Below are 57,671 nucleotides of genomic sequence, written 5' to 3' on the forward strand. Positions count from 1 at the left end.
CCCCGCGATGGCCGAGTACATGTCCGAGCCCGTGCCGGCAATCACCCGGCAGGTAAAGGTCGAGGCGTTGAATTCGTGCTCGGCATACAGGTTCAGCGACGTGTGCATGGCGCGCACCCAGTCCTCGCTGGGCGCCGCCCCGTGCAGCAGGTGCAGGAAATGCCCGCCGATGCTGTCGTCATCGGTCTGCACATCGATCACCCGCCCGTTATGGCTGAAGTGATACCAGTACAGCAGCGCCGAGCCCAGGCTGGCCATGAGCCGGTCGGCGATGTCGCGCGCGTCCGGCGCGTTGTGGTCGTCCTTCTCGGGCAGCATGCAGCCGAGCACCGACACGCTCGTGCGCATCACGTCCATCGGGTGGCTGGCCGCCGGCAGCGCCTCGAGCGCCGTTTGCAGCGCCGCGGGCAGCCCGCGCAGACTGCGCAGCTTGGCCTTGTAGGCGGCCAGTTCCGCCTTGGTCGGCAGCTTGCCGTGCACCAGCAGGTGGGCCACCTCTTCGAATTCGCAGGTCTCGGCAATGTCCAGAATGTCATAGCCGCGGTAGTGCAGGTCGTTGCCGCTGCGCCCCACGGTGCACAGGGCCGTATTGCCCGCCACCACCCCCGACAGGGCCACCGATTTCTTGGGCTTGGGGCCCGCCTTGGTCTCTTTGCTGTCGCTAATCGCCATGTCTCATGCTCCTGAAAGGGTTCCGGGATTTCCCGGGCCCGGGAAATATAAAAAAAAGCGAGGCCCGCATTACCGGGCCTCGCTTGGACTGATTACTTCAACAATTCCTGCACCCCGTCGCGCTCTTCGAGCAGCTCTTTCAGGGTGAAGTCCATGCGCTCGCGGGAGAAGGCGTCGATGTCCAGGCCTTCGACGCGCGTGTATTCGCCATTGGCGGTGATGACCGGCACGCCGTAGATGATGCCTTCGGGAATGCCGTAGGAGCCATCGGAAGGAACGCCCATGGTGACCCACTTGCCGTTGGAGCCCAGCACCCAGTCGTGGACATGATCGATGGCGGCATTGGCCGCCGAGGCGGCCGAGGACAGGCCGCGCGCTTCGATGATGGCGCCGCCGCGCTTGCCCACGGTGGGAATGAAGGTGTCGCGGTTCCAGGCGTCATCGTTGATCAGGCCGGGCAGGCTCGCGCCGCCCACGGTGGCGTAGCGGATGTCCGGATACATGGTGGGCGAGTGATTGCCCCAGACGATCAGCTTTTCGATATCGGCGACAGGCTTGCCGGACTTGGCGGCCAGTTGCGACAGCGCGCGGTTGTGGTCCAGGCGCAGCATGGCCGTGAAGTTCCTGGCGGGGAGATCGGGCGCCGATTTCATGGCGATGTAGGCGTTGGTGTTGGCCGGGTTGCCCACCACCAGGACCTTCACATTGCGGCTGGCCACGTCATTGAGCGCCTTGCCCTGCGCCGTGAAGATTTGCGCGTTGACGTGCAGCAAGTCCTTGCGTTCCATGCCGGGGCCGCGGGGGCGGGCGCCCACGAGCAAGGCCACGTCGACATCCTTGAAGGCTTCGCGGGCGTCACTGTGCGCGCTCATGCCCGCCAGCAAGGGGAAGGCGCAATCGTCAAGTTCCATCATGACGCCTTTGAGCGCCTTCTGGGCCTTCTCGTCGGGGATTTCCAGCAACTGCAGGATGACGGGCTGGTCTTTGCCGAGCATTTCGCCCGAAGCGATGCGGAATAGCAGCGCGTAGCCGATCTGGCCGGCAGCGCCGGTGACGGCGACACGCATGGCGGGTTTGGACATGAACAATCTCCCGTAGATTAGATATTAAGAATGAGTGGGTGCAGACAAGTGACAGTGTAATTCTTTTGGATGCCGATACGCGCTATGCACAGGCGCCGGCGCGCTGGCGCCGCAATGGCGAAAGCGCACCCGGTCTTAACATAGTAGAGTAGCCAAAATCGGCTATGCCGTCAAACATCTTATATCTTATATAAGACAGAAGAGTGTTAGACAGAATGCCCCAGGCATGCGAAAATGGCGGGCGTTCCACGAAAGTTTTTTCAATGCGTTTTGCCGATACCGTACTAACATTGCCTCATGTCCAATAATCCCCCGACTGATCGAGCCCCAGACTCCGATCGCTCTGCCAGCAGCGCGGCATTCAGCCCGTTGTATCAGCAGATCAAGGGCTTGTTGCTGCAAAGCCTGGACCGCGGCGAATGGAAACCCGGCGAGGCCATTCCCAGCGAGCTTGAACTGGCCGCCCGCTTCCAGGTCAGCCAGGGCACGGTGCGCAAGGCCATCGACGAACTCGCGGCGGAAAACTTGTTGCTTCGGCGGCAGGGCAAGGGTACATTCGTTGCAACTCACCACGAAGCCAAGGTCCGTTTCAGGTTTTTGCGCCTGACGCCCGATGACGGCAAGCCGCCCATTTCGGGCAGCCGCATACTGGAGTGCCGGCGCGTGAAGGCGCCCGCCGATATCGCGGCCCTGCTTGATTTGCGTACTGCCGACATGGTGGTCAATTTGCGCCGGATACTGTCGTTCGACCAGACGCCCACCATCCTGGATGACATCTGGTTGCCGGGCGCGGTGTTTCGCGGCCTTACCGCCGATTCGCTGGCACGCTACCGCGGCCCCCTGTATGCCCTGTTCGAATCCGAATTCGGTGTCAGCATGGTCCGCGCCGAAGAAAAAATACGGGCCGTCTCGGCCACCCAGGATCAGGCCGACGCGCTCGAGATTGCGCTTGCCAGCCCTTTGCTGCAGGTCGAGCGTGTTTCTTATACCTATGGGGACAGGCCCATGGAAGTGCGCAGGGGGCTGTATGTGACCGACCGCTTCCACTACAAAAACAGCTTGAATTGATTAAGGTTTTTCGCCCATTTGATACACCTCGCCTAAATAGGCGAAAATACTAGTAGCGCTTTGCAATAAATTATTTGTTATAACTCGAGGCCATCATGTCCGATTCAGCTTCAAAGCCACGTCCGCAGTTTCGCAATCTAAGCATTCCGCAGATAATGAGCTATCGCCTGCCCCTGGCGGGAAAAACGTCAATTTTGCATCGCATCAGCGGCGCCCTGTTGTTCGTCTGTTTACCGTTGGTCATTCTGCCGCTGTTCGCGCTCAGCGTGACCTCGCCGGAAAGCTATGCAAGCATCCAGTCCGTGGTCTCCAATCCCCTGTGCAAGCTGGTGCTGCTGGTCCTTATCTGGGGCTACCTGCATCACTTCTGTGCCGGCATCCGCTACCTCATTCTCGACCTGCATATCGGCAACGACAAGCATTCCGCGCAAAAAACCGCCGGGGTGGTGCTGGGAGTCAGCCTGGCGCTGACGCTGGTTTTCGGTCTTAAATTGTTTGGGGTGTGGTAATGGCGACTCAAGAACGTCTTGGCACGAAACGCCTGGTTGTCGGTGCCCATTACGGCACCATGGATTTCATCGTTCAGCGCGTCACGGCCGTCATCATGGCCGTCTACACGCTGGTGCTTTTCTTCGGAATCATTTTCACCTCCGAATTGAATTTCGAAAGCTGGCGCCGCCTGTTCACCTTCACTTGCCTGGGCTTGCCCGTCGGGTCGCTGCTGGCGACGCTGGCCTTCCTGTCGCTGGCCTGGCATGCCTGGATCGGGGTGCGCGACATCTGGATGGACTACGTCCGTTCCGCTGGCCTGCGGCTGTTCCTGCAGGCGCTGACCGTCTTGTGGCTGGTGGGCGCTGTCGTCTTTTTTGCAAAAATACTCTGGAGTTTATAAGCCGTGGCTGCTGTCAAAGATTCCCTACCGCGCCGCCAGTTTGATGTGGTGGTCGTAGGCGCCGGCGGGGCCGGCATGCGTTGCTCCTTGCAACTGGCCCAGGCCGGCCTGTCCGTCGCCGTCCTGTCCAAGGTATTCCCGACGCGTTCGCACACGGTGGCCGCCCAGGGCGGCGTCAGCGCTTCGCTGGGCAACATGAGCGAAGACAACTGGTATTGGCATATGTACGATACCGTCAAGGGCTCCGACTGGCTCGGCGACCAGGACGCCATCGAGTTCATGTGCCGCGAAGCCCCCAATGCCGTTTACGAGCTCGAACACTTCGGCATGCCTTTCGACCGCAACCCCGATGGCACGATTTACCAGCGCCCCTTCGGCGGCCATACGGCCAATTTCGGCGAAAAGCCGGTGCAGCGCGCCTGTGCCGCGGCCGACCGCACCGGCCACGCCATGCTGCATACGCTGTACCAGCGCAATGTGGCCGCGCGCACCCAGTTCTTCGTCGAATGGATGGCGCTCGATCTTCTGCGCAATGACGCCGGCGACGTCCTGGGCGTGACCGCCCTCGAAATGGAAACCGGCGAAATATACGTGCTCGAAGCCAAGCAAACCGTGCTCGCGACGGGCGGGGCGGGGCGCATCTGGGCGGCATCGACCAATGCCTTCATCAATACCGGCGATGGCCTCGGCATGGCCGCGCGCGCGGGCTTTCCCCTGCAGGACATGGAGTTCTGGCAATTCCACCCCACCGGCGTGGCCGGCGCGGGCGTGCTGATCACCGAAGGCGTGCGCGGCGAAGGCGGCATCCTGCTGAACAAGGACGGCGAGCGCTTCATGGAACGCTACGCTCCCACGCTCAAGGACCTGGCTCCGCGCGATTTCGTTTCGCGCTCGATGGACCAGGAAATCAAGGAAGGCCGGGGCTGCGGCGACGGCAGCTATGTGGTGCTCAAGCTCGATCACCTGGGCGCCGAAACCATACAGAAGCGCTTGCCCTCGATCCGCGAGATCGCCATCAAGTTCGCCAACGTGGATCCCATCAAGGATCCTATCCCCGTGGTGCCGACGATACACTACCAGATGGGCGGCATCCCGACCAACATCTATGGCCAGGTCGTCAGTGTCGCCAACGGCCACACCAAGGCCGTCAATGGGCTGTATGCCATCGGCGAATGCGCCGCCACTTCGGTGCACGGCGCCAATCGCCTGGGCACCAATTCCCTGCTCGACCTGATCGTTTTCGGCCGCTCGGCCGGCAACCACATCGTCCAGACGCACCCCGAGCGCCAGCACGCGCACGAGCCCATTCCCCAATCGGCCATCGATTTCTCCATAGACCGCGTCAACAGGCTGGAAACCCGTACTTCCGGCGAGAAGACGCAGGACGTCGGCAACGCCATCCGCGTCGCCATGCAGCATCACTGCGGCGTGTTCCGCACGCTGGACCTCCTGAACAAGGGCGTCGATGCCATCGAAAGCCTGGCCCCCCAAGTGGAAAGCATCTACTTCAAGGACAAGTCCAAAGTCTTCAATACGGCGCGCATCGAAGCGCTTGAAGTCACCAACATGATCGAAGTCGCGCGCGCCACGACCAAATCGGCCGCCAATCGCCTGGAAAGCCGCGGGGCGCATGCCTTGGACGACCATCCCGATCGCGACGACGTGAACTGGCTGCGTCACACATTGTGGTTCTCGGAAGGCAGCCGTCTCGAATACAAGCCGGTGCAAATGACGCCGCTTACCGTAGACAGCTTCCCGCCGAAAGCGCGGACCTTCTAAGCAGGATATCGAAATGAGTCAAAAACGTATCGTCAAGTTTGAAATCTATCGCTACGATCCCGACAAGGACGAGCGGCCTTACATGCAGAAGCTCGAGGTCGAGCTGCAGCCCACCGACAAGATGCTGCTCGATGCCATCATCCGCATCAAGAACGATGTCGACGACAGCCTGGCCATCCGCCGCTCCTGCCGTGAAGGCGTGTGCGGTTCCGACGCCATGAACATCAATGGCAAGAACGGCCTGGCCTGCACCACCAACCTGCTGGAGCTCAAGGAACCCATTGTGCTCAAGCCATTGCCCGGCCTGCCGGTGGTGCGCGACCTCATCGTCGACATGACGCACTTCTTCAACCAGTATCATTCGATCAAGCCTTTCCTGATCAATGATCAGCCGCCGCCCGAAAAAGAGCGCCTGCAGACGCCCGAGGCGCGCGACGAGCTCAACGGCTTGTACGAATGCATTCTGTGCGCTTGCTGTTCCACGGCGTGCCCTTCGTTCTGGTGGAATCCGGACAAGTTCGTCGGCCCGGCCGGCTTGCTGCAGGCTTACCGCTTCATTGTGGACAGCCGCGACGAAGCCACTGGCGAGCGTCTGGACAACCTCGAAGATCCGTATCGCCTGTTCCGCTGCCACACCATCATGAACTGTGCCGACGTCTGTCCGAAGGGCCTCAATCCTTCGCATGCCATAGGCAAGATCAAGGAACTTCTGGTTCGTCGCACTATATAGTTAATGGATAAAAGGTTTGGATCACCGATGAGAAAGTTGTCAGAACTGGAGCGCGCCCGTCTTCGATGGCGCGCGCGTCGGGGCCTGCTGGAAAATGACCTGATCATCACCCGATTTTTGGATCAATACGAAGCCGATTTAACCGATATCGATGTGTCCGCCTTGACTCAGCTGTTCGAGATGGGCGACAACGAATTGCTTGATGTATTGCTGGCTCGCGGGGAAGTTGAGGGCGTATACGATACGGCCGATATTCGTCGATTGGTTGCGCAAATGCAGAAGCTCTAATTTTTAAGGAAGAATGTGATGCAATTGTCAGATAAAAAAGCCACACTATCGTTCTCCGACGGTAGCGCCCCCATCGAGTTCCCCGTGTACGAGGGTACTGTCGGGCCTGAGGTGATCGATATCCGCAAGCTGTACGGCCAGACCGGCATGTTCACGTACGACCCGGGTTTTCTCTCGACGGCATCGTGCGAATCGGGCATTACCTATATAGACGGCGACAAAGGCGAATTGCTTTATCGCGGTTACCCCATCGACCAGCTCGCGCAAAAATGCGACTTCATGGATATCTGCTACCTGATCCTGAATGGCGATCTTCCCAGCGGCACTGAAAAAGCCGACTTCGATTCGCTGGTTACGCATCACACCATGGTCAATGAGCAGTTGCATTTCTTCCTGCGCGGCTTCCGCCGCGATGCGCACCCCATGGCGGTGCTGACCGGCCTGGTGGGCGCCCTGTCGGCTTTCTATCACGACTCGACCGACATCACCAATCCCCACCATCGCCATGTATCGGCGATCCGCCTGATCGCCAAAATGCCGACGCTGGTCGCCATGGCGTACAAGTATTCGCAGGGCCAGCCTTTCATTTACCCGCAGAATGACCTGTCATACACGGGCAATTTCCTGCGCATGATGTTTGCCACGCCTTGCGAAGAGTACAAGGTCAATGACGTCGTGGAACGCGCCCTGGATCGCATTTTCATCCTGCACGCCGACCACGAGCAGAACGCCTCGACTTCCACGGTCCGCCTTTGCGGTTCGTCCGGCACCAATCCGTTTGCGGCCATTGCCGCGGGCGTCGGCTGCTTGTGGGGCCCCGCCCATGGCGGCGCCAACGAGGCATGCCTGCAAATGCTGGAAGAACTGCAGGCCAACGGCGGCGTCGAGAAAGTCGGCGAGTTCATGGAAAAGGTCAAGGACAAGAACTCGGGCGTGCGCCTGATGGGGTTCGGCCACCGCGTCTACAAAAACTACGATCCGCGCGCCAAGCTCATGCAGGAAACCTGCAAGGAAGTGCTGGCGGCGCTGGGCCTGGAGAACGATCCCCTGTTCAAGCTGGCGATGGAGCTCGAACGCATTGCCCTGGAAGATCCTTATTTCGTCGACCGCAAGCTCTACCCGAATGTCGATTTCTATTCGGGCATTGTGCAGCGCGCCATCGGCATTCCCACTGCGCTGTTCACCGCCATTTTTGCCCTGGCCCGCACAGTGGGCTGGATTGCGCAATGGAGCGAAATGCTGTCGGATCCGGACTACAAGATCGGCCGCCCGCGCCAGTTGTACACCGGCTCGCTGACGCGCGACGTTCCGACGCGCGGCTGATAGTCAGGTAAAAGGAAGAGGGCGCCTCATGTGGGCGCCCTTTTCCGTTGGTGTGCATGGGGATGAACTGGCGGATACACGGACCAGCGACCAAGCTGGCCCGTGCGTTGCAGTATTACAGCTGGACCTGTCCCGCCTCCTGCTGCGCGTCGACCACCGCCAGGGCCGTCATGTTCACGATCCGGCGCACGGTCGAACTGGTCGTCAGAATATGCACCGGCCGCGCCGCGCCCAGCAGCACCGGACCCATCGCCACCCCGTTGCTGCCCGTCATCTTCAGCATGTTGTAGGTAATATTGCCCGTATCCAGATTGGGCATGATCAGCAAATTGGCCGGCCCCTTGAGCGTCGAATCGGGGAAAGCCTTGAGCCGGATCTTTTCCGACAGCGCCGAATCGGCATGCATCTCGCCATCGACCTCCAGCGTCGGCGCGCGCTCCGAAATGAGCTGGCGCGCCTCGGCCATCTTGCGCGACGACGCCGACGACCTGCTGCCGAAATTCGAATGCGACAGCAGGGCCACCTTGGGCACCACGCCGAAACGAAGAATCTCGTCGGCGGCCTGGATAGTCATGTCGGCGATCTGCTCCGCGCTCGGGTCCTCATTGACATGCGTATCGCAGATAAACAGCGTCTGCGTCGGCAGCATCAGCACATTCATGGCCGCATACGTCCGGGCGCCCGGCTTCAGGCCTATGACATCCTGCACATGCTTGAGCTGATTGTCGAAACGGCTGGCGACCCCGCACAGCATCGCATCGGCATCGCCTCTTTGCAGGAGCATCACCGCAATCAGCGAGTTGTGCTTGCGCACCATCGCCTTGGCAATATCCGGGGTCACGCCGTCGCGGCCCATGAGCTTGTAATAAGCGCTCCACGTTTCATTGAAACGCTCGTCGTCTTCCGGATTGACGATCTCGATATCCTGGCCCACCGCCAGGCGCAGCCCGAACTTCTTGATGCGCATCTCGATCACCGCGGGGCGGCCCACCAGGATGGGATGCGCAAATTTTTCGTCGACCACCGTCTGCGCCGCGCGCAATACCCGCTCGTCTTCGCCGTCGGCGTAAATGACGCGCTTGGGCGCGCTTTTGGCCTGCATGAAAAGAGGGCGCATCAACTGGCCCGTGTGATACACCAGGCTCATCAGCTTTTGCCGATAGGCTTCTATGTCCTCGATGGGGCGCCTGGCCACGCCGGAATCCATGGCGGCCTGCGCCACGGCCGGGGCGATCTTGACGATAAGGCGCGGATCGAACGGCTTGGGAATGATGTAGTCCGGCCCGAACGCCAATTCCTGGCCGGCATAGGCCGTGGCCACCTCGTCGTTCTGTTCCGCTTCCGCAAGCTCGGCGATGGCTTTCACGCAGGCCAGCTTCATCTCCTCGTTGATGACGGTCGCGCCCACATCCATGGCGCCGCGGAAAATGAAGGGAAAGCACAGGACATTGTTGACCTGGTTGGGATAGTCTGAGCGCCCGGTCGCTATGATGCAATCGGGGCGCGCCGCCTTGGCGACTTCGGGGCGGATTTCGGGCTCGGGATTGGCCAGCGCCAGGATGAGCGGGCTGCGCGCCATGGTCCTGACCATGTCGGCGGTCAGTACTCCGGGCGCCGAGCAACCCAGGAAAACGTCGGCATTGTTGCAGGCGTCGGCCAGCGTGCGCGCGCCGGTGTCCTGGGCATAGCGCGCCTTGTTGGGCTCCATGTTTTCTTCACGGCCTTGCCATATGACGCCGCGCGAGTCCACCACATAAATATTGGACGGCCGCACGCCAAGGTGCACCAGCAGATTCAGGCAGGCAATGGCGGCCGCGCCGGCGCCCGAACACACCAGTTTCACATCCTCGATCTTCTTGCCCACCACCTTCAGGCCGTTGATGATGGCCGCCGAAGAGATGATCGCCGTGCCATGCTGGTCGTCGTGGAAGACGGGAATCTTCATGCGCTCGCGCAGCTTTTTCTCGATGTAGAAGCATTCGGGCGCCTTGATGTCTTCCAGGTTGACGCCGCCCAGCGTCGGCTCGAGGGCGGCGATGATGTCCACCAGCTTGTCGGGATCGGTTTCATCGAGCTCGATGTCGAATACGTCGATGCCGGCGAATTTCTTGAACAGGCAGCCTTTGCCTTCCATGACTGGCTTGGCCGCCAGCGGCCCTATGTTGCCCAGCCCCAGGACCGCCGTGCCGTTGGTGATGACGCCCACAAGGTTCGAGCGGGATGTGTATTTGGCCGCGGCGTCCTCGCCTTCCGAATGGATGCTCATGCAGGCGAACGCCACCCCGGGCGAATACGCCAGCGACAGGTCGTCCTGATTGGCGAGCTGCTTGGTGGGCATGACGGATATCTTGCCCGGCGTGGGATAGGCATGGTAGTCCAGGGCAAGTTTTTCGAGGTCGGCGTTAGTGTCCATTTAGGGGACTCCTGAATAGAGATGAATGAATAAACTGCAAGTGTAGTGCGCCGGAGGGCCGCCGGCGCGGTATTTCAGCACAGAACAGGCCGCAGGGACTGTCCTGCGTCCGGGCTCCGCCCGAGGGGCATTTTTGCCTTTGGGAGCGGCCTGGCGGCAAAAAACTTGCCGGATTGCCTTCAATTGGCGTAAGGTGTTTGTTAATGCCAACGCTTTCCCGCTTTTGCCGGGCATTTCCCCGGCTTGGGTTTATCCCCCATTGCTTCACAGGTATACTAGTACGAATACGGCTTATCAAGGCGTCGTACGTTGCCTTCTGCCCCGCTATCCGCTAATCGGTCTGGCCGTGTCGCGGAAGGTTGTTCCCTGCATCATAACGAGTGAGACACTCGGATAGGTGAAGCGCATATATGTCATCGGAAATAGAACTTTTATCCAATTCTTACCTGTTTGGTAGCAACGCCCCTTATGTCGAGGACCTCTACGAGTCCTACCTCGACAATCCCGGGTCTGTGCCGGATCAGTGGCGCGATTATTTCGACCAGCTGCAGCATCTGCCTGCCACCGACGGCCGCGAAGTCACGCGCGACCAGGCCCACGCCCCCATCATCGAATCATTCGCGCAGCGCGCCAAGGCCAACGCCTTTGTTGCGCGCGCCCAAGAGCCCGACCTTACCGTCGCCGGCAAGCAAGTCTACGTTCAGTCCATCATCGCCGCATACCGGTCGCTGGGCTCGCGCTTTGCCGAACTCGATCCGTTAAAGCGCCAGGACCGCCCGGTCATCCCCGAGCTCGACCCCAGTTTCTATGGCCTGACCGAAGCCGACCTCGATCAGGTCTATTCGGCCACCAACACGTATTTCACCAAAGCCGACACCATGACCATGCGCGACATGCTCAAGGCCTTGCGCGATACGTATTGCCGCAGCGTCGGCGCCGAATTCATGCATATCTCCGACCCCGCCGCCAAGCGCTGGATCCAGGAACGCCTTGAGTCCACGCTGGGCGTGCCGTCGTTCTCGGCCGAGCGCAAGCGCCACATTCTGCAGCAGGTCACCGAGGCCGAAGGCCTCGAGCGCTTCCTGCACACCAAGTATGTCGGGCAGAAGCGTTTCTCGCTGGAAGGCGGCGAAAGCTTTATCGCGGCCATGGACGAAGTCGTCGGCCATGGCGGCGAAAACGGCGTTCAGGAACTCGTGGTGGGCATGGCTCACCGCGGCCGCCTGAACATGCTCGTGAACATCATGGGCAAGATGCCCGGCGATTTGTTCGCCGAATTCGAGGGCAAGCACGCCGAAGGCCTCACCGACGGCGATGTCAAATACCACAACGGCTTCTCCAGCGACCTTTCCACGCGCGGCGGTCCCCTGCATCTGTCGCTGGCGTTCAACCCTTCGCACCTTGAAATCGTCAACCCGGTGGTCGAAGGCAGCGTGCGCGCCCGCCAGGACCGCCGCGGCGACGACGTCGGGTCGCAGGTGCTGCCCGTGCTGGTCCACGGCGATGCCGCCTTCGCGGGGCAGGGTGTGGTCATGGAAACCCTCAACCTGGCGCAAACGCGCGGTTACGGCACCGGCGGCACCCTGCACATCGTCATCAACAACCAGATCGGTTTCACCACCTCCGATCCGCGCGACACCCGTTCCACGCTGTATTGCACCGACGTCGTCAAAATGATAGAGGCGCCGGTCTTCCACGTTAACGGCGACGACCCGGAGGCCGTGGTCTACGTTACGCAACTGGCCCTCGATTACCGCCTGCAGTTCCATCACGACGTCGTCGTCGACATCGTATGCTTCCGCAAGCTGGGCCACAACGAGCAGGACACGCCCTCGCTCACCCAGCCGCTCATGTACAAGAGCATAGGCAAGCATCCCGGCACCCGCAAGGTCTACGCCGACAAGCTGGTGGCGCAGGGCATCCTGACCGAGGCCGAATCCGACCAGCTGGTCAAGGATTACCGCCAGCTCATGGAAGACGGCCAGCGCACCATCGAGCCCGTGCTGACCGACTACAAGAACAAGTACTCGACCGACTGGTCGCCCTTCCTGGGGGCCAAATGGACCGACCAGGCCGATACCGGCGTGCCGGTGGCCGAGCTTACCCGCATCGGCGAGAAAATCACCGCGGTGCCCGAGAACTTCACCGTGCATACGCTGGTCAGCAAGCTGCTCAATGACAGGCGCAATATGGCGCGCGGCGAGCAGAACGTCGACTGGGGCATGGGCGAGCATCTGGCCTTCGCCACGCTGGTGGCCAGCGGCTACGCCATACGCATCACCGGCCAGGATTCCGGCCGCGGCACGTTTACCCACCGCCACGCCGTCCTGCACGACCAGAAGCGCGAACGCTGGAACGACGGCACCTATATTCCGCTGCAGAACGTATCGGAAAACCAGGCGCCTTTCACCGTCATCGATTCGGTGCTGTCGGAAGAAGCGGTGCTGGCCTTCGAGTACGGCTACGCAACCGCCGAGCCCAACACGCTGACCATCTGGGAAGCGCAGTTCGGCGATTTCGTCAACGGCGCGCAGGTCGTCATCGACCAGTTCATCACCTCCGGCGAAGCCAAGTGGGGCCGCCAATGCGGCCTGACCCTGATGCTTCCCCACGGCTACGAAGGGCAGGGCCCCGAGCATTCCTCGGCGCGCATCGAACGCTTCCTGCAGTTGTGCGCCGACAACAACATCCAGGTCGTGCAGCCCACCAATGGCGCCCAGATCTTCCACGTCTTGCGCCGCCAGATGATCCGGCCGTTCCGCAAGCCGCTGATCATACTCACGCCCAAGTCCCTGCTGCGCAACAAGGAAGCCACTTCGCCGCTTGCCGACCTGGCCAATAATCAGTTCCTGCCGGTCATCGGCGAACAGGATGCCGGCATCGACCCGGCGGCGGTCAGCCGCGTGCTGGTTTGTTCGGGCAAGGTCTATTACGATATCGTCCATGCGCGCAAGGACGCGGGCCGCGCCGATGTGGCGGTGCTGCGCATCGAACAGCTGTATCCGTTCGCGCACAAGTCCTTCCAGTCCGAATTGCAAAAATACCCCAATGCCAAGGAAATCGTCTGGGTGCAGGACGAACCCCAGAATCAGGGCCCCTGGTTTTATATTCAGCATCATCTGTACGAAAACATGGCCGACGGCCAGAAGCTGGGCTATGCGGGACGCGCCGCCTCGGCATCGCCGGCGGTGGGCTACCTGGCCAAGCACCAAGAGCAGCAACGGAACCTGCTCGAGCAGGCGCTGGCGCCCAAGTTCAAGAGCTTCATGCTGACTAAATAACGAATATTTTTCAAAACGGAATACATACCATGGCTATTACTGATGTTCTCGTTCCCCAGCTTTCCGAATCGGTTTCCGAGGCGACGCTGCTCACCTGGAAAAAGCAGCCCGGAGAGGCTGTCGAGGCCGACGAGATCCTGATAGAAGTCGAAACGGACAAAGTGGTTCTGGAAGTTCCCGCCCCATCGGCCGGCGTGCTCAAGGAAATCGTCAAGGGCGACGGCAGCACCGTTACCTCGGGCGAGGTCATGGCGCGCATCGACACCGAAGGCAAGGCTGCCGCGGCGCCCGCGCCGGCGGCGGCTCCTGAGCCGGCAGCCGCGGCCCCGGCCGCTTCGGCGCCTGCCGCCGCGGCGCCCGCGGTCTCCGCCGTGGCTTCTCCTTCCGCGGGCAAGATCCTGGCCGAAAAAGGCGTCGATCCCGCAACGCTCGAAGGCTCGGGCCGAGGCGGCCGCATCACCAAGGGCGATGCGCTGGCCGCCGGCAGCGCTCCCGCCAAGAAAGCCGCCGCGCCGGCCGCGCCTGCGACCCTGTCGCTCGACGGCCGCCCCGAACAGCGCGTTCCCATGAGCCGCCTGCGCGCCCGCGTTGCCGAACGCCTCCTGCAGTCGCAGGCCGACAATGCCATCCTCACGACTTTCAATGAAGTCAATATGCAAGGCATTCTCGATCTGCGCAAGAAATACAAAGACCAATTCGAGAAAGAGCACGGCGTCAAGCTGGGCTTCACCTCCTTCTTCGTCAAGGCCGCGGTGGCCGCGCTCAAGAAATTCCCCGTCGTCAACGCTTCGGTGGACGGCAAGGACGTGATCTATCACGGCTACTTCGATATCGGCATCGCCGTGGGCAGCCCGCGCGGCCTGGTCGTGCCCATCCTGCGCAATGCCGACCAGCTGTCGATCGCCGACATCGAAAAGCAGATCGCCGATTTCGGCAATCGCGCGCGCGACGGCAAGCTGACCCTCGAAGAGCTTACCGGCGGCACCTTCTCGATTTCCAACGGCGGCGTGTTCGGTTCCATGCTGTCCACGCCCATCATCAATCCGCCGCAGTCGGCCATCCTGGGCATCCATGCCACCAAAGACCGCGCGGTAGTCGAGAACGGCCAGATCGTGGTACGCCCCATGAATTACCTGGCCATGTCCTACGACCATCGCATCATCGATGGGCGCGAAGCCGTATTGGCCCTGGTGGCCATCAAGGAAGCGCTCGAAGACCCGCAACGCCTGCTGCTGGACGTTTAAGCATGCGGGCAACGGCGTAAAATGCCCGGCGAGCGTTTCCTTTTCATGGGACACGCTGGCCGGGATTTTTTTGCCGCCGGGTTCACGACTCGCGAGCCCCTTGCCGGGCTTGCGACAACACTATCTAGATCGAGAAAAAAACATGGCTAAACAATTTGACGTGGTCGTCATCGGCGCAGGCCCCGGTGGCTATATTGCCGCAATCCGCGCTGCGCAACTGGGTCTGACCGTGGCATGCATCGATGCCTGGAGCACCGCCGACGGCAAGCCGGCGCCGGGCGGCACTTGCACCAATGTTGGCTGCATCCCCTCCAAGGCGCTGCTGCAGTCCTCCGAACATTACGAGCAGGCCAATCATCACTTCGCCGAGCACGGCATCGAGATCAAGGGCATCGAGCTCAAGCTCGACACCCTGGTCGGCCGCAAGAACACCGTCGTCAAGCAGAACAACGACGGCATCCTGTATCTGTTCAAGAAAAACAAAGTCACTTTTTTCCATGGCACCGGCTCCTTCGTCGCCCATGTGGATGGCGGCTGGTCGATCAAGGTCTCGGGATCGTCCGAGGAAGACCTGGTGGCCAGGCACGTGATCGTCGCCACCGGTTCCTCGCCGCGCGCATTGCCTGGCCTGCCATTCGATGAGACCCAGGTCTTGTCCAACGACGGCGCGCTGCGCATTCCCGCCGTGCCGAAAAAGCTGGGCGTGATCGGCGCGGGCGTCATCGGCCTTGAACTGGGCAGCGTCTGGCGCCGCCTGGGCGCCGAAGTCACCATACTCGAAGCCATGCCCGATTTTCTCGCCGTTGCCGACCAGCAGGTTGCCAAGGAAGCCCAGAAGGCGTTTGCCAAGCAGGGCCTGGCGATACATACCGGCGTCAAGATAGGCGAAGTCAAATCGACCGCCAAGTCGGTCACCGTGCCTTACACCGATGCCGCGGGCGCCGAGCAAAAACTCGTGGTCGACAAGCTCATCGTTTCCATCGGCCGCGTTCCCCATGTCGAGGGGCTGGGCGTCGACACCGTCGGGCTCAAGCTGGACGAGCGCGGCTTCATTGCCGTCGACGACGATTGCAAGACCAATCTGCCCAATGTGTGGGCGGTGGGCGATGTGGTGCGCGGCCCCATGCTGGCGCACAAGGCCGAAGAAGAGGGCGTGGCGGTGGCCGAGCGCATCGCCGGGCAGCACGGCCATGTGAATTTCGGCACTATACCGTCGGTCATCTATACCTCCCCGGAAATCGCCTGGGTGGGCAAGAACGAGCAGCAGCTCAAGACCGAGGGCCGCGATTACAAGGCCGGCAGCTTCCCCTTCATGGCCAATGGCCGCGCCCGCGCTTTGGGCGACACGACGGGCTTTGTCAAGATCCTGGCAGACGCCAAGACCGACGAGGTGCTGGGCGTCCATATTATCGGCCCGCAGGCTTCCGAGCTGATTTCCGAGGCGGTGACCATCATGGAGTTCCGCGGCGCGGCCGAGGACATCGCGCGCATCTGCCACGCGCATCCCACCTTGTCCGAGGCCATGAAAGAGGCCGCCCTGGCGGTCGACAAGCGCACGCTGAATTTCTGATTCCGCGCATGGCGTGACCTGACCAAGGGCGGGCAAAGGCTCGCCCTTCGTCGTTATACGAGTGTGTCTTATGAATGTTCTCGAGTATTACCGCCACACACTGAAGGAGCGCGGCTATGAGTGCGATGATGCGCAGCTGGCCGCGATCGAGCGCCTGCAGGTGTATTTCGATGAATGGCTGAACTTCAAGAAAGCCCGCTCATCTTCGTTGAAAAAGATTTTCCGGCGGCCGGATGTGCCCCGCGGCGTTTACCTGTGGGGCGGCGTGGGCCGCGGCAAAAGCTTTTTGATGGACGCGTTCTATCTGACCGTGCCGGTCAAGCGCAAGACGCGCCTGCATTTCCACGAATTTATGCGCGGCGTGCATCACGAACTGGGCGAGGTGCGCGGCCAGCAGGATCCCCTGGACGAGGTGGCGCGGCGCATAGCAAAACGCTATAGACTCATCTGCTTCGACGAATTCCATGTGTCCGACGTCGCCGACGCCATGATTCTGTACCGGCTCCTGCTCAAGCTGTTCGAATACGGGACCTCGTTCGTCATGACGTCCAATTACGAGCCGTCCACCCTGTACCCCGACGGCCTGCACCGGGACCGCATCCTGCCCGCGATCAAGCTGATCCAGGACAGGATGGACATACTCAACGTGGATGTGGGCGTAGACTACCGCCGCCGCACGCTGGAGCAGGTGCGCATGTACCTGACCCCGCTCACGCCTGAAACCGGCAAAGAGCTCCAGGCCAACTTCGACCGCCTGCTCGACACCGCGCCGCTCAAGCCCGTGCTGACGGTCGAGCATCGCGAACTCAAGGCCATTGCGCTGGGCGGCAGCATAGTGTGGTTCGATTTCGCGACGCTGTGCGGCGGGCCGCGCTCGCAGAATGACTACCTGGACCTGGCCAGCCGCTTCCACACGGTAATATTGTCCGATGTGCCGCGCATGGGGCCGCGCAATGCTTCCGAGGCGCGCCGCTTTACCTGGCTGATAGATGTGTTCTACGATCACAAGGTCAAGCTCATCATTTCGGCCGAATGCGAGGCCGACGAGCTTTATACGGAAGGTCCCATGTCCAACGAGTTCCACCGCACGGTTTCGCGCATCATGGAAATGCAGTCGCGCGAATACCTCGAGTCGGAGCGGCGCGAGGCGGTCACTCTGTAAATGCCGCCGGCCGAAAGGCATGGCGCCCCCCGCAACCTGTCTCATTCAAGCAATCTATGAATACCCGCGTATTAACTGGCATCACGACTTCCGGAACCCCCCATTTAGGCAACTATGCCGGCGCCATTCGTCCGTCGATACAGGCCAGCCATCTGCCGGGCGTCGACGCGTTCTATTTCATGGCCGACTACCATGCGCTGATCAAATGCGACGATCCGCAGCGCATTGCGCGTTCGCGCCTGGAAATCGCCGCCACCTGGATCGCCGCCGGGCTGGACCCGGAAAAAGTGACGTTCTATCGCCAGTCCGACATTCCGGAAATCCCGGAATTGTGCTGGATGCTGACGTGCGTGACGGCCAAGGGCCTGATGAACCGCGCCCACGCCTACAAGGCGTCGGTGGACCAGAACGTGGCCCGGCAGGTGGACCCCGACGACGGCATCAATATGGGGCTGTTTTCCTATCCGATACTGATGGCGGCCGACATCCTGATGTTCAATGCCAACAGGGTGCCGGTGGGCCGCGACCAGATCCAGCACCTGGAAATGACGCGCGATATCGCCCAGCGCTTCAATCATCTGTATGGCCAGGGCCGCGATTTCTTCGTGCTGCCCGAAGTGCAGATCGACGACGAGGTGGCCACCTTGCCGGGCCTGGATGGGCGCAAGATGTCCAAGAGCTACGACAACACCATCCCCTTGTTCGAAGGCGGCGCCAAGGCCTTGCGGGCCGCCGTCAAGCGCATCGTGACGGACTCGCGCGAGCCCGGCCAGCCCAAGGACGCCGAAGGGTCGCATCTGTATACCCTGTACCGCGCTTTTGCGACGCCCGCCGAATCGCTGGGGTTTCGCGAGCAGCTCGAAGCGGGCCTGGGCTGGGGCGATGCCAAGGACCTGCTGTCCGGGCGCATCGAGCAGGAACTCGCGCCCATGCGCGAGCGCTACGCCGAACTGATGGTCCGGCCCGGGCGCATCGAAGATATCCTGCAGGCGGGGGCCGCCAAGGCGCGCCGCCTGTCGCAGCCTTTCATGGCGCGCCTGCGGGAAGCCGTAGGCCTGCGCGCCGCGCTTGCGCCGGCGGCGGGCGGGGCGGCTGCCGCCGGCAAAAAAGCGGCCGGCAAGCGGGCGCGTTTCGTCAGCTTCCGCGACGAGGCCGGCAAGTTCCGCTTCCGCCTGCTGGGCGCCGATGGCCTGGAACTGCTGTTGTCCGAGGCGTTCGACAACCCCAAGGAGACCGGCGCGCTGACCAGGGCCTTGCAAGAGGCGCCGTTCGCCACCCTGGTCACGCAAGAAAACGGCATGGTGCTCGTCAGCGTCGACGGCGCCCTTGCCGCCCGCTTCCCGTCCGCCAGGCTGGAGTCCGTCGCGCAGGCCATCGAAGGCTTGCGCGAAGATCAGGCCTGACGCCGGCCGCCGGGCGGCGGGCTATGCGCAGCGCCCGGCCCGCATGCCGAGATCCTCGCACAGCGCGAGGATCTCGGCCTGTTTGTCGCGATACACCAGGATGACCTGGAAGTCGTGCGTGTAGCTTTCGCCAAAGCTGATCAGGCAATATTTCTCGTGGTGCGTCTGCAACTGCTGGTCGACCCATCGATAGTAGTCGGGCAGGGTTTCAAAATTGTTGTTGTCGTAAGGGTACTCGGGCAGCGCCGGATGCTCGAAGGCGTCGATGATCTGTTCGTGCAGCTCGTCCACGGTGTCGGCGACGGCGAAATAGTCTTCGAGCTCGACGAAGATGATAAAGGCCGCGGCGCCCTGGGGGTCGTACTGGGCCACTTTGGCCGCGTCGGCGCCGTAGTTGTCTTTCAGGGTCTTGGCCGGGTCGCTCCGGGCCTGGACGCAGATGCCCACGATACGGGCCGTTTCGTGCTCGTCCAGGTCGCCGCAGGAAAGCAGCCCGACCAGCGCCGTCAGTTTTTGCCGATAGGAGTCGGTCGCGGTAGTCATATGGCCTTATTTCCTGAGTTTGGCGAAAGCGGCGGCCATGGCGCCCGAAGCCGCGGGTTCCGCCGGGCGCTGGGGAGCGGCGCGGCGAGCCTGCCCGCCGGGCGCCGGCCTGTGTTCCTGGCCGCCGCGGCGCGCCGGCGCGGCATCGTCGTTCAGGCGCATGGTGAGCCCTATGCGCTTGCGCGGGGCATCGACCTCCTGGACCTTGACCTTGACGGTCTGCCCGACACGCACCACATCGCGCGGGTCCTTGATGAAGGTGTCCGACAAGGCTGAAATATGCACCAGGCCGTCCTGGTGCACGCCTATGTCGACAAAAGCGCCGAAATTGGCCACATTGGTGACGACTCCTTCCAGGATCATGCCGGGGTGCAGGTCGTTGATGGTATTGACGCCTTCCTTGAATTGCGCGGTCTTGAATTCGGGGCGGGGATCGCGGCCAGGCTTTTCGAGTTCCGAGAAAATATCCTTTACCGTGGGCAGCCCGAAACGCTCGTCGGTGAACTCGGACGGCGATATCCCTTTGAGCGCCCCTTGCTGGCCCATGATCTGGCGCGCGTCGGCCTTGATTTTCTCGAGTATGCGCTCGACGACGGGATAGGCCTCCGGGTGCACCGACGAGGCGTCCAGCGGATTGTCGCCGTCCGGAATGCGCAGGAAGCCCGCCGCCTGCTCGAATGCCTTGTCGCCGAAACGCGGCACTTTGAGCAGGGCCTTGCGGTTGGGGAAGGCGCCGTTCTCGTCACGCCAGCTTACAATGTTCTTGGCGAGCAGGGAACTCAGGCCCGACACCCGCATCAGCAGCGGCGCCGAGGCCGTGTTCACATCCACGCCCACCGCATTGACGCAATCCTCGATGACCGCGTCCAGCGAACGGGCCAGTTCGCGCTGGTTCACGTCATGCTGGTACTGGCCCACGCCTATCGCCTTGGGTTCGATCTTGACCAGTTCGGCCAGCGGGTCCTGCAGGCGGCGCGCAATCGAGACCGCGCCGCGCAGGCTGACGTCGAGGTCGGGAAACTCATGCGCGGCGAGCTCCGACGCCGAATACACCGATGCGCCGGCCTCCGAGACCATGACCCGCGTGAGCGTGAGCGCCGGATATTTTTCCAGCATGTCGATGACCAGCTTTTCGGTTTCGCGCGAGGCGGTGCCATTGCCTATCGCCACCAGTTCTATCTTGTGCTTGGCGACCAGCGCCGCCAGCGTCCTGATGCTTCCTTCGCGGTCGCGGCGCGGCTCGAAGGGGTAGATGGTCGCGGTATCCAGCAGCTTGCCCGTGGCGTCGATGGCGGCGCCCTTGACCCCGGTGCGTATGCCGGGATCGAGGCCCAGCACCGACTTGGGGCCGGCCGGCGCGGCCAGCAGCAAGTCTTTCAGGTTGGCGGCGAAAACGCGTATGGCTTCCTGCTCGGCGCTGTCGCGCAGGCGGCCTATGAGCTCGGATTCGAAGGCGGTCAGCAGCTTGACGCGCCAGGTCCAGCGGCAGACTTCGCCCAGCCAGCGCGCGCGGGCCGGGGCGTCCGGCGCGAAACCGGCGCCTATCTTCAGGAAATCGGCAATGCGCGCCACGCAGGGATGCGGCAGCTGCGACTCGAGTTCGGCCTCCAGCCCCAGGCGTATGTCCAGGGCGCCCTGCTGGCGGCCGCGCAGCAGCGCCAGGACGCGGTGGGAGGGCAGCAGGCGCAGTGGTTCGCTGAAGTCGAACCAATCGCGGAAATTGTCGCCCTCGTTTTCCTTGCCTTCGACCACTTTGGAATACAGCAGCCCGGTTTTCCAGAGATGTTCGCGCATATTGGCCAGCAGGTCGGCATTTTCGGCGTAGCGCTCGGCGAGAATGTCGCGGGCGCCGTCCAGCGCCGACTTGGCGTCGCTGATCGCGGCTTCGGGATTCAGGTAGGCTTGCGCCAGGACGGCCGGGTCGCAGGAAGGGTCGGCGATAATGGCGTCGGCCAGCGGCTCCAGGCCGGCTTCGCGGGCTATCTGGGCGCGCGTGCGCCGCTTGGGCTTATAGGGCGCGTACAGGTCTTCCAGGCGCTGTTTGGTATCGGCGGCATTGATCTCCCGGTGCAGCGCCGGGCTCAGCTTGCCTTGCTGCTCGATGGACTCCAGGATGGCGGTGCGCCGCGATTCGAGTTCGCGCACATACAGCAGCCTTACCTCGAGGTTGCGCAACACCGTGTCGTCCAGCCCGCCGGTGGCTTCCTTGCGGTATCGCGCAATGAAGGGAACGGTCGCTCCCCCATCGAGCAGATCCACCGTGGCGGCAACCTGCGCGGCGCGTACGTTGAGTTCATTGGCCAGCAAGGCGACAATGCGGGCGGGATCCGCTGCCTGTACGACAGAGACGGGTTGGGCTTGAACAGAGGTATCGGTCATGAGTCCATCATAAAAAACATATTGTGCGGCGAATTTTGCCACAAGCTGACGCCGCGCCGGAAAATACCCGGGTATCATCACGTGTAGCTTCTTTAATGATTGTAAAGACATCTTTTTCTCTACGCCCGGTTCACGCGGGCGATTCCGTATTTATCTTCGATGCTTTTGCAAGAACTCTCCGATATCTTCGCTCCCGACGGCCCGATCGCCAAGGCCATGCCCGACTATCGTCCGCGGCAGGCGCAACTCGAGCTGGCCCAGGCCATCGAGGAAACCCTGCGCGACCATTCCACCCTGATCGCCGAGGCCGGCACCGGCACCGGCAAGACCTGGGCATACCTGGTCCCGGCCTTCCTGAGCGGCAGCAAAGTGCTGGTTTCGACCGGCACCCGCACCCTGCAGGACCAACTGTTCCGGCGCGACCTGCCGCGCTTGCGCAAGGCTCTGGCGCTGCCCATCAGCGTCGCCCTGCTCAAGGGGCGCGGCAATTATGTCTGCCATTACCACCTGCAGCGCCTGTCGGGCGACGACCGGGCGCTGAAATCCCGCGCCGAGGTCGGCCAGCTGCGCCACATACAGGTTTTTGCGCAGCAATCCAAAACCGGCGATAAAAGCGACCTGGCCCCCGTGCCGGAAGACGCCGATATCTGGAATCGGGTCACGTCCACGCGCGAGAACTGCCTGGGCCAGGACTGCCCCCATGTGCGCGACTGTTTTGTGCTGAAGGCGCGCCGCCAGGCCCAGGACGCCGATCTCGTGGTGGTCAACCATGCCTTGTTCATGGCGGACCTGGCCCTGCGCGAAGAAGGCATTACGGATCTCTTGCCTACCGTGGAGCTGGTGGTGTTCGACGAAGCCCATCAATTGCCGGATATCGCCACGCGCTTCCTGGGCTCCAGCGTGTCTTCCCACCAGTTGCTGGACCTGGCGCGCGCCGCCGAGGCCGCCGGGCTGGCTTATGCCCGCGAGGCCACCAACTGGAGCGAAGCCGGCAAGAAGATAGAGCACGCCGCGCGGCAGCTGCGCCTGGCCGCGGCGCCCATCGATAAGCTGCCCGGGCGCAAAGCCACTTTCCAGGCCATTCCCAATGCGGCGGAATTCGACGCGGCGCTGGCCGACTTGCTCGAGGTGCTCGATGCCAGCACGGCGCTGCTGGGCGTCGTCAGCGAGAAGCATCCGGACCTGGCCGCCGTGGCCAAGACCTGCCTGGACATCCGCGCCAAGCTCTACCAATGGAGCCAGCCCGACAGGCGGGGCAACAACGCGCTCAAGCCCGCCCAGGCCGATGCCGCATCCGGCGGCAAGGAAGCCGGCGCCGCGGTGCGCTGGGTGGAGCACAGCTTGCACCACATGCGCTTGCACAGCGCGCCGCTGTCGGTGGCGCAGATCTTCTCGCGCTACCGCAGCAAGGACCAGGCCTGGGTGCTGACATCGGCAACCCTGTCTGTGCACGGCGATTTCGGCCATTTCCTGCGCCAGCTGGGCTTGTGGGACGCCAGGACGGAAAGCTGGGAGTCGCCGTTCGATTATGCCGGGCAGGGGGTGCTGTATGTGCCTAAAAACCTGCCTTTGCCCAGCGATCGCGAATTCAACGAAAAGTTTGTGCAGGCGCTGCTGCCCCTGATCAAGGCGTCTTCGGGCGGGGTGCTGGTCCTGTGCACCACCTTGCGGGCGGTCGACAGGATCGCCGAGCTGCTGCAGGAGCGCTTCGAGGACGAGGCCATCGACCGCATTCTGCTGCGCCAGGGCGAGAGTTCCCGAGGCGCCTTGCTGGAACGCTTCCGGGCCGGCAAGAATGCGGTGCTGGTCGGCAGCGCCAGCTTCTGGGAAGGCATAGACGTGCCCGGCGATGCCTTGACGCTGGTCGCCATCGACAAACTGCCTTTTGCGCCGCCCGACGATCCGGTCCTGGAAGCGCGCCTGAATTTGTGCCGTACCCAGGGCGGCAATCCCTTCATGGAATATCAGCTGCCCGAGGCGGCCATCGCCTTGAAGCAGGGCGCCGGGCGCCTGATACGCTCAGAGCAGGATTGGGGCGTGCTGATGGTGGGCGACGCGCGCATCGTCGAGAAGCCCTATGGCAAGCTGCTGTGGCGCGGCTTGCCGCCGTTCGCCCGCACGCGCGAACCGGATCAGATACTGGCTTTTTTCAAAAAGAAACAGGCCCCGCAGGGCCTGTGCAATAGCGTGCACGAAGACTGACCCGCCGCTGCCCGCGGCATCAGAGCCAGTTGATCGGATTCCACTTGTTGACGCGCTTGGCCAGGCCTTCCTCGTAATACTTGGAATTCGGGAAATTCTGGTCCAGCACGCGCTTGGCATCGTCGCGCAGGTCGGTCAGGCCCAGTTTGTCGTACGACAAATAGATGAGATACAGCGCGCGCTCGGCGACCGGCACGCCCTGGAAGTCGGTGACGACGGTTTGCGCGCGGTTGATCGCGGCCACATAGGCGCCGCGCGTGTAATAGTATTCGGCCACATGGACTTCATTGCGGGCTATGGTGTCGACCAGCCAGGTCACGCGCTTCTTGGCATCCGCCGTGTAGCGGCTGTCGGGATAGCGCTTGATCAGTTCGTTGAAGGAATCATAGGATTCGCGCAGCCCTTTGGGATCGCGCTCGCTGGGGTCCTGGCGCGTGAACTTGGTGAACGCGGCGCTGGGCGGGGTGAAGGTTATCAGGCCCTTGAGGTACAGCATGTAGTCGGTGCCGGGATGATTGGGATATTGCTGCTGAAAGCGGTCTATGGCCGCCAGCGCCTGTTCGGGCTCTTCATCCTTCCAGTTGATGTAGGCCTGGTCGATCAGCGATTGCTGCGCATAGCCGCCAAACGGATAGCGCGCCTCGACGGCTTCCAGGCGGGTACGGGCGTCTTTCCAGTTGCCGGCGCTGATTTCCGTGCGGGCATCCTGGTAAAGGCGTTCGGCGGTCCAGCCGGCGGTCGGGTCCTGTTCGCCCTTCATGGTGCCGCATCCGGCGATCAGCGCGACAGCAAGAACGGCGAGCGCGGCGCGACTTAGGCGCTTGAAGCCGGGAAAGCGAGATAGATTGAGGTCGAGACGAGTCACAAAAGCATCCTTGGTGTTAGCATTGCAGGCTGATTATATGATTTGTCGCCATGCCTGACACAGATATTGCCAAAGAAAGTTTATCGTCCGCCGAGCCCCTGGAGTTTCAGCTTCCATTTAGGGCGCTTCCGGAACGGCTCGACAAAGTGCTGGCCCGGCTCATTCCCGAGCATTCGCGCAGCAGGCTGCAGGGCTGGATAGAAGGCGGGCATGTGCTGGTCAATGGCCAGCCGGGCCGCATAAAGCAGATGGTCAATGCGGGCGACAAGCTGGCCGTCTGGGAGCAACTGCCGCCCGAATCGCTGGCCTTCACGCCCGAACCCATAGAATTCGGCGTGGTGGCGGAAAGCCCGGACTGGATCGTGGTCGACAAGCCCGCGGGCCTGGTGACGCATCCCGGGGCCGGCAATTGGCAGGGCACTTTGCTCAATGGCCTGCTGCACCGCTATCCCGAACTCGGCCAGGTGGCCCGCGCGGGCATCGTGCACAGGCTGGACAAGGACACTTCCGGACTGCTGGTGGTGGCGCGCCATGAAAAGGCCCAGACGCACCTGATCCGGCAATTGCAGGCGCGCAGCGTCAGCCGCGAATACGTGGCGCTGGTGCATGGCCGCCTGCTCCGGCCGGGCACAGTGAAAATGGAAATCGGCCGCGACCCGCGGGTTCCGGTGCGCATGGCGGTCGAGAATCCCATAGCGCCCAAGACGGCCCTGACGCATTACTCGCCCCTGCGCGCCGGGCTCATGGGTGGCGATATTCCCGTTACGCAGGTCATGTGCAAGCTGGAAACCGGCCGCACTCATCAGATACGCGTCCACATGATGAGCCTGCGCCATCCGCTGGTCGGCGACATCCTGTATGGCGGCAAGCTGGCGGGCGGGGCGGCGCGGCAGCTGCTGCATGCCCGCGCCTTGAGCTTCGACGATTTCTCGACGGGCGGCAGGGTGGCCTTCGAGGCCCCGCTGCCGGATGATTTCCAACAGGTGCTCGACGACATCGCATGGGAATCTTGAAGCACAGCGCGGCCTTCCCGACGGTTTCGGGCCTGCCATGGACCGGCGTCAATTATTTTTGCACCACCCGCCAGGGCGGCGTCAGCGGCGCGCCCTGGTCGTCGCTGAACGTGGGACTGCACACCGACGACGACAGCGCCCATGTCCAGGCCAACCGCCTGCTCCTGCGCGCCCGGCTGCCTGGCGAGCCTGTGTGGCTGAACCAGGTGCACGGCGCCCGGGTTTTCGATGCCGACCTGCCTGCGGAGCAGGAGCCCGGCCGTCTTGCTGTCCCGCCCGATGCCGACGCGGCGGTCACGACGCAGCGCGACCGGGTGCTCGCCGTCATGACCGCGGATTGCCTGCCCGTGGTGCTGGCCAGCGCCGACGGCAGCGCCCTGGGCGTGGCGCACGCGGGCTGGCGCGGCCTGGCGGCGGGCGTGCTCGAGCGGACCCTGCTGGCGCTGCGCAGCCGCGTCCCTGGCAACACGCATTGGCGCGCATGGATAGGCCCGGCCATAGGCCAGCGCCATTTCGAAGTGGGCGCCGATGTGTTCGCGGCCTTTGTCGACCAGGACGGCCAGGCCGCCGCTTTCTTCGCCGAGAAAATCCCGGGCAGCAAATGGCTGGCCGACCTGCCGTCGCTGGCGCGCCATCGCCTGCACAAGGCGCAAGTCGCCAGCATTGAATTGAGCGGCTATTGCACGTTCTCGCAGCCGGATATGTTCTACTCATATCGGCGCGCTCCCCGTACCGGACGCCTGGTCACCGTGGCCTGGCTCGGAGATGCCGGACAGCGTTAGGCAAGAGGGGAAAATAGCGTAGCGACTTACCCTGATTGACAGCTTTTTAAATGCCATCCACCATAGTCGCAGGGCGTTGACAATATGCAAGGTGTGTGAATAGTGAGTGCTTCGTACCCATCCGAGTGGCCAGTTCCGGTAAGCGTGGCGCCTGACAAACTCGCGCAGATCCAGGCCGATTTCGCGCGCGAATGGCAGCGCATCGCCGCCGGCGCGCAGCAGGGTACGCTGGCCAAGCCGGCCGATCGGCGCTTCGCGGCCAAGTCATGGGAATCGAATCCCGCCAGCCTTCTTGCGGCCCATGCCTATCTGCTGTCGAGCAAAGCCATGAATCAAATGGTGGATGCGGCCCAGGTCAGCGAGCCGGTGCGCAACCGCCTGCGCTTTTCCGTCATGCAATGGATCGAAGCGGCGTCGCCCTCCAACTTCCTGGCCACCAATCCCGAAGTCCAGCGCATGCTTCTCGAAACCAACGGCCAGTCCCTGCGCACGGGCATACAGAATCTCCTGCAGGACCTGCAAAAGGGCCGGCTGACGCAAACCGACGAGTCGCGGTTCGAACTTGGCAAGAACGTGGGCGTCACCGAAGGCTCCGTCGTCTTCCAGAACGCCGTCATGCAGCTCATCCAGTACGCGCCGCTTTCGGCCCAGGTCCATCAAAAGCCCTTGCTGATCGTGCCGCCGTGCATCAACAAATTCTACATACTCGATCTCCAGCCCGAAAACTCCTTCGTGCGCTACGCGGTCGAACAAGGGTTCACGGTTTTCCTGATTTCCTGGCGCAACCCGCTGGCTTCCGATGGCGATGGCATAGACGCCGCCACCTGGGGCGATTACCTGCAGCATGGCGTGCTGCAGGCGGTCGACGCCGCCCGCGATATCTGCGGGCAGGAACAGATCAACGCTTTGGGTTTTTGCGTGGGCGGCACCTTGCTGGCCTCGGCGCTCGCGCTGGCGCGCGCCCAGGGCAGGGATCCCGTCGGGGCGCTGACATTGCTGACCACCTTGCTCGACTTCGAAGACACGGGCGTGCTGGATGTCTTCGTCGATGAACTCCATGCCCAGCTGCGGGAGCGCCAATTGGGCAAGGGCGGCCTGATGGCGGCGCGCGAACTGGGCACCACGTTTTCCTTCCTGCGTCCCAGCGAGCTCGTCTGGAATTACGTCATCAACAATTATCTCAAGGGCGAATCCCCCCTGGCATTCGACCTGCTGTTCTGGAATGCCGACGGCACCAATCTGCCGGGGCCGTTCTTTACCTGGTACTTCCGCAACACCTATCTGGAAAACAACCTGAGGGTGCCCGGGCGGGTGAAAGTCGACGGCCATGCGCTGGATCTCGGCGCGCTGGCCATGCCCGCCTATATTTACGGCTCCCAGGAAGACCACATCGTGCCCTGGCCCGCGGCTTATGCCTCTACCGGCATACTGCGCGGGCCTTTGCGTTTCGTCCTGGGCGCCTCGGGGCATATTGCCGGCGTCGTCAACCCTCCCGCCAAGAAGCGGCGCAGTTATTGGGCGCACGATGCCGAATACTCCCATGCCGACATCCCCGGCGATCCCCAGGCCTGGCTGGCAGCCGCGACCGAGCGCTCCGGCAGCTGGTGGCCCGACTGGTCGGATTGGCTCGCGTCGCACTCGGGGGGCTTGGTGCGCGCGCGCGCCAAGCTGGGCAGCGCGCGCTATGCGCCTCTGGAACCCGCTCCTGGAAGCTATGTGAAAGTAAGGGCGGTGTAGGCCCGATGGCGATGCCGCGGGCAGGCCGGAACGCGGCATAATAAAATTTAAAAGGAGCAAAGAAATGAGCGGAAAAATTGCTTATGTGACGGGTGGAATGGGGGGCATAGGAACATCCATATGTCAGCGTCTGGCCAAGGAAGGCTTTACCGTGGTGGCTGGCTGCGGCCCCAGCCGCAATTTCAAGCAGTGGCTCGATGAGCAGGCCGCGCTGGGATACAAGTTCCACGCTTCGGTGGGCAATGTGTCCGAATGGGAGTCCACGGTGGACGCTTTCCAGAAAGTCCGCGACGAACTTGGTCCGGTGGCGGTTCTGGTCAATAATGCGGGTATCACGCGCGACGGACTGTTTCGCAAGATGAGCCAGGAAGACTGGCGGGCGGTGATCGACACCAACCTCAATAGCCTATTCAATGTAACCAAGCAAGTCATCGAGGGCATGGTGGATCAGCAATGGGGGCGCATCATCAACATCAGTTCGGTGAACGGGCAGAAGGGGCAGTTCGGGCAAACCAATTATTCGACGGCAAAAGCCGGCATACACGGGTTCACCATGGCCCTGGCCCAGGAAGTCGCCAATAAGGGGGTCACCGTCAATACCATCTCTCCCGGCTATATCGGCACCGACATGGTCAGGGCCATACGCCCCGATGTGCTCGAAAAAATCGTGGCCACTATCCCCGTCAAGCGCCTGGGAACGCCCGAAGAAATCGGCTCCATGGTTGCCTGGCTGGCCTCGGATGATTCCGGCTTCGCGACCGGCGCCGATTTTTCCTTGAATGGCGGCCTGCACATGGGCTGAGCCCCCGCAACGGGGGCGCATTCGACAGTATTTGCCGGTGGCTACGGCAAATACTGTCGTGTTTTTCTATTTTCCAGTTCGCCTGGTGAATGCTGTTTTGCTACGGTTTGTTCCGAAAGACTGGTTTGGTGCTTCATGGCCGCTACCATCTTCCTTGCTTTATCACGTATTTGGCTAAGTTATGACGCAATCTCAACCTACTCCAGCAGTCCGCCTGATAAAAAAATATCCCAACAGGCGCTTGTACGATACGAAAACCAGCACTTACATCACCTTGTCGGATGTAAAGCAGCTGGTGCTCGATAACGAAGGCTTCCAGGTCATCGATGCGAAGTCCAGCCAGGACCTGACCCGCAGCATTCTTTTGCAGATCATCCTCGAAGAGGAAAGCGGCGGCGTTCCCATGTTTTCGCCCACCGCCCTGTCGCAGATCATACGTTTCTACGGCCATGCCATGCAGGGCATAATGGGCTCCTTTCTTGAAAAAAACATCCAGGCCTTCATGGATATCCAGGACCGCATGGCCGAGCAGTCCAAGGGCGTATATGGCAATCAGTTCGGGCCGGAGGCCTGGGCCCAGTTCATGAACGTGCAGACGCCCGTCCTGCAGAACATGATGAGCAATTACATCGATCAGAGCAAGAATCTGTTCGTGCAAATGCAGGACCAGATGCAGGACCAGACGCGCAATATGTTCACCGTGTTTCCCTTTACCGCGCCGCCGCCTTCCGACAACAAGAAAAAGTAGAATGGCGGACAGGCAAGGGCGGCCCCCGGGCCGCCTTTTTCGTCGGAAACGTCGGCTGGCCTTGCTCTATGTTAAGTACAATTGATTTGTCCTTGGTCAAAGTTTAATTTTCAGATGGCTGTAAGATTCCCTACATCATAATAATGAGAATAAAACTTGTTTATCTTTCTTTTAGGGAATGGCAACATGACAAAGCAATTGCTCGCGATACTGATAGGCGCCGGATGCGCGGTGTCCGCCGTCGCGGCGGAGTATCCCATAGGGACGCCATCGGAACAGCATGGGCTGGAAGTCGCCGCGGTCTATCTGCAGCCTATCGAGATGGACCCGCCGGGAATAATGCGGGCAGCCAAGGATTCCGACGTCCACCTGGAAGCCGATATCCACGCCACGGCCGACAACCAGAACGGGCTGCCTGAAGGCGCATGGGCCCCCTATCTGGACATCAAATACGTCTTGAAGAAAAACGGCAGCGACAAAGTGCTCAAGGGCGACCTCATGCCCATGGTGGCCAACGATGGGCCGCATTATGGCGACAACGTCAAGCTCGAAGGCCCGGGCAAGTATCAGCTGACCTTCATCGTCGGCTCGCCGGAAGCCAACAAGATGAATCACTTCGGTCGCCATGTGGACAAGGAAACCGGCGTGGCGCCATGGTTCAAGACCTTCGAGGTCCACTATGAATTCGTCTACGCCGGAACCGGCAAGAAGGGCGGCTACTGATGTCCACGCTCGGACGCTGGCTGCTCGCCTTGTGCCTGATGGGCGGCCTGGGGGCTCCGGCGCTGGCCGCCGATATGCCCACCTTCACCCTGGTTTTCAAGACGGACGGCACGTTCGAGCCTGCCCGGCTTGAAGTGCCCGCGGGGCGCTTCAAGCTTGTGCTGGTCAATGAAAGCAAAGAGCCGGTGGAATTCGAAAGCCTGCAATTGCGCAAGGAAAAAGTGCTGGGGCCGGGCGTGACATCCTTTGTCGTGCTCAGTATTTCACGGCCTGGCGAATACCCTTTCTTCGATGACTTCCATCAAGATGCCAAGGGCGTTCTGGTCGTGCTGCCCAAGCCATAATTCACGGTAGCCCATATGGAACAAGTCATTTTTATCGTCTGGCGCGAGAGCGTCGAAGCCCTGCTGGTGGTCGGCATACTCTTTACCTGGCTGCGCGCCAGCCCCGCCGGGCGCAAAGGCCTGCCCTGGCTGTGGGGCGGCGTGGCGGCCGGGCTGGCGCTGGCCGTAGCGCTGGCGCTGGTGCTGCTGGGGATATCCTCCTGGCTGTCCGACGAGGGGCAGGAATGGTTCCAGGCGCTCATGGGGCTGGCCGCATGCGCCCTGGTGGTCCAAATGGTGTACTGGATGAAGCGCCACGGGCGCACGCTGAAAAGCGAGCTCGAAGGCGGCGCCAGCCGGCAGCTGGCCGATTCCAACTGGTGGGGCCTGCTGGTCCTGGTCATGATCGCCGTCGCGCGCGAAGGCAGTGAAACCGTAGTCTTCCTTTACGGCACCATATCCGCCGGGGGCGGCGATGCCGCGGCCTGGCAACTGGCGCTGGCCGGCGCAATGGGGTTTCTCGCCGCGCTTGTCACTTTCTGGCTGCTGCAGCTGGGCGGCAAGCTGATCACCTGGCGGCGTTTTTTCAAGCTTACCGAAATCCTCCTGCTGCTGCTGGCCAGTTCCTTGCTCGTCTCGGGCCTGGATCATCTTATTTCGCTGGAAGTCCTGCCCGCGCTGGTCGACCCGGTCTGGGACAGTTCGTGGCTATTGGACGCCAATGGCGGGCTGGGCAAGATCCTGGCGGATTTCGCCGGCTATAGGGCTTATCCGGCCTTGTCCGCGCTGCTGCTCTGGATGCTGTATTGGGTCATAGTATGGCGCCTGCTCAGGCATGCCGATGCGCTGGCGTTGCGCGGCGGCCCATTATCCGCGGCTTCAGCGTAGGCGCAGACATGTCCTTGGCAATACGCGGCGGCGCGGCCCGGTTCGCCGACTTCCTGCGGGATCACGCCAGATGGCTGCGCGCCATGCAGTGGGCCATCGTGGCGCTCTATGTGTTCCTGCTGGTGGTGCCCGCGCTGCTGCCCCTGCCGGACCGCACGGCATCGATTTTCAATAACCTCACGGTTTTTGCGCAGTTCGCCTTCTGGGGCATCTGGTGGCCTTTCGTGCTGGTTTCCATGCCCTTGCTGGGCCGCGCCTGGTGCGGCTGGTTCTGTCCCGAAGGGATGTTGTCGGAATGGGCCAGCGAACATGGGCAGGGCAGGGCCATACCCAAATGGATGCGCTGGGGCGGCTGGCCTTTCGTGGCCTTTTCGCTCACCACGATCTACGGGCAATTGGTGAGCGTGTACCAGTACCCCTGGGCCGTGTTGGCTGTGCTGGGCGGCTCCACCGCCGGGGCCATGGCGGTGGGCTGGCTGTACGGCCGCAACAAGCGGGTTTGGTGCAAATACCTCTGTCCGGTCAATGGCGTGTTCAATCTGCTGGCCAAGCTGGCGCCCTGGCACTATAAGGTCGACGAAGACGCCTGGCGCCATCCCGCGCGGCGCACCGAGGCCATCAACTGCGCGCCCCTGGTGCCTTTGCGGCACATGACGGGGGCATCCGACTGCCATATGTGCGGCCGCTGCAGCGACTACCGCGGCGCCATACAGCTGACGCCGCGTTCTCCGGAAGCCGAAATCGTGCAGGTGGCCAGCGGCGACGGCTGGCAAACGGCGCTTATCGTCTTTGGCCTGATGGGCCTGGCGGTCGGCGCCTTCTTGTGGAGCGCCAGCCCATGGTTCGTGTCGGTGAAGCAGGCCGCGGCCACATGGCTGGTCGATCACGATGTCTATTGGCCGCTGGCGCAAAACGCGCCGTGGTTCATCCTGACTCACTATCCCGACGTGAACGACAGCTTCAGCTGGCTCGATGGCAGCGTTATCCTGGTGTTCATTTTCGGCGCCGCCGTCTGTGTGGGCGGCCCGATCTATCTGGGCTTATGGGCGGCCGACAGGGTCTTGCCGCGGCAACTGCCCGGGTCCCGGGTCAAGAAAGCCGCCAGGGCCTGGGCGCCGGGCGGCAGCCCCGGGCTGCACAAGCTGGCATTGGGGCTGATCCCCGCCGCCGGCGCGGGGGTATTCCTGGGCCTGTCGGCGACCACGCTGACCTTGCTGCAGCACGAGGGCGTGCCGGTGTTCTGGGCGGCCGGCCTGCGCTTCGGCCTGCTGGGGCTGGCCATGCTATGGAGCCTGCGCCTGGTGTGGCGCTTGAGCGCGGCGCGGCCCGCCGGCGGCCTGCGGCGCATGGCCGCATTGATGCTGGTCGCCGCGGGCACGCTGCCATTCTGTACCGCCTGGGTGCTGTTCTTTGCCGTCTGGTAGCCGGGCTGTCGCCGGCTATTGCGGCGGCTTCTTGAACGGGCTGTGTTCTTGCAGTTCGCTGATGTAGGCCTGCACGGCGGGGGTCTCGTGGGCCAGGAAATCCATGATGGCCTGCGCATAGCGCTGGTCGCAGATCCAGTGGGCCGAGCATGTCTGCACGGGCAGCATGCCGCGGGACAGCTTGTGTTCCCCCTGCGCGCCTCCCTCGAACACCGCCAAGTCGTGCGCAATGCAGAATTCGATGGCCTGCATATAGCAGGTTTCGAAATGCAGGCCCGGCACAAACCGGGTGCTGCCCCAATACCTGCCATACAGCGTCTTCTGGCTGCGTATGTTCAAGGCGCAGGCAATCGGAACGCCGTCCTGTTCGGCCACCACCAGCACCATGTTCGCAGCCATGGTCAGGCGCAACTGGATGAAAAATTCATGGCTCAGATAGGGCGCGTTGCCATGCTCTATGTAGGTCTGGTGGTAGCAGCGGTAGAAAAAGCGCAGCATGTCGTCATCGATGTCATCGCCCTGCAGCCAGCGGAAGCGCACATCGGCCTGCGCCGCCTTTTTACGGTCCTGCTTGATCTTCTTTCTTTTTTGCTGGCTCAGGCTCGCAAGAAAATCGTCCAGATGGCGGTAGCCCTGGTTGAACCAATGGAACTGGACGTTTTCGCGAAACAGGAAGCCGGCTTCCCTGAGCGCCTGCTGGTCGTCATGCGACGGAAACAGGATGTGCAGCGAGGATATGCCGTTATCCTGGGTGATTTCTATGGCCTTGCGCGCCAGCAGCACGCGGTCGGCATGGCTGGCCGCCAGCAGGCGCGGGCCCGGCACCGGAGTAAACGGCACGGCCGACAGCAGTTTGGGGTAGTAGGGCAGGCCGTGGCGCTCGAAAGCCTGCGCCCAGGCATAATCGAATACATATTCGCCCCTGGAGTGCGACTTCAGGTACAAGGGCATGGCGCCCTGCAGGGCCTCGTCCCGGTATAGCAGCAGATAATGCGGCGCCCAGCCCGTTTGCGGGGCGGCGCAGCCGGTCCGGTCCAGGGCCAGCAGGAACTCGTGGCGGACCAGCGGATGATCGCCCGCCAGCCGATTCCACTGTTCGGCGTTAATATCTTTCAGGTGATGGACCAGGCTAAACGTGTGTGACAAGGCTATGGCTTTATTGGATACAGTCAAGGGGGCGGCGCGGCCCTGCGATGTGCAGGGCCTATGCTGCCATTGTAGTGGGCTGCGGGCGGAACAATGAGCGGCAGGATTCCCGTAACGGTGGTGTCCGGATTCCTCGGCAGCGGCAAGACGACCCTGCTCAATCGCCTGCTGGCGCCGGCGGACGCCGGCCCTGCCCAAGCGCAGGCGGCCGCGCCGATAGTGGTGATCGTCAACGAGCTTGGCGCCGTCGGCCTGGACCACGCATGGGTCAGGCATATCGGCGATCGCATCGTGCTGCTGGAGTCGGGCTGCATCTGCTGCTCCGTGCGCGGCGAACTGGTAGGCGCTTTGCGGGATCTGTTCCTGGCCGCCCTGCACAGGAAAATGCCGGCGTTTTCACGGGTCGTGATAGAGACCACGGGCATTGCCGATCCGGCGCCCATTATCTATACCTTGAAATACGAGCGTTTTCTGAGCGACAGGTATGCGTACGATGGCTGCATCTCGGTGGTGGACGGTGTTCACGGCGCGCAGCAGTTGCGCCAGGAGCCCGTGGCGGTTCAGCAGGCGGTGCTGGCCGACGCATTGGTGATAAGCAAAACCGACCTGGCCGCCGTCGACACGGTCGCCGCGCTGGAGCGATCGCTGAGGGCCTTGAACCCTGGCGCGCCGCAATACCTGGCGCAGGACGCGCCAGGCCTGCCCGACTTGCTGCGCGCCGGTTCCCTGCGCGCGGGCGTGGCGGGCCTGCAATCGCGGCGCGGGTTGTGGGACGGGTTGCGGGGCGGATCGGCGGCCCGCGGTTTGCCCGCTGCGCATGGCGATATCGAAGTGCTGACCATGGCCAGCGACGCGGCAGTCCGGCGCCCGGCCTTCATCAAGGCAATCAGCGCCCTGCTGGCCGACAGCGGGGTCGAGCTCTTGCGCGTCAAGGGCATGCTGTGGTTCGAGGGCGATAGCCATGCCAGCGCCGTGCATGCCGTGCACCGGCAACTGTATCCGATGGAGCCGATGGAAACCCATGCCCGGGCCGCGCAGAGCCCCGGCGCTTCGGTGCTGGTGCTGATTTTCCGCGCCGCGGCGGGCCCCCTGATGCCGGACAAAGTGGCGCAATTGCTGCCCGGAGCGCAGCTGTCACTGTCGTCTGGTCGCAACTTTGCGCAGTGAAGTGTTGCATTGCCCGCCTGCTGGTGGTGTAATAGCAACGTTACTGCCACAGGTAGGGGCGCGCTGTGACGCAACCCGACAAGCACCTGCCGGCCCTGGTCCGCGATGATTCCATTCTCCGGCCACCGCAATATAAATTGAATAATTTTTAAGCAGGCGCCTGAACGTACGTCGGGTAATCGCCGCAAGCCGGCGAGCTTCCCCTGGTGCATTGAAAGCGCTTGAACCACAATATTTCACAGTAGCCAGTCGTCGCCTTTTGGGGCAGCTCCAATGCCACGGTCGCAAGTTCGCGTCGCGGCGCTGCGGCGTAAGCGCTATGCAATGAAATAGGAACGATGGCTACTATTCCGCACACAACTGATAGACCACAATCCGGTGTAGGCCACGGGCGCTTGTTGGCGCCCCTGGCAGCGCCCGCGGGCGGCGCTTGCCCTGGCGCCCGCCCGGCCGCCGGCCGTTTGTTTGCCCGCGCCTGTCCCGGCTTGCGCCTCGGCCCCGCCGCCGGCGGACTAAACCTTATGGCCAGCGGCGCGGCAACGACCACGGCGCGCGGCCCGGCAACAGAAAAGGGCCAATCGCTTGTAACGATTGGCCCTTTTGGGAAGCTGGTTGCGGGGACAGGATTTGAACCTGTGACCTTCGGGTTATGAGCCCGACGAGCTGCCAGACTGCTCCACCCCGCGTCTGGAAAAAGAATAGTACCCCATACTTTGATTTAATGCAAATGAATAGGCAAAAGCCCTGTAATCGATGACTGAAACTGAGATCATCCGCGTATTGGAAACGGCACTTTTATGTGCCGAGCAGCCTATGCCTCCAGCGGAATTGCGTAAACTGTTCGCCACCGTAGACTTTTCAAACGATGATTTGCGCCGCTATCTGGCGATATTGCAACTGGATTGGGAAGAAAAAGGCCTGGAACTGGTAAACCTGGCCACCGGCTGGCGCTTCCAGAGCCGCCCCGAAATGCAGCGTTTCCTTGTCCGCCTCGATCCGGAGCGGCCGCCCAAATATTCCCGCGCCGTCCTGGAAACCCTGGCCATCATCGCCTGGCGCCAGCCGGTCACCCGCGGCGATATCGAGGATATCCGGGGGGTGACGGTCTCGACGCAAATCGTGCGCACGCTGGAAGACCGCGGCTGGATAGAAGTGCTGGGCTATCGCGATGCGCCGGGCCGTCCGGCCCTGCTGGGCACGACGCGCCAGTTTCTCGACGATCTGGGTTTGAGGGCGCTGGACGAGCTTCCCCAGCTGGAATCGCAGGATGCGGTCGTGGCGCTGGCGGGGCTCGAGCTCGAAGCGCTGCCCGAAGCGCAAGAGGCCGCCGGGCCGGTTCCGGCCGTCGAGGCGGATCACCTGATTATTGACACGATTAACCACACTGACGGCGATGAAGCGCCACCAGAAGAACAAATACATATGGAGTACCTGAAAGACAATGACTGAAACCAATGAATATGGCTCGCCCGCGGGTGATGCAGCGGATCCCGCAACAACGCCTGAGGCGACTGGCGATGAAAAATCGGCGGCGCCGCGCGGCCGCGGCCGCAAATTGAGGACGCCTTTTCGCCGCCGTCGCGGCGATGCGCAGGCCGATGCGCCCGACACCCGCGTAGCCACTGGAATCAGTGATCCGGCGCAGCTTGCCGCCGAGGGCGATGCGCCGGCGCAGCCGGCCGCTCCCAAGGCGGCTCGCGCTCCGCGGCGCAGCAAGCCGGTCGATGGCGAGGCCGCGCCCGCCCCGGCCGCGCGCGCCCCGCGGCGCAGCAAGGCTGCTGTTGCCGAGGCCGTTGCCGGAACCGAGCCCGTTGCCGGGGCCGGAACCGAGCCCGCCATGGCTGCGGCGCCCGCGGCCGTTCGCGCGCCGCGCCGCGGCCGCAAGCCCGCTGGCGCGCAAGAGCCCGCCGTTGCAGTCGCTCGCGCTCCCCGGCGCGGCAAGCCGCCTTCGGCTGCCGCGCTGGCTGCCGCGGTCGAAGTCGGGCTGGACGCGCCGGCCGCCAGCGCGCCGGCGCGCCCCGGCCGGCAGGCCAATAATGCGGAAAGCGAAAAAGAAGCGGAACAGGCGCTGGCCTATCTGGACAGCGCCGCCAAGATGACTCAGCGTTTGGGCAAGTATCTGAGCAGCGACGCCTTGATGCCTAAGCTGCACAAGGTGCTGGCCGACGCGGGCGTGGGTTCGCGCCGCGAAATGGAAGAATTGATCGTGGCCGGCCGGGTTTCGGTCAACGGCGAGCCGGCGCATATAGGCCAGCGGGTGGGCGCCAATGACCAGGTGCGCGTCAACGGCAAGCCGGTTACCCGGCCCAATGCCCTGAAGCCGCCGCGCGTCATCCTGTACCACAAGCCGGCCGGCGAGATCGTCAGCCACGATGATCCGGAAGGGCGCGCCACTGTCTTTGCCCGCCTGCCCAAGATGCGCGTGGGGAAATGGCTGTCGGTGGGGCGGCTCGACCTGAATACCGAGGGCTTGCTGATCCTGACCACTTCCGGCGATCTGGCCAACCGCCTGACGCACCCGCGCTACGGCGCCGAGCGCGAATATGCCGTGCGCGTGCTGGGAGAGCTGGGCGAAGAACAGCAGGCCAGCCTGCTCAAGGGCATTCAGCTGGAAGACGGCATGGCGCAGTTCGGCATGCTGGAATACCTGGGCGGCGAAGGCAGCAACCGCTGGTACCGGGTCACCCTGAAAGAGGGCCGCAACCGCGAAGTGCGCCGCATGTTCGAAGCCGCGGGAGTGACGGTCAGCCGCCTGATCCGCACCCGTTTCGGCGAAGTGGTCCTGCCGCGCAATTTGCGCCGCGGGCGCTGGGAAGAGCTCGATGCTTCCATCGTGACGGCCCTGATGCTGCAATTGGGCTTGCTGCGCGATGACGACGCCGAGGGCCGGCCTGGCGCCGGTGGACGCGGCGAGCGCCAGCCGGCCTCGCACGACAGCGCCTTGCCTCCCGGGTATGGAACCATGGAGCGCAATGGCATGAATGGCGCCAAGGTCAGCCGCGGCGGCAAGCTGTCGGGCGGGCGCATACAGCGCGGCACCAGCGCCCAGACCTATCCGTCGGACCCCTACGGAACGGGGCTTATGTTCAGCGGCGGCCTGGCCAATGGCCATCCGGGCGGTGGCGGCGGCGGCGCGGCCGGCGGCCGCGCCAAGGGTGGCGGCAGGGGCAAGAAGCCCGCGGGGCCCGCCCGCGCGCCCCGGCCCGAGGCGGGCGGCGCGCAGGCGGATACCCGCCGCCGCGGTCCTGGCGCCCGCGCCGGTTCGTCGGCCGGCCCGCGCGGCCCTCGCGGCGAGGGCAAGCCTAAAGCCGCGGCGCCCGCAAGAAGCGGTTCCGGCGCCGGCAAGCCCGCGGGCGGCCGGTCCCGGCCGGCCGCCGCGACATCGCGCGGCGACGATTGGCAGCCGCGCGGCGCATCGGCCCATGAATCCCATCTGGGCAAGTTGGGCGGCCGCCGCGAACGCTGATTCCCGCTGGCGCGCCATGTTTGCGTCGTGGGTTTTTCCCCGCGACGCCCGGATTACCGGCATGTGCGCCCGCCAGGGCGGCCCAACTGTTGCTTTTTAAATGTAAGTTCTCGTGATAGCAGGAAATTTTCTGATTTTCTGTTAGAATGTAGGGCTTTACAGCTATATTGTTTTTGTCCGCACAGCCGCTTTGTTAACGCAAAACGAGAAGTGTGCGCCCGGCCAGCGGCCGGCGTTGGCAATGTGGCGGCACATTTTCGGATGCGTTTATGGTTGGTTCGGGCGCGAGCCCTGGAATCGCCTTGGAGCGTGATAACAGTGGGCTGGTGCATACAGCCCATTTTTTTTGGATTTTATGGCAGATATATTCGCTTTGACACAAGAGGCTCTGGCCGGTATGGATATCGAGCTTGTCGATGTGGAACGCGCCCCGCTGGGGCTTTTGCGCGTCACCATCGATCGCCCTGAAGGTGTGCGAATCGAAGACTGCGAACAGGTTTCAAAGCAGCTGTCGCGGGTGTTCGAAGTGGAAAACATCGAGTACAAGCGTCTTGAAGTCGGCTCGCCTGGTATTGATCGTCCTTTAAAACGGCTTGCTGACTTCATACGGTTCGCCAACGAGCGCATCGAAATCAAGTTGCGCGTAGCCGTCGATAACCGCAAGGTATATGCAGGCCTGCTTCGCGTTCCCGATAATGCGCTTGCCGATACGTCCGCTGCTCCCGTATTCGGTCTCGAACTCGATGCCAAGTCGGGTGAAGCCCAGGTTTTGAGCTTTACCTTCGACGATGTCGACCGAGCCAAGCTGGATCCCATTATTGATTTCAAGGGTAAAAAGCGATGAGTCGCGAAATTCTTTTATTGGTTGACGCCTTAGCGCGTGAGAAAAACGTAGCGCGAGAAGTGGTTTTCGAAGCGCTAGAAAACGCTTTGGCGTCTGCCATGAAAAAGCGCTTCAAGGAAGACGCTGATATCCGTGTATCCATCGACCGCGCTACCGGCGAGCACGAAGGGTTTCGCCGCTGGCTGGTGGTGCCCGACGACGCCGGCCTGCAAGAGCCGGATCAGCAGGAACTTTATTCCGAAGCGCAGGAAATCGTGCCGGGCATCGAGGTCGGCGACTACATCGAAGATGCGCTGGAACCCATCGAATTCGGCCGCATCGGCGCCCAGGCCGCCAAGCAGGCCATCCTGCAGAAGATCCGCGATGCCGAGCGCGAGCAGGTCCTGAACGATTTCCTCGAACGCGGGGAAAACATCATCTCGGGCACGGTCAAGCGCATGGACAAGGGCGACGCCATCATCGAAACCGGCAAGATCGAAGCCCGTTTGCCGCGCACCGAAATGATCCCGAAAGAAAATATCCGGGTCGGCGACCGGATTCGCTCATGGGTGCTCAAGGTCGACCATACCGCGCGCGGCCAGCAGGTGATCCTGTCGCGCACGGCGCCGGAATTCATCCGCCAGCTGTTCGAGAATGAAGTGCCCGAAATCGAACAAGGGCTGCTGGAAATCAAGGCGGCCGCCCGCGATGCCGGAGTGCGCGCCAAGATTGCCGTGGTCGCCTACGACAAGCGCATCGACCCCATAGGCACATGCGTGGGCATGCGCGGTTCGCGTGTCACCGCCGTGCGCAACGAACTGGGCGGCGAGCAGGTCGATATCGTATTATGGGCGGAAGATCCGGCCGAATTCGTTATCGGCGCCTTGGCGCCCGCGCACGTCGAATCGATCGTCGTGGACGAGGACAAGCACGCCATGGACGTCGTGGTCGACGCCGAAAACCTCCCCAAGGCGATAGGCGCGCGCGGCCAGAACGTGCGCCTGGCTTCCGAGCTTACCGGCTGGCAGATCAACATCATGACGCCGGAAGAAAGCCAGAATCGCCAGGAAGAAGAGCGCAGCGGTCTAAGGAAAACTTTCACCAGCAGGCTTGATGTCGATGAAGAAGTCGCCGATATCCTTATTGATGAAGGCTTTACGGGCCTCGAGGAAATCGCTTACGTGCCTTTGCAGGAATTGCTCGAAATTGAAGCCTTCGACGAAGACACGATTAACGAATTGCGCACCCGTGCCCGCAATGCGCTCCTGACCGAGGCGATCGCCCAGGAAGAGCGCGTGCAGACGGCGCAAGATCTGTTGGAAGTACAAGGGATTACCCCCGAACTGGTTGCCAAACTGGCCGAAAAAGAGGTTCTCACCCTCGATGATCTGGCCGAATTGTCAACCGATGAGCTGTCGGAAATTACCGGCCTGACCGAGGACGACGCTAGTCAAATGATTATGCGCGCTCGGGCTCACTGGTTTGACGACGAAGCCTGATACCCAGGCTGAATGAGTCAGGGTGTATTTATTGAAAAATAGTTGTAGTAAGCAAGAGAGAGTCGAATGCTGAGTAACACCGTCGCCCAGTTCGCTGTTGAACTGAAAATGCCTGCGAACGTACTGCTGGATCAGTTGCGTTCGGCGGGCGTTGAACTCAAGTCGGTTGACGATGCCGTCACCGACGCGGATAAGGCGAAACTCCTCGAGTCGTTGCGCCGCGCCCATGGCGGGTCCGAGGGCAAGAAGATCACGCTGACTCGCCGTCAGACTTCCGAAATCCGGCAGGCTGACGGTTCCGGCCGTTCGCGCACTATCCAGGTGGAAGTGCGCAAGAAACGGGTGTTCGTCAAGCGCGATCCGTCCGAAGCCGCCGTCGAGGCCGTCAAGGCCGAAGATGCCGACCTGTCTCTCGAGCCCGCAAGCGATATCGACGCCTCTGTGCCTGTCCAGGCGCCCGCGCAGGCGCCTGCCGCCGCGCAAGCGGCCGACGCAGCGCCCGCGGATCAGCCGCAGGTCCAAGCCCAGGCCGACCAGGCTCAGGATGGCGCGGCTCAGGATGGCGCGGCTCAGGATGGCGCGGCTGCGCCCGCCGCCGCCGTTTCCGACGCGGCCCCCGCCGCAGCCCCGGCCCAAGCCGAGGCCGAGGCCGAGGAGCGCGTTGCCGCGCCGGCCTTGGACGAGCCGGCCGCCGGCCAGGAATCTGGCGTAGCGGCGCAAGGGGAAGCATCCCCCGCAGCGCCTCCCGCCCAGGCCGAGGCTCCCGCCGAGCAGGCGCCCGCGCCTGCCGCCGAAAAGATGCCGGCTCAGGCGCCTTCAACCGAGGCAGCGACCGTCGAAGCCGAGGCGCAAACTCCCGCCCCGGCTCCCGCCGCAACCCCCGCTGTTGAAGAGGCCGCCGGAAAAGCCGCTGAAAAAGCGTCTGGAAAAGCCGCGCCCAAGGCTGCCGACAAGGCGCCGGCCAAGGCCGACGCGCCAGCGGCCGCCCGGCCCGGCAAAACCGCTTTCAAGCGTGTCCCCCCTCCCGCTCCCGTGGTCGACGAAGGGCGCGAACGCGCTCGCCGCGCTTCCGAAGCGGAAGCCGCCGCGCTGCGCGAAATGCTCAGCCGTCCGCGCAAGGTATTGAAGGCTCCCGAGCCCGAGGCCGGGACGATTTCCGGCACCCTGCACAAGCCGGCCGGCGTCAAGGCCGCCAAGAAAGACGGCAAGCCCGCCGCGGGTGAAGTCAAGAAGGTCGTCAAGGCGACGGAAGTCTCGACTTCCTGGACGGACGACAGTGGCCGCAAGAAGCCGGCAGCCAAGGCGGATGCGCCTCCGGCCAGCCCCAGCCGCGACGGCTGGCGCGCGGGCGGCAAGGCAGGCAAGGGCGGAAACGCCCGCGGCGGCCGCAACAGGCACGCCCAGCCGGAACGCAAAGAGCCGCAAGCCATCGAATTCATCGCTCGCGAAGTGCACGTGCCGGAAACGATTTCCGTGGCCGATCTCGCCCACAAGATGTCCGTCAAGGCGGCCGAGGTCATCAAGCATCTGATGAAGCTTGGGCAAATGGTTACCATCAACCAGGTGCTGGACCAGGAAACCGCCATGATCGTGGTCGAGGAACTGGGCCACGTGGCCATCGCCGCCAAGCTCGACGATCCGGAAGCCTTCCTCGAGGTCGCCGAGACCGCCGAAGAGGCCGATGCCTTGCCGCGCGCTCCGGTGGTTACCGTCATGGGTCACGTCGACCATGGCAAGACCTCGCTGCTCGACTATATCCGCCGCGCCAAGGTCGCCTCTGGCGAAGCCGGCGGCATCACGCAGCATATCGGCGCCTACAACGTCAAGACCGATCGCGGCATGGTCACCTTCCTGGACACCCCGGGCCACGAGGCCTTTACGGCCATGCGCGCCCGCGGCGCCAAGGCCACCGACATCGTCATCCTGGTCGTAGCGGCCGACGATGGCGTCATGCCGCAAACCAAAGAGGCCATCCATCACGCCAAGGCGGCCGGTGTGCCGCTGGTGGTGGCGATCACCAAGATAGACAAGCCCGACAGCAATCTCGAGCGCGTCAAGCAGGAGCTCGTGGCCGAGCAGGTCGTGCCGGAAGAGTACGGCGGCGACGTGCCCTTCGTGGGCGTTTCGGCCAAGACGGGCGAAGGCATCGACGCCCTGCTGGAAAATGTCCTGCTGCAAGCCGAAATCCTCGAGCTCAAGGCTCCGGTCGAGGCCCCGGCCAAGGGCATCGTGATCGAGGCCCGCCTGGACAAGGGCCGCGGCCCGGTCGCGACCATCCTGGTGCTGAGCGGCACGCTGAATCGCGGCGACGCGGTGCTGGCCGGCGCAAGCTTCGGCCGGGTGCGCGCCATGCTCAACGAGAACGGCAAGCCCATCAATAGCGCCGGTCCCTCCGTGCCCGTGGAAATCCAGGGCCTGACGGAAGTGCCGGCCGCTGGCGACGAGCTCATCGTCATGGCCGACGAGCGCAAGGCGCGCGAAATCGCGCTGTTCCGCCAGGGCAAGTTCCGCGACGTCAAGCTGGCCCGCCAACAGGCCGCCAAGCTCGAATCGATGTTCGACAATATCGGCGAGGGCACGCAGACACTGGCGCTCATCGTCAAGACCGATGTGCAGGGTTCCCAGGAAGCCCTGGTGTCGTCGCTGACCAAGCTGTCCACCGACGAAGTCCGCGTGCAGGTCGTGCACGCGGCGGTGGGCGGCATTTCCGAAAGCGACGTCAATCTGGCGATAGCCTCGCATGCCGTGATCATCGGCTTCAATGTGCGCGCCGAACAAAGCGCCAAGAAGCTCGCCGAGAACAACGGCATCGATCTGCGCTACTACAACATCATTTACGATGCGGTGGACGACGTGCGCAACGCCATGTCCGGCATGCTGGCGCCTGAAAAGCGCGAGGAAGTCATCGGCATGGTCGAGATCCGCGAGGTCTACAGCATCTCGCGCATCGGCAATATCGCCGGCTGCATGGTCACCGATGGCGTCGTGCGCCGCGACTCGCAAGTCCGCCTGCTGCGCAACCACGTGGTGCACTGGACCGGCTGGCTCGAGTCGCTGCGCCGTTTCAAGGATGACGTCAAGGAAGTCAAGTCCGGCTTCGATTGCGGCATCACCTTGAAGGGCAACAACGATATCGAAGTCGGCGACCAGCTCGAGATCTTTGAAATCAAAGAAGTGGCACGGACGCTATAACCATGAGCCGCCACAAGTCCAAACCCAATCCGGGGCGCAATACCCGGCTGGCCGACCAGATCCAGAAGGATCTGGCCAGCCTGATCCAGCGCGAGCTCGACATATCGAGGGCGGGGTTGATCACGCTTACAGGCGTGGATCTCTCGGCCGACTACGCGCACGCCAAGGTGTATTTCAGCGTGCTCGGCGCCGAGCCCGAGGTCGCCACGGCCGCGCTCAATGAAAAGGCTGGCTGGCTGCATTCGCTGTTGTTCAAGCTCTTGCATATCCATACGGTCCCGACCCTGCGCTTTGTCCACGACGATCAGCTCGCTCGCGGTCTTGAACTCTCGCTTCTTATCGACGAGGCCAATCGGCCACGCGCCGAACTTCCCGACTCCTCGGAACCCGAGGACCCCGACGAGCAGCCCTGAGGGGCTATCGTTTTTCCATGGAACAATAAACGATGGCTTCCCGACGCGGGCAGATGCTCGATGGTGTCCTGTTGCTGGACAAACCGGAAGGTTTGTCGAGTAATCACGCCTTGCAGCGCGCCAAGCGCGCGCTGGATGCGCGCAAAGCCGGGCATACCGGCACGCTGGACCCTTTCGCGACCGGGCTGCTGGTATGCTGCCTGGGGCGCGCCACGAAAATCGCCGGCAGCATGCTCAACGCCGACAAAGGCTATGTGGCGACCGTGCAGTTCGGCCAGGAAACGGATTCCGGCGACCTCACCGGCAATATCGTCTCCAGCGCCGCGGCCGGCTTCCCGGGCGTCGCCCAGGACCAGCTCGAAGCCGCGCTCGTGAACTTCCGGGGCGACATCGAGCAGGTGCCGCCGATGTACTCGGCGCTCAAGCGCGATGGCAAGCCGCTATATGAATACGCCCGTCAGGGCATAGAACTGGACAGGCCTCCCAGGCCCGTCACGATTTACAAACTGGAACTCTTGAGCTTTACCGGGCTTGAGGCGCAAATTGTGGTTCAGTGCAGCAAAGGCACCTATATCCGTACTCTTGCGCAAGACATCGGCCGGCAGCTGGGCTGCGGCGCGCACCTGAAGGCATTGCGCCGCATCAGTGTCGGGCCTTTCCTTCTCGACGATGCTGTCGGGCTGGAAGCCTTGCAGGCTATGTCTGCACCTCAAACTACCTTAATTGCACTAGATGCCTTGCCCGCCGGCTTACTGCCAGCAACCCTTAAAGAAAAGGATGAATTATGAATCGCGCTTTGCGTAATGTGGCAATCATCGCCCACGTCGATCATGGCAAAACCACACTCGTAGACCAACTGCTGCGTCAATCTGGAACCTTCCGCGAGAACGAGCATTTGACGGAACGGGTCATGGACTCCGGCGACATTGAAAAAGAACGCGGCATTACGATTCTGGCCAAGAATTGTTCGGCCGAATACGAAGGCACGCACATCAACATCGTCGATACCCCGGGACACGCCGATTTCGGCGGTGAAGTCGAACGGGTGCTGTCCATGGTGGACGGCGTACTGCTGCTGGTGGACGCGGTGGAAGGCCCCATGCCGCAAACCCGTTTCGTGACCCGCAAGGCGCTGGCCCTGGGCCTGAAGCCTATCGTCGTGATCAACAAGATAGACCGGCACGGCGCCCGCCCCGACCATGTCATCAACGCCACCTTCGACCTGTTCGACAAGCTGGGCGCGACCGAAGAGCAGCTCGACTTTCCGGTGATCTACGCATCCGGCCTGGCTGGCTATGCCGGCTTGACCGATGACGTGCGCGAAGGCGATATGCGTCCTCTTTTCGACGCGGTGCTCAAGTATGTGCCGCAGCGCGAGGATGACGCCGAAGGCCCGCTGCAAATGCAGGTCATCTCCATCGACTACAACACCTACGTCGGCAAGATCGGCGTGGGGCGCATCAATCGCGGCCGCATTCGCGCCGGGCAGGATGTGGTGGTCAAGTTCGGCCCCGACGGCGCCCCGATCAAGGCCCGCATCAATCAAGTCCTGAAATTCAAGGGCCTGGAGCGCGTGCTGGTCGATGAAGGCGAGGCCGGCGACATCGTGATGATCAATGGCATCGACGAGATCGGCATCGGCTGCACGATCACCGACCCGCTGCAGCCCGAAGCGCTGCCCATGCTGCGCATCGACGAGCCGACATTGACCATGAATTTCATGGTCAATACCTCGCCCCTGGCCGGCCGTGAAGGCAAGTTCGTGACCAGCCGCCAGCTGCGCGAGCGGCTCGATCGCGAGCTCAAGTCGAATGTCGCCCTGCGCGTCAACGACACCGACGACGACACTGTTTTCGAAGTCTGCGGCCGCGGCGAACTGCACTTGACGATTCTGCTGGAAAACATGCGCCGTGAAGGCTACGAGCTGGCCGTGTCGCGGCCCCGGGTCGTGTACAAGGAAGTCGACGGCGTGCGCTGCGAACCCTACGAACTCCTCACCGTGGACGTGGAAGATCCGCACCAGGGCGGGGTCATGGAAGAACTGGGCCGCCGCAAGGGCGACCTGCTCGACATGGTGGCCGACGGCCGCGGCCGCACGCGCCTGGAATACCGCATTCCGGCCCGCGGCCTGATCGGGCTTCAGGGCGAATTTTTGACCCTGACCCGCGGCACCGGCCTGATGAGCCACATCTTCGACGACTACGGCCCGGTGCGCGAAGGCGGTGTCGGCGAGCGCCGCAATGGCGTGCTGATCAGCCAGGACGATGGCACGGCGGTTGCCTATGCCTTGTGGAAGCTGCAAGAGCGCGGCCGCATGTTCGTGTCGCCGCAGGAACCGGTGTATGAAGGAATGATCATCGGCATTCATAGCCGCGACAATGATCTGGTGGTCAACCCCATCAAGGAAAAGAAGCTCACCAACGTGCGCTCCTCGGGCAAGGACGAGCATATCGACCTGGTTCCGCCCATCCAGATGTCGCTGGAGTATGCCGTCGAGTTCATCACCGATGATGAACTGGTCGAAGTCACGCCCAAGTCCATACGCCTGCGCAAGCGCTATCTCTCGGAGAACGAACGGCGCCGCAGCTCGCGCGAAGGCAGCTAGGCGTAAGGCGCCTCCGCCTGCGGTCCGGCATCCCGGGCATGCAAAAACCGCTACCCTTCTTACGATGGGTAGCGGTTTTTTTCTTGCCGCCGCCTAGCGGCAAGTGTGGTGCCTTCGATGTGCCGTGATTAGCCCTGCATGCCGCCCAGGCAGACGTATTTGAGTTCCATGAAATCGTCCATGCCATAGACCGAACCCTCGCGTCCCAGGCCGGACTGCTTGACGCCGCCGAATGGCGCGACCTCGTTGGAGATCAGGCCGGTGTTGACGCCAACCATGCCGTATTCGAGCGCCTCGGCAACCCGGAAAATGCGGCCGATGTCGCGGCTGTAGAAATAGGAGGCCAGGCCGTACTCGGTGTTGTTGGCCAGTTCGACGACATGGTTTTCATCGCTGAACTTGACGACGGGGGCGAGCGGGCCGAAGGTTTCCTCGCGCATGCACAGCATGTCCTCGGTGATATTGGACAACACCGTCGGCTGGTAATAACGCCCGCCCAGGGCATGGGCCTGGCCGCCGACGTCCACTTTGGCGCCCTTGGCAACGGCGTCCTGGACGTGTTCCTGGACTTTGGCGACCGCCGCCTCGTCGATCAGCGGGCCCTGGGTGATATGGTCGGCGAAGCCGTCGCCCACCTGCAGCTTGCCGACTTTGGCCGCCAGCTTTTCCACGAAAGCGTCGTAGACGGTTTCATGCACGTAGAAGCGGTTGGTGCAGACGCAGGTTTGGCCGGCGTTGCGGTATTTGGAGACCATCGCGCCCTCGACCGCGGCATCCAGGTCGGCATCCTCGAAGACAATAAAGGGCGCGTGGCCGCCCAGTTCCAGCGACAGTTTCTTGATCGTTGGCGCGCTTTGCTGCATGAGTATGCGGCCTACCGCCGTGGAGCCGGTGAAGGTCACTTTCTTGACGACGGGGCTGGCGCACAGCACCTTGCCGATGGCGATCGAGCGCTCGCTGTCGGCGGTGACGATATTGAGCACGCCCGCGGGAATGCCGGCGCGCTCGGCCAGTTCGGCCAGCGCCAGCGCCGACAGGGGCGTCTGTTCGGCGGGCTTGAGCACGATGGTGCAGCCGGCCGCCAGGGCGGGCGCCACTTTGCGCGTGATCATGGCGTTGGGGAAGTTCCAGGGGGTGATGGCGGCGCACACGCCTATGGGTTCGCGCATGACCAGCATGCGGTTGGCGCTATTGGGCGAGGCCATGATGTCCCCGCTCACGCGCTTGGCCTGCTCGGCGAACCATTCCACGAAGGATGCGCCATAGGCGACTTCGCCGCGCGATTCGCCTATGGGCTTGCCCTGCTCCAGGGTCATCAGCTGGGCCAGATCTTCAGTGTTGGCGATGATCAGGTCGAACCAGCGCCGCAGGATGGCGGCGCGATCCTTGCCGGTACGGGCCCGCCACGCCTTGAACGCCTTGTTGGCCGCATCGATGGCCGCCTGCGCCTGGGCCTGGTCCAGGTTGCTGACTTGCGCAATGATTTTTCCATTGGCGGGATTGTCGACGGCGAAGGTGCCGCCGTCCGTCGCCGCCATCCATTGGCCGTTTATGTAGGAGCGGGTCTTGTACAGGGCAGGGTCGTTCAAGTGTATGGGAGGCTGTGCAGTAGTCATGGAGTCGGGGATAGGCGTTTATCAAGGTTGGAAAAAAAGGTGAAAACGGCTTATTGTATGCGCAGCGCGCCGGCTTTACGCCGCTTATTCGGGCAGGGCTGGCGCGTAATCGCCTTGTTCCGCGAAATCGGCGCAGAAGGCCTCGATGTGCCGCATCAGGACATCCGGGTCGTCGGTGACGGTGATCAGTTGCAGGTCCTTGGGGCCGATCAGCTTGTTGGCCAGCAGGTTGGCCCGGACCCAGTCGATGAGGCCGGCCCAGAACGAGCTGCCGATCAGGATGATGGGGGCGGGCGGAACCTTGCGCGTCTGCACCAGGGTCATCACCTCGAAAAGCTCGTCCAGCGTGCCAAAGCCGCCGGGCAGGGCGACGTAGGCGGCGCTGTGCATGAAGAAGGTGGCCTTGCGCGAATAAAAATAATCGAAGCTCAGGCTGTGCGTCTGATACTTGTTGTTGGTGGTTTCGTGGGGCAGATTGATGTTCAGGCCCACGCTTTTGCCGCCCGCCTCGAAGGCGCCCTTGTTGGCCGCCTCCATGATGCCGGGGCCGCCGCCCGCTATGACGGTGAGCCCGGCCCTGGCCAGCCGGGCGCCTATGGCTTCGCTTAATGCATAATAGGGCGAATCGGGTTTGATGCGGGCGCTGCCGAAGACGCTTACGCCCCAGCCTATTTCTTTCAGAGTCTCTGCAGCTTTCTGCATCTCTGACATAATTCCGGGAATCTGCTGGGTTGCCGGCATACGGACTACTTTATTGTTTGACATGAAAAAAACCTTGTTACTTGTTGATGGGTCCAGCTATCTGTATCGAGCCTATCACGCCATGCCCGACCTCAGAAATGCCAAGGGAGAGCCGACCGGCGCCCTTTATGGTGTCATCTCCATGTTAAGGAGACTGCAGCAGGATTACAAGGCTGACTACGCCGCCTGCGTTTTCGACGCCAAGGGCACGACATTCCGCGACGACCTATACCCCTTGTACAAGGGGCACAGGCCGTCCATGCCTGAAGAGCTGGCAGCACAAATCGAGCCCATACACCGGGCGGTGGCCGCGCTGGGCTGGCCGGTGCTGACCGTGTCCGGGGTCGAGGCCGACGATATCATCGGAACGCTGGCCCATCGCGCGACGCGGGAGGATGTGCGCACGATTATTTCGACGGGGGACAAGGACCTGGCGCAACTGGTGAATGAGCATGTGGAGCTGGTCAATACCATGACGAATGAGCGGCAGGATATGGCCGGCGTCATGGCTAAATTCGGTGTAAGCCCAGCACAGATTGTAGACTTTTTAATGCTCACGGGCGATGCGGTCGATAACATCCCCGGCGTGCCGAAAGTCGGGCCCAAGACCGCGGCCAAATGGCTGGCCGAATACCAGACGGTGGATGCCCTGGCGGCCAACGCCCATGCCATAAAGGGCGTGATCGGCGACAACCTGCGCGCCGCCGTCCCCAATTTCGCGCTGACGCGGCAGTTGCTGACCGTAAAGATAGATTGCGAGATCCCCTCGCTCGCCCACGGCCTGGCCGATCTGGCGCCCAAGGCGCCGGACCGCGACGCCTTGCTCAAGCTGTACGAGGACTACGGTTTCCGCAACTGGCTGCGCGAACTGACCGGGGACAAGGAGCGCATTCCCGAGCAGGACAGCCGCCAGGCGGCGCAGGCGCCGCCGGCGCCCGCGGAAACCCGCTACGAAACCGTGCTGGACTGGGACGACTTCGAGCGCTGGCTGGCCGACATCGAGGCGGCTGGGCTGGTGGCGCTGGATACCGAAACCACCTCGCTGGACCCGATGCTGGCCAGGCTGGTGGGCATTTCGCTGTCGGTCACGCCGGGCGTGGCCTGCTATATACCGGTAGGGCATCGCGGGCCGGACCAGGTTCTGCAATTGCCCAAGCAGCAGGTGCTGGACCGCCTGCGCCCATGGCTGCAGAACCCCGCCGCCGCCAAGCTCTTGCATAACGCCAAATACGACGCCCATGTCTTCATGAACGAGGGCATAGGCCTGGCGGGCATTACCGAAGACACCATGCTGCAATCCTACGTGCTGGAATCGCACAAGCGCGTCAATTTGCAGGAACTGGGCCAGCGCTGGCTGGGGCGTACCGGCACCACCTTCGAAGATTTATGCGGCAAAGGAGCCAAGCAGATCTGCTTCGACGAAGTCGATGTCGACAAGGCTTCTTATTATGCCTGCGAAGATGCCGACTTCACCTTGCAACTGCACCAGGTCTTGCGGCCCAAAGTCGCGCTGGATCCTGGCCTGGAATCCATCTACCAGCTGGAAATCAAGGCGTCGCGGGTGCTGACCGCCATGGAACGCAACGGGGTGGGCATAGACGCGCATGTGCTGGCCATGCAGAGCCATGAGCTGGGACAGCAATTGCTGTCCCTCGAGAAAAAGGCCTATGAACTGGCGGGGCAGCCGTTCAACCTGAATTCGCCCAAGCAGCTGGGCGAAATCCTGTTCCAGCGCATGCATCTGCCGGTGATACGCAAAACCGCCAGCGGCGCCCCGTCCACCGATGAAGACGTGTTGAGCAAGCTGGCCCGCGATTACCCCTTGCCCGAATTGCTGCTCGAATACCGCGGGCTGGCCAAGCTCAAGTCTACGTACACCGACAAGCTGCCCAAAATGATCAATCCGGCCACGGGACGGGTCCACACCCGCTATTCCCAGGCCGCGGTGGTGACCGGGCGCCTGGCCTCGTCCGACCCCAACCTGCAGAACATACCGGTGCGCAGCCCTGAAGGGCGGCGGGTGCGCGCTGCTTTCGTGGCGACCAAGGGCAAGATTGTTTCGGCGGACTATTCGCAGATCGAGCTGCGGGTAATGGCCCATGTGTCCGATGACGAAAACCTGCGGAGCGCTTTTGCCCAGGGCGAGGACATCCATCGCGCCACGGCGTCCGAGGTCTTTGGCGTGGCGCTGGCCGATGTCTCGGCCGAGCAGCGCCGGGCAGCCAAGGCCATCAACTTCGGCTTGATCTACGGCATGGGCGAGTTCGGCCTGGCATCCAGCCTGGGCATCACGCGCGACGCCGCCAAGGCCTATATCAACCGCTATTTTGCGCGCTACCCGGGCGTCGCGATCTATATGGAGCAGACCCGGCGCATGGCCCATGAACTCGGCTATGTGGAAACCGTGTTCGGCCGGCGCCTCTGGCTGCCGGAAATACGCGGCGCCAAAGGGCCGCGCCTGGCGGCGGCCGAGCGGGCGGCCATCAACGCGCCCATGCAGGGCACCGCCGCCGACCTCATCAAGCTGGCCATGGTAGCCTCCCAGGAATGGATCGAGGCCGAAGGCCTGGAAACCCTGATGGTCATGCAAGTGCATGATGAACTGGTTTTCGATGTGCCCACGGCCGAAGTCGAAACCGTGATGCAACACCTGCCCGACCTGATGTGCAAAGTCGCCACCCTGCGTGTCCCCCTGGTGGCGGAGGTCGGCGTGGGAGCCAATTGGGAGCAGGCTCACTGACTTTTCCCGGGGCCCGCCTTAGCTGCAAGGAGTCGTTATGTCTTTTTCTTCAATTACCGGAAGCGCCGGCGCCATCGCCGCCTATTTTGCCGCGCCCGATGCGCAGGACGCCTGGAGCAGGGCGGTGTCCTGGTTTGCCCGGTACCTGGCCTGATGCCAGGCCCCGCGCCGGCCACGCCGGCCGCGGGCGCTACTCCATGACGCTTTCGTTGTCGCGCAGGCGATTGGGCAGCAATTCATCATGCTTGGCCAGTATCGGATAGGCGGCCGCTTCGACCAGACAGGAATTGACGGCTTTGATGTCGCGCAATATGTCCAGGTAGAAGGAGCCCACCTCGGCCTGGTCCAGCCTGCCCGACTTGATGTTGAGCAGGTGCTGCTCCGCGGCATTGGTTTCGATCTCGCGGAAGTAATCTTTTTCGAACGCCAGGTATCTGGCGCTTTTTATGTCTTCGGCCACGAACAGCGCCGCCGTCTGGCGTTGATTGCGTATCAGCCGGTCGAGCATTTCGGTAAGCTCGTCGCGCTGCTTGGCGTTGAAGGACCAGCCCTTCTTGTAAAGCGCGGTGGCGTGCGCGAGCAGGCCGTTGGTGGCAATGCTGGCGGCGTGGGCGATATTCGCCGAAAACGACAGGATTTCATCGCGGCGGCGGTGATCTTCCCTGTTCATCGCGTCCTGGTCCAGCGTCGCCACATAGGTGGTGATCAGGCCGTCCAGGCGGTTGATGGCGTTGTTGATGTAGCGCGCATGGGTAATGCGGTGGCGGTTGTCGCGCAGGAAGCCGGCGCGGGCCATGCCCAGCAGGCCTTGCAGCATGTCGGCCAGGCGCAGGGCCTCGCGCGCCGCGTTGCCCAGGGCGATACCGGGAACTTCGTGCGCGGACTCGTCCAGATAGAGGGGGCGCGAAGGGTCGTTGGGATCGGTGCGCTTGGGCAGCAGCCGGATCATGAGGCGCGAATACGGCGTCAGCAGCGGCAGGAACACCAGCGCGGTGACGATGTTGAAGAGCGTGTGGAAGTTGGCGACCGCGCGGGCCGGGTCCGAGGTCAGGCCGCTCATCAGGGGCGGCAGCCAGGGCAGGATGGCGAGCGCCAGGATGCATCCGGCCAGGCGCGTGCCCAGGTTTCCCAGGGGCAGGCGCCGGGTCGCCGGGTCGTCATCGCTGGCGCCTTCCAGTATGGGGTTGATCGATGTGCCCAGATTGGCGCCCAGCACCAGCGCGAAGGCCAGGGTGGGGTTGACCAGGCCATGGCTGGCCAGGGACATGATCAGCACCACGACGGCGACGCTGGAATGCGCGGCCCAGGCCAGCGCGGTAGCCAGCAACAGCGCTATCACCGGCTGATCGGACAGCGCGCCCAGCAGGATCTGCAGCAGATGGGCGTCCTGCAGGGGCGCGAACAGCTGCACCAGTTGATGCAGGGCCAGCAGCAGCAGGCCCAGGCCTATGAATACCCGCCCGAGATCGCGCCGGCGGCTGGGCTGGTTGCGCCGGAACAGCCATACGCCCACCAGGATGAGCGCCGGCGCCAGCGCGGTCAGGTTGAACGACAGCAACTGCACAATGATGGTGGTGCCCACATTGGCGCCCAGCATGGCGGCCAGGCCCGGCGCCAGCGCGACCAGGCCGCCGGCGGCGAAGCTGGTGATCATCAGGCCCGTGGCCGTGCTGCTCTGTATCGCCGCGGTAATGGCCAGGCCGGTGAAAAAGGCCCGCCAGCGCTTGCCCAGGGCGTGGCCCATCCAGACCCCCAGCGCGGCGCCGAAAGCGCGCTGGACGCCGCTTTGCACCATGTGCACGCCCCACAGCAGCAGGGCTATGTAGCCCCCGAAATCAAGCAAGGCAAAAAGTTCTTTCATGCCTGCATGATAAACCAGCCTTGGGAACTTGCCTTAGATGCGCTGCGCCGCCTGCAGGGCGTGGATGCGCGCCTCGATGGGGGGATGGGAGGCGAACATGGCGCTGATGGCGCGGTTGCCCGAAATGCCGGAGGCCTGGAAGGCCTTGGGCAGTTCGCCGGCCTGGACCCCGCCCAGGCGCGCCAGGGCGCGCATCATCGGCTCGCGCGAACCCAGCAGGCTGGCCGAACCGGCGTCGGCGCGGTATTCGCGCTGGCGCGAAAACCAGGCAACGATGATGGAAGCCAGCACGCCGAACACGATTTCGCACACGATGACCGTCGCGTAATAGCCCAAGCCGACGCCGCGGTCGTTCTTGAGCACCACCCGGTCGACGAAATAGCCCACGATGCGCGCGAAGAAGATCACAAAGGTATTGACGACACCTTGTATCAGCGTCAGCGTGATCATGTCGCCGTTGGCGACGTGGGCGACTTCATGGCCCAGCACGCCCGCCACTTCTTCTTCGGTCATGCTGCTGAGCAGGCCGGTGGAGACCGCGACCAGCGCATTGTTCCTGGAGGCGCCCGTGGCGAAGGCGTTGGGCGCGCCATCGTAGATGGCGACTTCGGGGCGGCCTATGCCGGCGCGGTCGGCCAGCTGGTGCACGGTATCGACCAGCCAAGCCTCTTTCGCGTTGGCCGGCGCCCGGGGGTCGATGACCCGCGCGCCGGTGCTTTGCTTGGCCATCCATTTGCTGATCAGCAGCGAAATGATGGAGCCGGCAAAGCCTATGATGGCCGAGAAAATCAGCAGCTGGCTGATGTCCAGGCCATTGGCGGTGAGATAGCGGCCCACGCCCAGCACGTTCATGGAGGCGCTGAGCACGATCAGGACCGCGAAATTGGTGAGAAGGAATAAGAAGATTCGTTTCATGTTTTATGTTTCCAGCCTAGCGAGCGACAATATTTGACTATCTATATGGAGGACAGTTCCTGTATTTAAAGCCTGCGCCCGCCTAAATATTCAAAACAGCAGAGTATAGTATCGACTTTGTGGTTTAAATTCGAATTTCGGTTGATTGCATGCAGTCTCTGTGGATGTTACTGGCGAGTATCATGTTTGCTGGCATGGGGGCCTGCGTGAAAGTTGCCTCTGATTACGGGGCTACGCTGCCGCATGTGGTCCTGTTCCGCGGCATCCCTTCGGTGCTGCTTTTGTTTTTCTGGGCCCGGTTTACGCAGCGCAGCCTCAGGCCGCCCAGCTGGAAGCTGCACCTGTGGCGCAACGTTTCCGGCGTCACATCCATGTGGCTGGGTTTTTTCGCCATCTCTCATTTGCCCCTGTCGACGGCCATCAGCCTCAATTACACGGCGCCCTTGTTCATCGCGGGCTGGATGCTGGCGCGCGGAGGATCGCAGCGCGATCCCGTGCGCATTGTCGCCGTCCTGTTCGGCTTCCTGGGGGTCGTGGCCGTATTGCGCCCCAGCATCGGGCAAGACCACTGGTTCGCGGCGCTGCTGGGCCTGGGCGCCGGCGCCCTGTCTGCCGTCGCCATGATGCAGATACGCGAATTGGGCCGCGTCGGCGAGCCGGAATGGCGCACGGTATTGATTTTTTCCTGCTTCGTGTGCCTGAGCAGCGTGGCGGGCCTGGCCGCCGAAGGGTGGCGCAGTATCGACATATTGGCGTGGCTGGCCTTGGCAGGGGTGGGCACATTGGGCCTGGTCGGGCAATTGGCCATGACGCGCGCCTTCGGGCTGGGCTCGGCGCTCTTGACGGCGGCCTTGCAATATACAACCATCATCTTTGCCGCCTTGCTGGGCATTGTCTTCTGGGGCGATTTGCCCGATGCCATCGCCTGGGGCGGAATGGCGATGATCATCGCGTCGGGGCTGCTGTCGATCTGGCGCACTTACAGCGAAGACCGCATCATGCGCGGCCAAAACACCGTGGTCATGCAGACCTCCCCCGCGCAAACCGAAGAACAGGAGAACAGACGTGTCTGATTTATTGATCGATGCGCCCACGCTAGTGGGCAAAATTCCATCGCCGGCCTGGCTGGTTTTCGATGTCCGGCACGATCTTGCCGACCACGCCGCGGGCCGGCGGGCTTACGAGCAAGGGCACATTCCGGGCGCCCTCTACCTGGACCACGAGCGCCAGTTGTCGGCGCCCCGGACCGGCGCCAACGGCCGCCATCCCTTGCCCGAGCGTTCCGGGTTCGCGGCGCTCATGCGCAGCCAGGGCCTGACCGCGCAGTCGCAGGTGGTGGTCTACGATGGCGGCAACAGCATGTTTGCGGCGCATTTATGGTGGATGCTGCGCTGGCTCGGGCATGACAAGGTCCTGGTGCTGGACGGCGGGTGGCCGGCGTGGGTCGCCGCCGGCGGCGCCGTCGAAAGCGGGGCGAGCATGCCGGCGGCCGGCGGGGGACGGGCCGTCCAGGACGAGTCCTATCCGGCCCGGGCCGCCATGCCCACGGTCGACGCCCAGGCGGTGCTGGCCAACATCGACAAACCGCGATTCACGGTGCTCGATGCGCGCGCGGCCAATCGCTACCGCGGCGAAGTCGAGCCCATGGACCCGGTGGCGGGCCATATCCCGGGGGCCTTGAATCGCCCCAATACGCTGAATCTTCAGGAAGACGGGCGCTTCAAGCCCGCCGCCGAGCTGCGCCGCGATTTCGACGGCCTGCTGCAAGGGCTGCCGGCGCGGGATATCGTGCACCAGTGCGGTTCGGGCATAACCGCCTGCCACAATCTGTTTGCAATGGAGCTGGCCGGCCTGCCGGGGTCGGCCTTGTACCCCGGTTCCTGGAGCGAGTGGTGCAGCGACCCGGCGCGCCCGGTGGCCCGCTCTTAGACCGGGATGCCGCCCATCAGGCGCCGGTACCACTCATGGAAGTGCCGCATCCCGTCTTCCAGGGGTGACTGGTAGGGGCCGGCTTCGTTGGTGCCGCGCCGCATCAGCGCCAGGCGCCCGGCGTCCATGCGTTCGGCGATTTCGTCGTCTTCGATGGCGGTTTCCATATAGGCCGCCCGCTGGGCCTGCACAAACTCGCGCTCGAAAGCCACGATGTCCTCG

Annotated in this window: 45 protein-coding genes, 1 tRNA gene and 1 pseudogene (1 of these 47 running past the window's edge); 34 read left to right on the forward strand and 13 right to left on the reverse strand. The window is 62.8% G+C overall.

The features are described 5' to 3' along the window. Positions 1-672, reverse strand: a 672-nt coding sequence (locus tag BUB23_RS22370; protein ID WP_281255576.1) for a citrate/2-methylcitrate synthase, incomplete at its 3' end; no start/stop codon positions are given. Between the two features lie 92 nt (positions 673-764). Beyond that, positions 765-1,754: a malate dehydrogenase gene (locus tag BUB23_RS22375; RefSeq protein ID WP_073108259.1), complete on the reverse strand. Its 990-nt coding sequence runs from the start codon at positions 1,752-1,754 to the stop codon at positions 765-767. 297 nt (positions 1,755-2,051) lie between these two features. Between BUB23_RS22375 and BUB23_RS22380 the strand changes: the two genes are divergently transcribed. From BUB23_RS22380 to gltA, 7 genes are all read left to right on the forward strand, one after another. Beyond that, complete coding sequence (locus BUB23_RS22380) at positions 2,052-2,822, forward strand: GntR family transcriptional regulator (RefSeq protein WP_073108262.1); 771 nt, start codon at positions 2,052-2,054, stop codon at positions 2,820-2,822. 95 nt (positions 2,823-2,917) lie between these two features. Then, positions 2,918-3,331: a succinate dehydrogenase, cytochrome b556 subunit gene (gene sdhC, locus BUB23_RS22385; protein WP_073108264.1), complete on the forward strand. Its 414-nt coding sequence runs from the start codon at positions 2,918-2,920 to the stop codon at positions 3,329-3,331. Next, positions 3,331-3,714 (forward strand): succinate dehydrogenase, hydrophobic membrane anchor protein, encoded by a 384-nt coding sequence (sdhD, locus tag BUB23_RS22390; protein ID WP_073108268.1) that lies wholly within the window; start codon positions 3,331-3,333, stop codon positions 3,712-3,714. The genes sdhC and sdhD overlap by 1 nt, the downstream gene beginning before the upstream one ends. A 3-nt stretch (positions 3,715-3,717) precedes the next feature. Then, positions 3,718-5,493: a succinate dehydrogenase flavoprotein subunit gene (gene sdhA, locus BUB23_RS22395; RefSeq protein WP_073108270.1), complete on the forward strand. Its 1,776-nt coding sequence runs from the start codon at positions 3,718-3,720 to the stop codon at positions 5,491-5,493. 13 nt (positions 5,494-5,506) lie between these two features. After that, positions 5,507-6,223, forward strand: a complete 717-nt coding sequence (locus BUB23_RS22400; RefSeq protein ID WP_073108273.1) for a succinate dehydrogenase iron-sulfur subunit — start codon at positions 5,507-5,509, stop codon at positions 6,221-6,223. A 27-nt stretch (positions 6,224-6,250) separates the two neighbouring features. Next, entirely contained in the window at positions 6,251-6,511 is a 261-nt protein-coding gene (locus BUB23_RS22405) for an FAD assembly factor SdhE (RefSeq protein ID WP_073108276.1), read from the forward strand. 18 nt (positions 6,512-6,529) lie between these two features. After that, complete coding sequence (gltA, locus tag BUB23_RS22410; protein ID WP_073108279.1) at positions 6,530-7,834, forward strand: citrate synthase; 1,305 nt, start codon at positions 6,530-6,532, stop codon at positions 7,832-7,834. A 115-nt stretch (positions 7,835-7,949) separates the two neighbouring features. On the opposite strand, the gene BUB23_RS22415 is transcribed toward gltA, so the two are convergent. Further along, positions 7,950-10,247: an NADP-dependent malic enzyme gene (locus BUB23_RS22415; RefSeq protein ID WP_073108282.1), complete on the reverse strand. Its 2,298-nt coding sequence runs from the start codon at positions 10,245-10,247 to the stop codon at positions 7,950-7,952. A gap of 410 nt (positions 10,248-10,657) precedes the next feature. Here BUB23_RS22415 and BUB23_RS22420 point away from each other — a divergent pair, with 410 nt between their 5' ends. From BUB23_RS22420 to BUB23_RS22440, 5 genes are all read left to right on the forward strand, one after another. Then, the gene (locus BUB23_RS22420) at positions 10,658-13,528 is read left to right on the forward strand and encodes a 2-oxoglutarate dehydrogenase E1 component (protein ID WP_073108285.1); all 2,871 of its coding nucleotides are present in this window, start codon (positions 10,658-10,660) and stop codon (positions 13,526-13,528) included. Positions 13,529-13,557: 29 nt separating this feature from the next. Continuing rightward, positions 13,558-14,772, forward strand: coding sequence for a 2-oxoglutarate dehydrogenase complex dihydrolipoyllysine-residue succinyltransferase (gene odhB / locus BUB23_RS22425; protein ID WP_073108288.1), 1,215 nt, complete (start codon positions 13,558-13,560; stop codon positions 14,770-14,772). A 142-nt stretch (positions 14,773-14,914) separates the two neighbouring features. Next, positions 14,915-16,342, forward strand: a complete 1,428-nt coding sequence (gene lpdA / locus BUB23_RS22430) for a dihydrolipoyl dehydrogenase (RefSeq protein ID WP_073108291.1) — start codon at positions 14,915-14,917, stop codon at positions 16,340-16,342. 70 nt (positions 16,343-16,412) lie between these two features. Further along, positions 16,413-17,504, forward strand: coding sequence for a cell division protein ZapE (zapE, locus tag BUB23_RS22435; RefSeq protein ID WP_073108293.1), 1,092 nt, complete (start codon positions 16,413-16,415; stop codon positions 17,502-17,504). 56 nt (positions 17,505-17,560) lie between these two features. After that, positions 17,561-18,907 carry a tryptophan--tRNA ligase gene (locus BUB23_RS22440; RefSeq protein ID WP_073108296.1) on the forward strand — a complete coding sequence of 449 codons (1,347 nt, stop codon included), beginning with the start codon at positions 17,561-17,563 and terminating at the stop codon, positions 18,905-18,907. A 21-nt stretch (positions 18,908-18,928) separates the two neighbouring features. On the opposite strand, the gene BUB23_RS22445 is transcribed toward BUB23_RS22440, so the two are convergent. Continuing rightward, entirely contained in the window at positions 18,929-19,450 is a 522-nt protein-coding gene (locus tag BUB23_RS22445) for a hypothetical protein (RefSeq protein WP_073108299.1), read from the reverse strand. Between the two features lie 6 nt (positions 19,451-19,456). Then, positions 19,457-21,829 (reverse strand): Tex family protein, encoded by a 2,373-nt coding sequence (locus tag BUB23_RS22450; protein WP_073108520.1) that lies wholly within the window; start codon positions 21,827-21,829, stop codon positions 19,457-19,459. 159 nt (positions 21,830-21,988) lie between these two features. Here BUB23_RS22450 and yoaA point away from each other — a divergent pair, with 159 nt between their 5' ends. Then, positions 21,989-24,031, forward strand: a complete 2,043-nt coding sequence (yoaA, locus tag BUB23_RS22455) for a DNA repair helicase YoaA (RefSeq protein ID WP_073108302.1) — start codon at positions 21,989-21,991, stop codon at positions 24,029-24,031. Positions 24,032-24,050: 19 nt separating this feature from the next. On the opposite strand, the gene BUB23_RS22460 is transcribed toward yoaA, so the two are convergent. Beyond that, positions 24,051-24,896 (reverse strand): outer membrane protein assembly factor BamD, encoded by an 846-nt coding sequence (locus tag BUB23_RS22460; RefSeq protein WP_073108309.1) that lies wholly within the window; start codon positions 24,894-24,896, stop codon positions 24,051-24,053. A 50-nt stretch (positions 24,897-24,946) separates the two neighbouring features. Here BUB23_RS22460 and BUB23_RS22465 point away from each other — a divergent pair, with 50 nt between their 5' ends. The 9 genes from BUB23_RS22465 (at position 24,947) to BUB23_RS22505 (ending at position 33,336) form a co-directional block, all read left to right on the forward strand. Then, the gene (locus BUB23_RS22465) at positions 24,947-25,909 is read left to right on the forward strand and encodes an RluA family pseudouridine synthase (protein WP_073108314.1); all 963 of its coding nucleotides are present in this window, start codon (positions 24,947-24,949) and stop codon (positions 25,907-25,909) included. Then, positions 25,897-26,691, forward strand: coding sequence for a peptidoglycan editing factor PgeF (pgeF, locus tag BUB23_RS22470; protein WP_073108318.1), 795 nt, complete (start codon positions 25,897-25,899; stop codon positions 26,689-26,691). Before BUB23_RS22465 ends, pgeF begins: the two co-directional genes overlap by 13 nt. A 102-nt stretch (positions 26,692-26,793) precedes the next feature. After that, positions 26,794-28,428, forward strand: coding sequence for a PHA/PHB synthase family protein (locus tag BUB23_RS22475; RefSeq protein WP_073108322.1), 1,635 nt, complete (start codon positions 26,794-26,796; stop codon positions 28,426-28,428). A 64-nt stretch (positions 28,429-28,492) separates the two neighbouring features. Further along, positions 28,493-29,230, forward strand: coding sequence for an acetoacetyl-CoA reductase (gene phbB, locus BUB23_RS22480; RefSeq protein ID WP_073108325.1), 738 nt, complete (start codon positions 28,493-28,495; stop codon positions 29,228-29,230). Positions 29,231-29,411: 181 nt separating this feature from the next. After that, on the forward strand, positions 29,412-29,978 hold the full coding sequence (phaR, locus tag BUB23_RS22485) for a polyhydroxyalkanoate synthesis repressor PhaR (RefSeq protein ID WP_073108328.1): 567 nt from the start codon (positions 29,412-29,414) through the stop codon (positions 29,976-29,978). Between the two features lie 186 nt (positions 29,979-30,164). Then, positions 30,165-30,701 (forward strand): iron transporter, encoded by a 537-nt coding sequence (locus tag BUB23_RS22490; RefSeq protein ID WP_073108330.1) that lies wholly within the window; start codon positions 30,165-30,167, stop codon positions 30,699-30,701. After that, entirely contained in the window at positions 30,701-31,045 is a 345-nt protein-coding gene (locus BUB23_RS22495; protein WP_073108333.1) for a cupredoxin domain-containing protein, read from the forward strand. The genes BUB23_RS22490 and BUB23_RS22495 overlap by 1 nt, the downstream gene beginning before the upstream one ends. 15 nt (positions 31,046-31,060) lie before the next feature. After that, positions 31,061-31,912: an FTR1 family iron permease gene (locus BUB23_RS22500; protein WP_073108335.1), complete on the forward strand. Its 852-nt coding sequence runs from the start codon at positions 31,061-31,063 to the stop codon at positions 31,910-31,912. Positions 31,913-31,920: 8 nt separating this feature from the next. After that, the gene (locus tag BUB23_RS22505) at positions 31,921-33,336 is read left to right on the forward strand and encodes a 4Fe-4S binding protein (protein ID WP_073108338.1); all 1,416 of its coding nucleotides are present in this window, start codon (positions 31,921-31,923) and stop codon (positions 33,334-33,336) included. A gap of 15 nt (positions 33,337-33,351) precedes the next feature. Here BUB23_RS22505 and BUB23_RS22510 read toward each other — a convergent pair whose 3' ends face one another. Next, on the reverse strand, positions 33,352-34,482 hold the full coding sequence (locus tag BUB23_RS22510; protein ID WP_143161097.1) for a GNAT family N-acetyltransferase: 1,131 nt from the start codon (positions 34,480-34,482) through the stop codon (positions 33,352-33,354). 93 nt (positions 34,483-34,575) lie between these two features. Here BUB23_RS22510 and BUB23_RS22515 point away from each other — a divergent pair, with 93 nt between their 5' ends. Further along, positions 34,576-35,649: a CobW family GTP-binding protein gene (locus tag BUB23_RS22515; protein WP_073108340.1), complete on the forward strand. Its 1,074-nt coding sequence runs from the start codon at positions 34,576-34,578 to the stop codon at positions 35,647-35,649. A gap of 609 nt (positions 35,650-36,258) precedes the next feature. Here BUB23_RS22515 and BUB23_RS22520 read toward each other — a convergent pair. After that, positions 36,259-36,335, reverse strand: a tRNA-Met gene (locus BUB23_RS22520). Positions 36,336-36,402: 67 nt separating this feature from the next. On the opposite strand from BUB23_RS22520, the pseudogene scpB reads away from it, so the two are divergent. From scpB to typA, 8 genes and pseudogenes are all read left to right on the forward strand, one after another. Continuing rightward, positions 36,403-36,978, forward strand: a pseudogene (gene scpB, locus BUB23_RS22525) (SMC-Scp complex subunit ScpB); the annotation flags it as partial. A gap of 508 nt (positions 36,979-37,486) precedes the next feature. Further along, positions 37,487-39,115 carry a pseudouridine synthase gene (locus tag BUB23_RS22530; RefSeq protein ID WP_084136211.1) on the forward strand — a complete coding sequence of 543 codons (1,629 nt, stop codon included), beginning with the start codon at positions 37,487-37,489 and terminating at the stop codon, positions 39,113-39,115. Positions 39,116-39,470: 355 nt separating this feature from the next. Next, on the forward strand, positions 39,471-39,959 hold the full coding sequence (gene rimP / locus BUB23_RS22535; protein WP_073108346.1) for a ribosome maturation factor RimP: 489 nt from the start codon (positions 39,471-39,473) through the stop codon (positions 39,957-39,959). Next, positions 39,956-41,437 carry a transcription termination factor NusA gene (gene nusA, locus BUB23_RS22540; protein WP_073108350.1) on the forward strand — a complete coding sequence of 494 codons (1,482 nt, stop codon included), beginning with the start codon at positions 39,956-39,958 and terminating at the stop codon, positions 41,435-41,437. Before rimP ends, nusA begins: the two co-directional genes overlap by 4 nt. 66 nt (positions 41,438-41,503) lie before the next feature. Next, entirely contained in the window at positions 41,504-44,629 is a 3,126-nt protein-coding gene (gene infB / locus BUB23_RS22545; protein WP_073108353.1) for a translation initiation factor IF-2, read from the forward strand. A gap of 2 nt (positions 44,630-44,631) precedes the next feature. After that, positions 44,632-45,042: a 30S ribosome-binding factor RbfA gene (gene rbfA / locus BUB23_RS22550; protein WP_073108356.1), complete on the forward strand. Its 411-nt coding sequence runs from the start codon at positions 44,632-44,634 to the stop codon at positions 45,040-45,042. A gap of 32 nt (positions 45,043-45,074) precedes the next feature. Beyond that, entirely contained in the window at positions 45,075-45,830 is a 756-nt protein-coding gene (gene truB, locus BUB23_RS22555; protein ID WP_073108359.1) for a tRNA pseudouridine(55) synthase TruB, read from the forward strand. Then, positions 45,827-47,647, forward strand: a complete 1,821-nt coding sequence (gene typA / locus BUB23_RS22560; protein ID WP_073108362.1) for a translational GTPase TypA — start codon at positions 45,827-45,829, stop codon at positions 47,645-47,647. Before truB ends, typA begins: the two co-directional genes overlap by 4 nt. 128 nt (positions 47,648-47,775) lie before the next feature. Here the strand turns inward: typA and BUB23_RS22565 are convergent, their stop codons facing one another. After that, positions 47,776-49,263, reverse strand: a complete 1,488-nt coding sequence (locus BUB23_RS22565) for an NAD-dependent succinate-semialdehyde dehydrogenase (RefSeq protein ID WP_073108365.1) — start codon at positions 49,261-49,263, stop codon at positions 47,776-47,778. Between the two features lie 84 nt (positions 49,264-49,347). After that, on the reverse strand, positions 49,348-50,028 hold the full coding sequence (locus tag BUB23_RS22570; protein ID WP_073108368.1) for an LOG family protein: 681 nt from the start codon (positions 50,026-50,028) through the stop codon (positions 49,348-49,350). On the opposite strand from BUB23_RS22570, the gene polA reads away from it, so the two are divergent. Further along, entirely contained in the window at positions 50,027-52,744 is a 2,718-nt protein-coding gene (gene polA, locus BUB23_RS22575; RefSeq protein ID WP_073108371.1) for a DNA polymerase I, read from the forward strand. The genes BUB23_RS22570 and polA overlap by 2 nt on opposite strands. 190 nt (positions 52,745-52,934) lie before the next feature. Here polA and BUB23_RS22580 read toward each other — a convergent pair whose 3' ends face one another. Together BUB23_RS22580 and htpX are read right to left on the reverse strand one after the other, a co-directional pair. After that, complete coding sequence (locus BUB23_RS22580; protein WP_073108374.1) at positions 52,935-54,605, reverse strand: Na/Pi cotransporter family protein; 1,671 nt, start codon at positions 54,603-54,605, stop codon at positions 52,935-52,937. A gap of 33 nt (positions 54,606-54,638) precedes the next feature. After that, positions 54,639-55,520: a protease HtpX gene (gene htpX, locus BUB23_RS22585; protein WP_073108376.1), complete on the reverse strand. Its 882-nt coding sequence runs from the start codon at positions 55,518-55,520 to the stop codon at positions 54,639-54,641. A gap of 149 nt (positions 55,521-55,669) precedes the next feature. On the opposite strand from htpX, the gene BUB23_RS22590 reads away from it, so the two are divergent. Next, complete coding sequence (locus tag BUB23_RS22590; RefSeq protein WP_073108379.1) at positions 55,670-56,593, forward strand: DMT family transporter; 924 nt, start codon at positions 55,670-55,672, stop codon at positions 56,591-56,593. Continuing rightward, the gene (locus BUB23_RS22595) at positions 56,586-57,449 is read left to right on the forward strand and encodes a sulfurtransferase (protein ID WP_073108381.1); all 864 of its coding nucleotides are present in this window, start codon (positions 56,586-56,588) and stop codon (positions 57,447-57,449) included. The genes BUB23_RS22590 and BUB23_RS22595 overlap by 8 nt, the downstream gene beginning before the upstream one ends. Here the strand turns inward: BUB23_RS22595 and BUB23_RS22600 are convergent. Next, a protein-coding gene (locus tag BUB23_RS22600; RefSeq protein WP_073108384.1) for an aromatic ring-hydroxylating oxygenase subunit alpha crosses the window boundary here: on the reverse strand, positions 57,446-57,671 show its 3' end. It continues 926 nt past the right edge of the window; the window shows 226 of its 1,152 coding nt (coding positions 927-1,152); its start codon lies beyond the right edge, outside the window — the gene reads right to left on this strand; the stop codon is at positions 57,446-57,448. The genes BUB23_RS22595 and BUB23_RS22600 overlap by 4 nt on opposite strands.

It is taken from the genome of Pollutimonas bauzanensis (assembly GCF_900129885.1).
Taxonomy (GTDB): domain Bacteria; phylum Pseudomonadota; class Gammaproteobacteria; order Burkholderiales; family Burkholderiaceae_B; genus Pollutimonas; species Pollutimonas bauzanensis.

Excerpts from the sequence above, each read along its gene's own strand:
- BUB23_RS22375 (WP_073108259.1), bottom strand. The coding sequence starts at position 1,754 with ATGTCCAAACCCGCCATGCGTGTCGCCGTCACCGGCGCTGCCGGCCAG.
- BUB23_RS22380 (WP_073108262.1), top strand. The coding sequence starts at position 2,052 with ATGTCCAATAATCCCCCGACTGATCGAGCCCCAGACTCCGATCGCTCT.
- sdhC (WP_073108264.1), top strand. The coding sequence starts at position 2,918 with ATGTCCGATTCAGCTTCAAAGCCACGTCCGCAGTTTCGCAATCTAAGC.
- sdhD (WP_073108268.1), top strand. The coding sequence starts at position 3,331 with ATGGCGACTCAAGAACGTCTTGGCACGAAACGCCTGGTTGTCGGTGCC.
- BUB23_RS22400 (WP_073108273.1), top strand. The coding sequence starts at position 5,507 with ATGAGTCAAAAACGTATCGTCAAGTTTGAAATCTATCGCTACGATCCC.
- BUB23_RS22405 (WP_073108276.1), top strand. The coding sequence starts at position 6,251 with ATGAGAAAGTTGTCAGAACTGGAGCGCGCCCGTCTTCGATGGCGCGCG.
- gltA (WP_073108279.1), top strand. The coding sequence starts at position 6,530 with ATGCAATTGTCAGATAAAAAAGCCACACTATCGTTCTCCGACGGTAGC.
- BUB23_RS22415 (WP_073108282.1), bottom strand. The coding sequence starts at position 10,247 with ATGGACACTAACGCCGACCTCGAAAAACTTGCCCTGGACTACCATGCC.
- BUB23_RS22420 (WP_073108285.1), top strand. The coding sequence starts at position 10,658 with ATGTCATCGGAAATAGAACTTTTATCCAATTCTTACCTGTTTGGTAGC.
- odhB (WP_073108288.1), top strand. The coding sequence starts at position 13,558 with ATGGCTATTACTGATGTTCTCGTTCCCCAGCTTTCCGAATCGGTTTCC.
- lpdA (WP_073108291.1), top strand. The coding sequence starts at position 14,915 with ATGGCTAAACAATTTGACGTGGTCGTCATCGGCGCAGGCCCCGGTGGC.
- zapE (WP_073108293.1), top strand. The coding sequence starts at position 16,413 with ATGAATGTTCTCGAGTATTACCGCCACACACTGAAGGAGCGCGGCTAT.
- BUB23_RS22440 (WP_073108296.1), top strand. The coding sequence starts at position 17,561 with ATGAATACCCGCGTATTAACTGGCATCACGACTTCCGGAACCCCCCAT.
- BUB23_RS22445 (WP_073108299.1), bottom strand. The coding sequence starts at position 19,450 with ATGACTACCGCGACCGACTCCTATCGGCAAAAACTGACGGCGCTGGTC.
- BUB23_RS22450 (WP_073108520.1), bottom strand. The coding sequence starts at position 21,829 with ATGACCGATACCTCTGTTCAAGCCCAACCCGTCTCTGTCGTACAGGCA.
- yoaA (WP_073108302.1), top strand. The coding sequence starts at position 21,989 with ATGCTTTTGCAAGAACTCTCCGATATCTTCGCTCCCGACGGCCCGATC.
- BUB23_RS22465 (WP_073108314.1), top strand. The coding sequence starts at position 24,947 with ATGCCTGACACAGATATTGCCAAAGAAAGTTTATCGTCCGCCGAGCCC.
- pgeF (WP_073108318.1), top strand. The coding sequence starts at position 25,897 with ATGGGAATCTTGAAGCACAGCGCGGCCTTCCCGACGGTTTCGGGCCTG.
- phbB (WP_073108325.1), top strand. The coding sequence starts at position 28,493 with ATGAGCGGAAAAATTGCTTATGTGACGGGTGGAATGGGGGGCATAGGA.
- phaR (WP_073108328.1), top strand. The coding sequence starts at position 29,412 with ATGACGCAATCTCAACCTACTCCAGCAGTCCGCCTGATAAAAAAATAT.
- BUB23_RS22490 (WP_073108330.1), top strand. The coding sequence starts at position 30,165 with ATGACAAAGCAATTGCTCGCGATACTGATAGGCGCCGGATGCGCGGTG.
- BUB23_RS22495 (WP_073108333.1), top strand. The coding sequence starts at position 30,701 with ATGTCCACGCTCGGACGCTGGCTGCTCGCCTTGTGCCTGATGGGCGGC.
- BUB23_RS22500 (WP_073108335.1), top strand. The coding sequence starts at position 31,061 with ATGGAACAAGTCATTTTTATCGTCTGGCGCGAGAGCGTCGAAGCCCTG.
- BUB23_RS22505 (WP_073108338.1), top strand. The coding sequence starts at position 31,921 with ATGTCCTTGGCAATACGCGGCGGCGCGGCCCGGTTCGCCGACTTCCTG.
- BUB23_RS22515 (WP_073108340.1), top strand. The coding sequence starts at position 34,576 with ATGAGCGGCAGGATTCCCGTAACGGTGGTGTCCGGATTCCTCGGCAGC.
- BUB23_RS22530 (WP_084136211.1), top strand. The coding sequence starts at position 37,487 with ATGGCTGCGGCGCCCGCGGCCGTTCGCGCGCCGCGCCGCGGCCGCAAG.
- rimP (WP_073108346.1), top strand. The coding sequence starts at position 39,471 with ATGGCAGATATATTCGCTTTGACACAAGAGGCTCTGGCCGGTATGGAT.
- nusA (WP_073108350.1), top strand. The coding sequence starts at position 39,956 with ATGAGTCGCGAAATTCTTTTATTGGTTGACGCCTTAGCGCGTGAGAAA.
- infB (WP_073108353.1), top strand. The coding sequence starts at position 41,504 with ATGCTGAGTAACACCGTCGCCCAGTTCGCTGTTGAACTGAAAATGCCT.
- rbfA (WP_073108356.1), top strand. The coding sequence starts at position 44,632 with ATGAGCCGCCACAAGTCCAAACCCAATCCGGGGCGCAATACCCGGCTG.
- truB (WP_073108359.1), top strand. The coding sequence starts at position 45,075 with ATGGCTTCCCGACGCGGGCAGATGCTCGATGGTGTCCTGTTGCTGGAC.
- typA (WP_073108362.1), top strand. The coding sequence starts at position 45,827 with ATGAATCGCGCTTTGCGTAATGTGGCAATCATCGCCCACGTCGATCAT.
- BUB23_RS22565 (WP_073108365.1), bottom strand. The coding sequence starts at position 49,263 with ATGACTACTGCACAGCCTCCCATACACTTGAACGACCCTGCCCTGTAC.
- polA (WP_073108371.1), top strand. The coding sequence starts at position 50,027 with ATGAAAAAAACCTTGTTACTTGTTGATGGGTCCAGCTATCTGTATCGA.
- BUB23_RS22570 (WP_073108368.1), bottom strand. The coding sequence starts at position 50,028 with ATGTCAAACAATAAAGTAGTCCGTATGCCGGCAACCCAGCAGATTCCC.
- BUB23_RS22580 (WP_073108374.1), bottom strand. The coding sequence starts at position 54,605 with ATGAAAGAACTTTTTGCCTTGCTTGATTTCGGGGGCTACATAGCCCTG.
- htpX (WP_073108376.1), bottom strand. The coding sequence starts at position 55,520 with ATGAAACGAATCTTCTTATTCCTTCTCACCAATTTCGCGGTCCTGATC.
- BUB23_RS22590 (WP_073108379.1), top strand. The coding sequence starts at position 55,670 with ATGCAGTCTCTGTGGATGTTACTGGCGAGTATCATGTTTGCTGGCATG.